Below are 54,407 nucleotides of genomic sequence, written 5' to 3'. Positions count from 1 at the left end.
GCACCACATGGCCAAGAAGTACGAGCGGATCGCTGACGAGCTGCGTCAGCACATCCGCGCAGGCCAGCTGAAGCCGGGAGAGCGTCTGCCGGCGGAGACCACACTCGCGAAGCAGTACAGGACCAGCGTGCCGACAATGCGCGACGCGCTGGGCGAGCTGCTGGCCGAGGGGTTGATCGACAAGCGGCACGGCGTCGGCAACTTCGTCCGTAAGCCGCCGCCGCGAGTGGAGCGCACCAACGAGCGTCACCAGTGGGAGAAGGACCGGGCGCGCGCGGCGCAGAACGAGCGAGAGCAGACCGGCGCCACCGAGCACGACACCGGACTCACCGTCTCTGATCTCGTCTTCAAGGCCCGGTACCGCGAAACGAAGGCCGACGAGGACCTGGCCGCAGCCTTCGCCGTCCCCGTAGGCACCCGGTTGCTCGAACGCGTCTACCGCACCTACCCGCGTGACGGGGACGCGGCCTTCAGCCTCGTGTGCTCCCACCTCGTCCACGACGTGGTGGCGGCCAACCCGGACCTCCTCGACGAGTCCAACGAGCCCTGGCCGGGTGGCACGCAGAGCCAGCTGCACACCATCGGCATCGAGCTCGACCACATCGTCGAGCGGATAACGGCCCGGCCTCCGACATCAGAGGAGGCCGAGGAGCTCGGCCTCCAGAAGGGCGTCTCCGTGATCGTGCTCCGCAAGATCTCCATCGACACCGAGGGACGGGTGGTGGACGTCTCCGACGTGATCATGCCCGGCGACCGCACCGAGCTGGTGTTCACGACCCGTCTGGACCGGTGGTGACGATGACCAACCTCATCACGGTGATCACGGCCGTCCACCCGCCGGCCGCGAAGTACCTGGCCGACGCGTACAAGTCGCTGACCGAGCAGCAGCTGCCGGACGGCTGGGACTGGCAGTGGGTGATCCAGGAGGACGGCGAGACCGACGCCGTAAGTCCTCACCTGCCCGATGATCCGCGGATCTCCTTCGGCCAGGGCCGACAGGGACGCGCGGCAGTCGCTCGCACGCTGGGCCTGTCCCGCGCCGAGGGCGAGTACGTCAAGGTCCTGGACGCCGACGACATGCTCACGCCGGGCTCCCTGGCCCGCGACCTCCAGGCCCTCACCGCCGACTCCTCCCTCGGCTGGGCCACCTCCCGCGTACTGGACCTCATGCCCGACGGCTCCACCGTCGGCTTCGACCAGGACCCGCCCGAGGGCCCGATCGAGCGCGGCGCCGTCCTTGAGCACTGGAAGGCCCACAACTACCGCGCCCAGGTCCACCCGGCGACCCTCTTCATGCGCCGCGACCTGCTCCTGGCGCTGGGCGGCTGGATGGCCCTGCCGGCGAGCGAGGACACGGGCCTGCTTATGGCGCTGAGCGCGGTCAGCCGCGGCCACTTCTCCGCCGATACGGGGCTGCTGTACCGGAAGTGGCCTGGGCAGGCGACTAACCAGGCGGCTCACGTCCATGAAGGGGAGCGAGAGGCGCGGTTCGCGGTAGTGGAGGCTCGGGCTCGTGTTTTGGCGGCGATGAGCGATTGGCGGTACGGGCCCGCGTAGCAACGGCTTGAGAGCGGCTGCGGGGAGATCTCCCCGCAGCTGTTCTTCGCTATCCAGCACCCCCGTGCCCGGAACCCGACACGACAATGCCATGTCGCGGTGGCGCTTTAACGTCGCTCGGAACGAGGCTGGATTGCTGCACCACGACCTCAGCTGCGCCGCTACCTCCGTTAAGGCGTGGTATTGGTTGGTCCTCCCCGCCGCGCCGGGATCTTGTCACTGTTAGGCTGCTCTGCCTGTACGGCAGACAGGCGCAGGAGTAAGGGGAGGGCTCTCTTGCCGGGGACTTTCAAGGTCGATGTGCACGAACTCGGGTCCATCTCGCGAAAGCTTGACGAGAGCGTCACCGGGATGCGAACCGTGACACGCAAGATGGACCAAGCCACCGCAGGGCAGTTGGGACACGACTCCTTGGATTCCGCCTGCTCGGACTTTCAGTCGAAGTGGAAGTACGGAATCGGGCAGATCGCCGGACTGGCGAACTCCATACGCGGATCAGTGGAGGCCACTGCGGAATCGTACCGGGCCTGCGAGACGGGAATTCAGCAAGCGTTCGCCAAGGGCCTTGAGGGGACTCCCTCCGGTTCCTCGTCGCCGCAGTCGACATCCGGTGCCACATCCCGAGTATTCGGGTAGGCGGGTAGGGAGGGCTCATGAGCGGCGGCGGGAAGATACCTTCCGAGGCAGCGGGGTTCCCAGGCATCGGCTTCGATCCGACCCCCGGCAGCCTCTCGGCGGTGCGTACACTCACGGATCAGTCGTTCGAGGCGCACCGAAACCTGAGTTCGGTCTGGCAGACGCTGAACTCCATAACCCGTGGCGGAGAAGCATGGAAGGGTGTTGCCGCAGACGCGTTCTCCGCACAGGTGAAGGAACTGCCGAAGCTGGTCGACTCCGCGACGAAAAGCTTCTACGACTGTGGTTTCCAGCTGAATGAGTGGTCCGCGAAGCTGAGCAGCATGAAGTCTCGGTCGGCGGACCTGGAGGCTCGCGCGGTAACCGCCCGTTCTCGCGTGCGGGACGCGGAGGGGAATCCGAACCTGGGACTGGCGGGGCAGACATTCGACACCGATGAAGAGCTGCACAACGCCGAGCAGCGGCTGAACCGGGCAGTGAAAGAGCTTGATGCTGCCAGGAACGCCCTCAACACTCTGATCGAGGACGCGAAACGCCTCAAGCATCAGCATGACGAGGCAGCGGAGAAGATCGCCGAGGCCGTACGCAAAGCCTCGGAAGAAGCTCCCGACGAACCAGGGTTGCTGGATCGAATCGGCGACGCCATCAAGTCACTGGCCGAGGCCAATTCCCTTCTGGCACACCAAGCCTGGGATTGGGTGAAGAACCACGCCAATGCCATCGCTGCTGTCGGTGATGTCCTGTCGACGGTCAGCGCCATACTCGGCGCCGCCGGGGTGGGCATCGCCGCTCTCGGCCTCGTCTTCCCGCCCTCCGAGATCGTTCTCGGACCGCTGGCCGCCGGCCTGGAGGTCACATCCTCCGGCTTCGCAGCAGGAGCGCTCGTGCTGCACGGCACCGCTCGTATGGCGGGCGGCGAAGACGTCGTGTCGAACCGGACGCTGGCGCAGGACGCGCTGGGCACGATCCCGTTCGGTGGCGCCGTTCGCGTCGGAGGGAAACTGGGCACCGCGATCTTCAAGAGCCGTGCGGCGGACGCAGCCTCCAACTTCGGACTGGTCGACTCCTGGGCCGGGTTGTTCGGTGATCCGTCCGTATTCGAGAATTTCAAGCCGACGAACCGCCGTCAGGCCGTGGAGATGGGAATTCCCGGCGGCGGCCCTCTTCTGGTTGCCATGGAGAACGCGTGGAAGAAGGGCAGCGCGAAAGACCAGGCCACCACCGGCGGCGGGTGAGGGAAGAGCATGAAGGACGAGGCGGCGGTAGCAGCACGATTCGACGGACGCCCGACTGTCGAAATCGTCTTCACCGGATTCGGGGCGATGCGTGCTGACCGGGTTACCTGGATCGGCACGGAGTTGGGCTATGTGCTCAGCGCGGATGAGCCTTACGGACGAGGGCAGCGTCGTTTGCTCTTCACCCGTGACGACAGTCCGGCGGCCCGGCAGCGTGCCCAGGCGACCCTGGCGCGCGTGCAGGCGGCCGGCTCGTGGAGCGCCGTCGCTCAGCCTTGGCCAGGAGCTGTCCCCCACGGTCCGTCCGCGGCCACTGACCCGCCGCTGATCCCCCCGGAGCGCGCTGCGCGTGCGCAGAGGCAGGTCAAAGCCTATGAGGGGTGGCATCCGGCACAGCTCATCAGCGTGTGCTGCGTCTTCGCCGCAGGATTCTTCGCGCTGGCGTGGGCCGTGCGCGAGACGGTGCCGGCCACGGTGGGCTCCTGCCTCGTCGGCCTTCTGTGTCTGGCCGCAGCCGCCCTCGGCCCGCGGTACACGAGGCGCTGGCATCAAGAGAACCTGCAGCTGCTTGAGCGTTACCGCCGTCATCAGGCAGCCCAGTTCGCTGTCCCGCCCCCTTCCCCTCCTCCCCCTCCCGCAGGGCCGCACAACGACCAGATGGGAAGCTAGAGTTGGAATTCATCGCACCTGCGGGCTTCACGGAAATTCCCATAGGGATGACTGTCGAAGAAGCGCGACAGGAACTGTTCACGCGCGTGTCACGGGAAGCTCTCGAAGCGAGGCCCGCGGCCTACGAGAACCTTGTGAGCAACCTGCAGAAAGTGTCGCAGGCGCTCGAAGAGACCGGGACGCTGTACGCCGGTACCTGCCTGCGCGCCTACGAAGGTGAACTGTCCCTCGGCACCTTGCTTGTCACGGTGACGCCCTTCGCCTTCGGTGATGCGGCAATCGCGGCGGACGGCATGGTGCGCGCTCTCGTCGCCGCGCGGGGGGATTCCTGGGCCGGAACGGTATTCGACACTCCGGTCGGTCCTGCCGCGGTGCTGACGGGCGTGAACGGCTTCCACATCCCCGCTGAGACCTCCGCATCGAGGGAAGAGCTGAACCTGCCGATGGCAGAAATGCAGGTGTACCTGCCGGTGCCCGAAGGGGTGGAGGGCCAGGAGCAGTGTCTCGTCTCCTTCAACCTCACGACGCCGTGCGAGGGCCATTGGGACGCGTACTGCTCCGACATCGTGGCACTGCTGAACAGCGTGACTTTCGACGAGCCGGACCACACGTTGTCTGAGGCAAGCCCTCAGCCCACCTCACCGAGGACACCTGTGGGCTCCCCAGAAAAGCTTTCACCCGGCCAGACCCACGCTGATGGCAAAGCACCCGCGACGCCCTTCGGCTGAGCCTATGGCGGAGTCGAGTAGCTGACGTGCTGGCGTGCCGGCGCGATCACTGCACCGCCCCCCTCGGGGCCTACGGCAAGTATTCGGCGTCAACGCGGGAGAAGAGCAGCTCGCTCTCCTCGGTGATCGGCTCCCGCCACCGGACCGGCACCGCTGCTTCGCGTCGCAAGGCTGCCGGGTAACGGCTGGCGGTGTAGTCGTTCGGAAGGCGGTACATGTGGAATCCGTTCGCCCGCAGTGCGTCCAGCAGTTCCTCGGCCGATTCCCCGAGTTCGAGCATCCGCTGCGGCGTCACCTCGATGGCCAGCTCCGCGTCGGGCCGGAGCTGGTCGAGCAGCGGGTCCAGCCCCCGTACAACGGATCCTTCAGCCCCCTCCACATCGATCTTGATCACCCGCGCTCGCGCGAGCTCATCAGCGCTGAGGACATCCGACAGCGGCTGAGCTGCTACTTCGAAGGTGGACTCGGCCTCGCCGGCATACGGCACGATGCTGTTGGCACCCATGTTGTGGGAGCTCGCGAGGATGAAGGTGAGCATCTCCTCCCTGTCCGAGATCGCGGCGTTCACCGCACGAACGTTTCCGCACCCGTTGAGCGCCACCTGCTTGCGCAGCACGCGGTGGAAGTCGGGGGACGCCTCCAGAGCGACCACTGCCCCCTTCTCGCCGACCAGCCGCGAGGCGAGCAGGCTGTAGTAACCGATGTTCGCGCCCACATCCACGAAGACGTCACCAGGCCGGAGCCGTCGCTCCAGCCATCGCGTCAGGTGCGGCTCCCACACCCCGAAGAGATAGATGTACCGCTGGATCAGGTCCTGGGTGTCGGTGACGAACGTCGCGCCGAAGCGCGTCCGGGCCCGGCGGATGCGCGGATGGTCGCGCAGCCCGGCGTTCAGATAGGACTCCACGATGCCGGCCTTGCCGAGCGTGCCGGGGGCGTAGCGCACGTACCAGCGGGAGAGGTCGAGCTTGAACTGCGTGAAGAGAGAAGTCATCTGAGCCCCCGGAGAAGTTGAGCCGGCCATGCGGATCCGGATCACCCTACGTACGGCGCTCGATCGGGACCTCGTAAACGATCTCGCAGTACGCGTCCGGCACGACGATGTCCGCCGTTTCGACCGGCCGGCCGTCCTCCGAGATGTACGTACGCCGGATGTGCGTGACCAGCGCGCTCTTCGGGATGCCGAGAAGGTTCGCCTCCGCGGTGGTGGCCTGCCGGGGCTCCGGCCGCTCGACGGCGTGAGTGATCACCACGCCGATGGCGGCCATCCGCTCGATGACGCCTCGGCCGGCGTACGGTCCGCCCTCGGGCAGCACCACGATCGTGCCCTCGGTGATGCTGTACGGCTCCCAGCTGGTCGACAGCTGCACCGGCTTCCCGTCGGCCAGGAACTCGTACACCGTGCGGACGCACAGATCACCTTCGGCGATGCCGAGCCGCGAGGCGATCTCACGAGGGGCGGGCACCTTCGCTTCGGTGCTGTGCTCCCACGTGCCGTGCTTCCCGAGCCCCGCCATGTCGGCGCGGAACGGCGATCCGCCACGCTGCTCCCGCGACGAGGACCTGACCATGCGCAACCGCTGACGCGGCTCAGCGACGTAGGTGCCGGAACCGGCGCGGCCCTCCAGCAAACCCTGCGCGATCAGCAGCTCTTGCGCGCGCCGGATGACGTTGTCCCCTACCCCGTACTCGCCGGCGAGCTGAGCGCGCGACGGCAGCCGGTCACCGGGGGACCAGTCGCCGTTGGCGATGCTCTGCCGGAGCCGGTCAGCGACGGCGAGGTACGGAGGCTGCTCAGGCATGTAGCAAATCTAGTCCACTAGCTCTATTCTAGTTAACTAGCTTCACAGTGAGTGATCCATCTCCAACGGAGGACCCGCCGTGCCTGCACCTGCATCCCGAGCGCAGGACATCGCGGCACGGCTCACCGCCGCCGGCTACGAACCGCACGTACACCGACGCCTCACCCGGATCCACGTCGTGACCAAGGTGCTCGGCGAGCCGTCCCCGACCCGCTGGCAGGCCCTCCTTGCCGCATTAGACCGCGCTGATCGATTCGGCCTTCGGGGGAACGAGCACGGGCTCACCGCCTGGGCCCTCGTCTGGACGATGCCGTGTCGACAGCCCCCAACAGACGCGACGAGGACATGAACCCGTGAACGCCGACAAGAGGAGAACCCCTGTACCCGAGCTTGTGGAGGCGATGAGCCCACATGGCTAACCGGTACGAGCAGATCGCCGCCGACCTGCGTAAGCAGATCGAGGACGGCACTCTTCCAGCCGCTGCACGGTTGCCTTCCGAGAGCGCCCTCGCCCTGCAGCATCGCGTCGGCTTGCCGACCGTGCGGCACGCGCTGAACGTTCTGCAGGCGGAAGGGCTGATCGAGAAGCACCACGGTCGGGGCACTTTCGTCCGAGCAGCGAACCGAAAGATCGAGTACGCGAACGACCGGCACCACCGAGCTGCTCAGCCTCCCGACGTCTCCAGCTCGCCGCAGGAACGTGCTCTCGACGACTCCCCGGAAGTCACCGTGAGCTGCTGTGAGGTTTGGGCCAACGACGAGCTGGCGTCGCGGATGAACGTACAGGTCGAGACGCGACTGCTTGAGCTCGTCTACCGCGGCCGACGCCCGAAGGACGAAACTCCGTACAGCATCGTGCGCTCCTACCTGCTGTACGCGATGGCGCTCCCGGCGCCGGCGGAACTTGCGAGCGCTGCCTCTCCGTGGGGCGACGCCTACGTGAATTGGCTGACCGAGGCCGGCATCGAACTGGACCACGTCGTCGAACGGCTTACGGCCCGGCCACCGAGCGCGCGAGAGGCGGCGGAACTCGGCATCTCTCCCGGCGTGGCAGTGATCGCGATTCAGCGCACGTCGTACGGCGCGAGCGGCACGGTGGTGGAGACGGCTGACTTGTTGATGTCCGGAGACCGCGTGGCGGCGGTGTACTCCACGCCGTGCGCGCGTACGCGTCAACCCTGCTGAGGTATCACCGTTCGAGCGGCCGTACCGGGATCAGCCCCCGGTACGGCCGCTCTGACGATCAGCGGCCCCGGTCCGAGTGCCTATAGCGGTGCCGCCAGGGCGAACCGGCGCCTACCCCTCGGTCGTCACCGCGTCCTGTCGAGGTCCAGGTCGAGCATCCGGATCGCGTTCCCGCGGAGGACCTTGTAAGCCACGTCCGGCGGCATCCCGGCGACGTGCTCCGCGGCCACCTTCTTGGTGTGCGGCCACGTCGAGTCGACATGCGGATAGTCGGTCTCGAAGGTGGCGTTGTCGACGCCGACCGTTTCGATCGACGCGACTCCGTGCTTGTCGCGGAAGAAGCAGCAGAAGATCTGCCGGTAGTAGTAGGTGGAGGGTGGCTCGGGGACCAGATCACGCACCCCGCCCCACGCGCGGTGCTCCTCCCACACGTCGTCGGCGCGCTCCAGGGCGTACGGGATCCACCCCATCTGCCCTTCCGCGTACGCCAGCTTCAGCCGGGGGAACTTCACCAGGACGCCGCTGAAGAGGAAGTCCATCATCGACGCCATGGCGTTGTTGAAAGACAGCGAAGCTTGCACGGCCGGAGGAGCATCCGGTGAGGCGGCCGGCATCTGTGACGACGAGCCGATGTGCATGCACACCACCGTTCCCATCGCCTCGCACTCCGCGAAGAATGGATCCCAGTAACCCGAGTGGATACTCGGCAGCCCCAGGTAGGTGGGGATCTCGCTGAAGGTCACGGCGCGTACCCCTCGGGCAGCGTTACGCCGAATCTCCTGCACCGCCAGGTCGACGTCCCACAAGGGGATCAGACACAGCGGGATCAGCCGCCCGCCGCTGTCCCCGCACCATTCCTCCACCATCCAGTCGTTGTACGCGCGGACGCACGCCAGGCCGACTTCCTTGTCCTGGGACTCGGCGAAGGTCTGGCCGCAGAAGCGGGGGAAGGTCGGGAAGCACAGCGACGCCTCGACGTGGTTGAGGTCCATGTCCGCGAGACGGGCCTTCGGGTCCCAGCAGCCGCGCCGCATCTGCTCCCGGGTAATGCCGTCGAGTGTCATCTCGTCCCGGGAGAACCCGACGGCCGCGATGATGCGCTTGTACGGGAAGAGGTCTCCTTCGTACCGCCACCAGTCCGTCATCTGGCCGGCCGGATCCGTCGTGAACTTGTACTTGCCTCCGATGTACGCCAGCTCGCCGATACCGGCGGTGAACGGCTTCGGCCCGAGATCGCGGTACTTCGCGGGCAGCCAGGTCTCGAAGAGGTGCGCCGGTTCGATCACGTGGTCGTCCACGCTGATCACGCGGGGGATGTCGATGGTCTCGGTGGTGCTGTTCGTGCCCTTCATGCCGTTCGCCTGGCCAGTCATGAGGCCCCTCTCAGCGGTCGCCGCGTCGGCGACGTACCTGACGACCCGTCAGGTCGAGGGTATAGACGTCTTCGCCGGCCAACAAGCCGCCGCCAGCACCGCCTTCTCGGCGAGGGCAAGCCACTGATCGCCACTGTGCGGGTGCCCGATGTCCCGACATAGGCGCAGCCGGCCGCGGGGAGTGAAATCTCGAAGGGGAGTGGCAGAAGCGTCGCCACCGACTATGCTAGTTAACTAGCTTTACGTTGAGTGATTGATCTGCGATGGATCTGCCGCCCGTCACCACCGAGCACCCACGTAAACCCAGCGGCGACCAGCACTCGCGGATCACTCAAGCCGCAAGCTCCATGGCACCTGATCACAGAGACCCCCGCGGCCGCGGCGAACGGCCCGGGGGCGTGGCCAACCTGAGAGTGCAGGTCAACATGCCGCACCGTACCGCTCACTTCATCAAGTCGCTTCTTCAGCGGCTGCTCCCCAGCCAAGGGCGTCATCGCGCCGCCGCCACCCGCCGCCTCCAAGCCGCGCCTCCCGCGCCGACCAGCCGCCGACCCGTCAGACCCATCAGTAATGCCCCGCTACTACGCGGTGAAGACGTGGCCCTCATCCGCCCGTATCTGACCGCGTACGAGGAACAGGAAGAAGAGCGACTCCAGCGGCAACGTCGCCGAGCCCTGTGGCTGGCCGTCCACGGCATCGACGTCGGCCCGTATTGGATCCACGGTGTGCAGGTGGCGACATGAGCACCGCATCAGGGCTGCGCCTGCTCCCATGGTCCGGCCCGAACGGACAACGCTGCTACGTAGCGACGGACGGCACCCCCGGTTTCGTATCGCGCCTGGCAGACAGCATCGAAGAGGCGCAGCTCAACATCGGAGAAGAGCTCCTCGACCACGCCGGCAGGCTGCTGGACGACCCCAAGGCGTCGTCGGGCGAACTCCACTTCCTGGCTCGTCGGCTGCGCGGAGCACTGGTGGACGCGCTACGAGTCGCAGACAGCCGCGGCGCACGAATCGCCGATCGGGACGATGACGACGAGCCCGACGACGACCTTGAGGACTCCGCACGGTCGACTGGGGAGCCGGCATGAGGTCGACCTACCGCTTCACCGAGTGGACGTTGAGCGCCGTCCCGGGCGCGGAGATCCGGTACTACGGGAAGTGCTTGGAATGTTTCGCCCAGTCCACCGACACCGAAGCATCCGACGATGCGCAGCTCTGGTGCCTGAAGCACGCCGGCCTCTCCAGATGCACCAGGTACGAGGTCGTCGCCTTCCAGTACTTCGACGCCCACCCCGCTGACAGCCCCTCCACCGCACAACCCAACTGAGGGCCGACCGGGGGGCCGCCGAGCCAGCACGGGCCTGGCCGCCCCCGGTCCCCAAACCTCTCGGCGTGCCTGCTCGGCGGTCCACCCGCTGAGCGTCGTCACCGAGGCACCACCGGCCGAGGGGCGGCGTCGGCCCAGCCCGGCGTCGGCAGCCCGGTTTCCAGCTGTGTCCCCACTGGAAACCGGGCTGCAGCACGTTGAGCCCCACCCACGCACCTCGACCACCTTCCCCTCCCCAGCCGCAGGCTTACGTCGCCCGACCCCCGCGCGACCCGCCGCACTCATAAACTCCTCAACACGACAACACAAGTTCCGTGTCTGGGGGATGGCTTGGGGACCACTGAGCAGTTCGTGACGATCGCTGCCGTACTCCTGGGCGCGATGAGCTCGTACGTGGCCAACTTCCTCATGGAGCGGAGCCGCAACAGGTACCAGCTCAAGACCCGCTGGGACGACAAGAAGCTCAGCGCCTACGAGACCTACATCGACCGGATGCGAGCCTGCATCTTCCTGGCCGCCCAGCTCTACGAACAACGCGAGGGCATGCGCGAGGCAGAGAAGCCGGAGCAGGAACTGCTCGCCGACGTAGCGGAGGCAGGACGCCTCCGCGGCAGAGCCTTCGAACGCGTCATGCTGCTGGGCGGCGACGACGTCGTAGAGGCAGCCCACGAACTCAACGCCGCAGCCCTAGAGGTCGACTGGCAAGCCGCGGGCAAGACGGCCGGCACCTTGCAGCAGTGGAGAGACCGAAACCGAGCGGTCTTCCGCGCCATCAACGTTTTCCACGAAGCGGCCCGGGAGGATCTGGGCGTCCAGGGAAGCGTCAGCGGCAGCAAGCACCCGGAGCGAGATCTGCTGCTACCGCCGCTGCGGCAGGAAAGGAATAGTTCCCCCCGATGAAGACACATATGTTATTGACATGATCAAGAACGCCGCGGCGGCATAATTTACCGATTCGGAAGGCGGGCTGAGATTGTTCCGGCGCAAATTGCTGTTTGCTGGGCAAGCTTCTTGTAGCCGGTTGCTGTAATGCTCCTCCATGCGGCATAGAACCCCCACGTCAGTAGAAGCCCTATCGCTGTAACCCAGCCCCCTGTGATAATGCGGTCAGGAACTGGGAATCGCCATATCACGAGGTTGGTCGCCACCGTCAGGAAAATACTGTTCACGAACCAGCCGCGACAAATGCGCATTCGTGAACGAGCATAGTCGGACATGGCGATGATGTGGGGGTTGTTGACGATTGCACGTCTGGCTTGATCGTAACTAGCCGATGAGTCAAAATACGATCCTCGGAGGCGCCTGCGAGGTGATCGAAGTAAGAAATCAGACCCTCGGTCAATCATTATTCCGAGCGCATAGGCGAAAGCTAATCCCACCCCTGCGGCTGGCGTTGACGAGAGGATCGGCGCGACTTGTTTCGCGAACTCAAAGCCAACAATGGCAGTCACGAAACCGACCATTGCAGCAAGAGAACCGATGCCGACGACGAGGACTTCGATAAACATCGCTGTGGCAGCTATTGCGCCTAAAGATTCAGGTTTCAAGGAATCACTCATAAAGACACCCCCCATGCCTCCGCCATATCATCAAGCATGGATCCTGGCAGCTCGTCGACCCATCGTCCTTGTAGAAGCATCTTGGCGTTCGTTAGGCGTTCGAAAATGATTAAACTTTCGGGCTGGCTAGCCAAGATGTAGCGCCCATATAGCAGAAAGTGATCACTGTTTGGTCCATAATCTTCGTACGCGCGCTCTAAGTCGAACCTTCGAGCTTCAGTGAACGCAGACAGGCGGTCCGGGTAGGTGGACGGTTCCGGGATCGTCTTCAATAGCACGTCTACCACCTCTTCGGACAGATCCCGTCGCGGTTCGTGCTCGGTAAACGTGCGAAAGTGATGCTCGGCCTCACCGAGAAGTTGGTTACTTAATGCAACATCGGGGTACTGCGCCAAGGCTTCGACCCCCCGTCGGACCTCAAGATCGTAAAGCTCGATCAGAGCAATCAAACGGTACAGCGAGCGTCTGACATCGGATGGTACGGCCGACGCCTCCGCCTTGTACATGAGCTTGTGGGACATCCGTGCCCACAGGTCGGTAGCCTCGGTGCGGATCTGCACTTCGCACTCGTACGGCTCACCGTCTTCACCGCACTGGTCACCGAACGCCACCACCTGGACGTGGAGGCGCGGGTACTGAAGACGATCCTCCTCGCCTACGAGGAGTCGATCATCTTCTGGCTCACCGACTACGGTGAGTGATTCCTTGACCAGGTCAAGGGCAGGGTCGAGTAGTCCCCCATGCTGGACGACTATGCGTACGCCGGCTTTGTCTCTGATTTGCGCCCATGGGTCTGCATAGTCTTTATGCTGGGCCTTGGTTATGAAGCTACTAACTTCTTTGGCGCGGTAAGAAACTTCGCAATTAATTCTTTTTCGTGCAGCCCGTCGACGCAAGTGCGCGGCTGTGAGTTTGGCTGCGATCTCAACGCGAGGACGCTCACGTTGATAGCGAGCGAACGTTGCGTCCATGGCGTTCACGAGTTACTCATTGGCTGATGGTGCGCTCTCGTGGTTCTCGACCTGAGAGTGGTGGCTCGGCTCCCGAGATTGCGAGCGGCGCCGACCTCCAGGTGGTGCATATGCGGTAGCGGTAGTGACCGTGCCTGTGATGGTGACGCTTGTCGTTCCATCACCTTGATCTTCAAGTGCCAGGACTTGCTGATCTCCTATGGCATCTACCGGCGCGACGATGAACACGCCACTTGCGAAGCAAACCCGCATGTTATTCAGTCGAGTTTCCAGGTGGTGAATATCTTTGTCGAAGGTTCGACAGGGAAGTTCTGACTGCTGCAGGTGTTCAATGAAAGCGTCACGGTGTAGTAAGTCTAGGTGGCGCTGCGCAAATTCGACTGGGTCCAAGGACGGTGCAGGGCTCTGAAGCTCTGCAAGTGTGGCCATCACGTAGTTTATTCGGATATCTGGATCCGCTATATAGGAGTTAATCCACTCGGTGGTGACGTCGTGAAAGCGTCGTGTAACTTCTCTTGGTTCGTTTTTCTGTCGACATCCCAGGAACCGCTCAAGAAAAAAGACAGCCATCTTTCCGGAAAGTTGACGATCTGCGGCCCAGCCTTCGATTCTTTCGTCGCCGATGCCGTCTTCCGGGAATAGGGCAACCTTGTGAATCTTGGATTTTTCGGTGAACAGGAGGTCGGCGAGATATTTCATGTCGAACGTACGTAGGCCATCGACGAACGTTTCCGTGGCCTGCATTCCTGTCTCTTGTTCAAGTTTGACAATCAGCAGCGAGAGTTGGTGGCCCAAGTGGGCTTCCGCCACCAGAAGCAAGCCTGCAGAATTCACGCCGGATTGACTATTTCGCAGCAGGTGCACCAGTTCAACTGAAACGTCGACAAGATTGATCTCGCCGGATAAGAAGGAGTGGACGCGATCTGGCAGGGCAGATCTCGAATCGGGGTCTTCGATAACTTCCCGGCCTGTGGCAGCCAGGACGCTGCGCAGGCGAGCTTGGAGGGCGGTGCGCACCGCATCATTAAGATTGCAGGGCGCCTCACTCAGCGGAATGGGCTCGTCGGGATCAGCTCGCTTGCGCTGCGGGACGACGTGCACGATGGCGCGGTCGATAACGAGGTCGCCGAAGTCTGTTCGCAAAGCTACCTACCCGTCGTTGCTGCCCTCTGAGCCTGCTGGCTACGCTGCGTTCCATGCCGCCATCCCCTCGGCTCTAACGAGCCCAGCAACATGTGCTGTCTTATCGTGACACAGCGCGATAGTCCTGAGGAGGGCAGGAAGCGTACCTGTAGCGGCTCATGCTTCCGAGGCGTGCGCAGATCAAGCCATCTTCGAACGTTTGGGCCAATCTCGTGCTGGGGCCTAGGCAGGCGCTTCGAGCTAGCTCCGGCTCAGCGGCATCGAGCACCATAGAGCCGGAGCACCTTCCACGCTTAAGGGATTGGTTTGATGGCTTGTCGGAGCGCGAGCGGCTGATGCGCCGCAGGCCCCGGGCCCAGGTTCCTCGACGTGAGGCCTGCCAGACTGTCAGGTCGAGCTCGCCGCGCCGTTCGCCGCTGGGGTGTCCGGCGCAACTCGTGAACTCAGCAATGCTGTGCTAGCCGTGATAGGGCAGGACACTCTGCGGTGGGTCGGCGCCAGCGCTCTTTGTGGTCTCAGTTGTGGTCTCGGTTGTCCGGTCATCCGCCTTGATTCTTGGGTGTCCACTGAGGGCCGGGAGAGTGGCTGGCTTGAGGTAAGCGGCCGCCGGGGGACGGTCGCAAATTGAGAGCAGACATCTTGTAAAGCGTAGGTCGTCGGTTCGAATCCGACAGGGGGCTCAGGGAGTGGGAAGCCCCAGGTCATCGGTGGTGACCTGGGGCTTTCTGTTGCTACTTGATCCGGCGGCGGCGCCGGTCGCGTGCTGTATCTCCGCCTCGTAGAGCGGGCCGGTCATGGCGGAGAACCTGGACGCGTGGACGCCTGGACGTCTGCTGACCGCTGTGGCGGGGGCCGAGAGCGCCAGGGTGCCCGCTGGCTAGATCGTTTACGCGTGAGGGCCACGACCTCCGCAGGCTCGCGATCGGGTTCGTCGTCCTGCGTGCTGTGGTCAGTCGTCACCGGGACGAGGGCCAGGCGCGCCACGTCGACGGTCACCGCGCGTCGCAGCCGTCCGGCGGTCATCCCGAGAGTCCTGAGGACGGCGAACTTTTGGAGCCATTGCCCGGTCCATAACGAGATGGTGGGGCCGATCACCAGCACCGCGCACATCAGCGGCAGGGACAACAGCAGCGTCATGATGTCCTGGGCGCTCCGGACGGCGGTCGCTTTCGGAGAGTCCGCCGAGGGGGCAGCGAGGCTCGCGCTCAGGAGTACGAGCAGGCAGGCCCAGACCCCCGCCGCGGTGGCGCAGCACGCTGCCGTCGCGCCGATGACCCGTCCCCGGGTAAGCCCGTGTCTCCGACAGGGGGAGGTGGGTGGGGGTGGTGCGAGGGGGAGGGGAGAGATGGCGTGGGCGGAATAGGCGGGGTGGGGTAGGGCCGCGGGCACGGTTTCCTGTCCTCCACGGGGCTCACGGGGCGGTGAACTGTGGGCAGTTCAGGGGATCGCTCCGGAAGGACAGGTGTACGGGGAAGGGCGGGGTGGGGGTGGGAGTGAGATCTGGGGCCGCGGCCAGGCCATTCGTAAGGCGAGTGGCGTGGCCAGGGCTCCCTATACGGCGGAGGGGAGCCGGGATGCTTCTGTCCCGTACCGCAGAATCAAGGTGACGGTGAGCAGTATCGGTGATCCAGACTGCGACCTCGAACGCTTCGGCTTTCGCCTTTCGGGTCGTCATCTGCGACAAGTGCCCCAGCAGGGATGGACATGCCCTGCTGGGGGCGGGTGCGTACTGCCAGAGCTCACTAGTGCTTGATCGGCGGGCAGTAACCGGTCTTGTCGCCGATGGTGTTGATTTCGGCGTTGGACCTGGGGTCGCCCGCGTAGTTGATCTGGTTCGTGCAGCTGACGCCGGGCTTCTTGGGGGTGCCGGGCGGTGTGGCGTTCTTCTTCTTGGGCGTCGGGCAGTGGCCGGTTTCCGCGCCGATGCTGTTGATTTCGGCGTTGGACCTCGGGTCGTCCGCGTAATTGAACTTGTTCGTGCAGCGTTCCCCCGCCCCCTTGGCGGCGCTCGACGACGCGCCATGGGAGGTCTTCTGCGTGGTCTTGGTCGAGGCGGCGGCCGCCTGTCGGCCGCTCTCGGAGGCGGACGACGGTGAAGTGGACGACGGTGAAGTGGACGACGAGGACCCGGACGACGAGGACGCGGACGAGGCCGTCGACGACGAGGGAGCGGCCTTGGTGCCGCCGTCCTGACCGCAGGCGGTGAGCCCGAATGCGGCGGCGGCGATGATCACGGCGGCGGCAGCCTTGCGGACGTGACCCAGTGTGGTGAAGTGCGACATTTTTCTCCCCGTTCGGCGTCGGTTGGTGAGAACAAGACTGTCGGCCCCCCTTATTTTTTGCCGTTGCCCGCCTAACGCTTCGCTAACGTGTGACGCGTGTGGCCCGGGCGGCCCCGGTTGGCCCCGCCTCCGGCGGGCTCCGGGAGGCACTGATGCGGCGATCCCGTCATCCGTTGCGTCAGGGCGAGGGGACTTTGCGGGGTGGGGACCGGGAAGCCGAGGACGTCTTGCTGTACGAGCGGGAGTCCCCCGTAGGGCTGCTCATCAGGGCTGCCCGGATGGAGTCGCCCTTTGCCGAGAATCCGGTGGCTGCGGCCTACTTCCTCTCGGCAGTGCACAGCAACAGCTCGGATGGGCGCTCCCGACCCCGGCGTCGGCCACAGCGTCGGCCCCGGCGTCGAACCCGGTGTTGGTTGGTCCCAGCGCCGCCGACGCATAGAAGATGTGGCCGGCGGGCCGCGCGGGTAGGAAGACGGACGATGTCAGTCGACAGATGGGTGAGGTCGCGTCAGTCGGAGACGGCTACTCGTTCCACTGGAATCCAAAGTGCCGCGTCCGCCTGGTTTCCGTTTTCCGAGAGGCGGGTGCGGAGGATTTCGGGGCCCGGCCTGCTCTGGTACGGGTTGGACGGGAACCACTGCGTGAACACGTCGCGCCACAGGATCTGCAGTGCCTCGGGGAAAGGGCCGGAATTCTCGAAAACCGCCCAGGTGCCCGGCGGGACGACCAGCGTGTCCAGGTCGTCGTCCGGCGCGTCCGCCCGGGTCACCACGGCGTGGTAGTAATCGAGTTCGGTGCCCTCCGCGCGGCTCGGGTCGAGGTCGTCGCACACGGCTACGACGCCTTCCGGCTGCTGGTCGGAGAGCGCGGCGATCCGCTCCGTCGTGTCCTGGCCGATGCTCCGGATGAATTCCGCGATGGCCGGGTTCACCCCTTCATGGACGAGCGGGACGCGCGCTTTCTTGCCTACGACGTGGAACTGTTCCTTCTCCACGATTCGGTATCGCATACTGCTGCTTCCTTCGACAACGAGCCGGAAGGACATCCGGGGCTGCGCATGCAGCGGAGCACCGTACCGCCGGGCCTCGCCCGGACCCACACCGTGTACGGCCCGAAAGGCCCGCGCGAACGCTTCGCCCGAGCCGTATCCGTACCGCACCGCGATGTCCAGCAGCGTCCGGTCCCCGGCGAGCACTTCGGCTCCCGCGACCGTGAGCCGCCGGCGGCGGATGTATTCCGACAGTGGCATCCCGGCGAGTGCGGAGAACATACGGCGGAAGTGATATTCCGACGTCGCGGCGATTCTGGCCAGCTCGGTCGCCTCGATCCGGCGGCGAATGTGCGCCTCGATGTGATCCAGGGCCTCGTTCAGCCGTTCCAGCACTCCGGTCTCCTTCTCTTACGCCTGCGACGGTAGGCAGACTGCATGCTCCCGCACCCGATATCTCGTGCCCGGTTCGGTCGGGTGCGGCGCGTAGGAAGCGAGCCGGGGCCGAGGCGTCAGCTGCGGTATTTCTGTTGCGTGTTGGGCGGGGGCGGGCTCGCGCGTAGCGGCGTAGGTTCGCGCCATGGCGACTTCGATGAGTGCCGAGGGTTACGGACGCCGGTTGACGCGGGCAGCCCGCGCCGCGGAGGACGCGGGGCTGGCGGGGATGATTGTGACGCCTGGACCGTTGATGGTGTGGTTGTGCGGTTACACGCCGGCGCGCTTCAGGGGGCTGATGACCGCGCTGGTCGTCACCGCGCAGGGGCAGCCGCGCTTGCTGGTGCCGGTGGCCGAGGAGGCCGCCGCGGAGCAGGCCGCGGGGGCGGACGCGTTGTCGGTGGCCGCTTGGGCGGAGGGCGCGGACCCGTATGGTCTGCTCGCGAAATGGCTCGGACAGGAGGGGCGTTACGGCGTTTCGGATATGACGTGGGCCCGTGACCTGCTGGCGTTGCAGCGCGCCGCGCCGGGGACCTCGTACCTCGCGGTGACGGAGGCGCTGCCGATGCTGCGTGCGGTCAAGGACACCTTCGAGGTGGAACGGCTGGCGGCCGCGGCGGCGGCCTCGGACGCCGTGTACGAGGCGGTCCTCGGCCTGCGCTTCGCCGGACGGCGGGAAAGTGAAGTCGCGTCGGACGTCGCACGGCTGCTGGCCGAGAACGGCCATGAGGTGGTCGCTTTCGCGGTCGTCGGGTCGGGGGCCAACGGGGCCGATCCGCGGCACGAGGCGGGCGATCGGGTCATCGGCAGCGGGGACATGGTGGTGCTCGATTTCGCCGGCCTGCGGGACGGATACGGCTCCAACACCGGGCGGACCGTGCACGTGGGGCCGCCGTCCCCCGAGGAACGCAAGGTGCACGAAGTCGTACGGGAGGCGCAGCAGGCCGCCTTCGAGGCGGTCCGCCCGGGTGCGGCCTGCCAGGAGATCGATCGGGCGGCCCGGCGGGTCATCAAGGCGGCGGGTTACGGCGAGTATGTCACCCACCGTACGGGCCGGGGGATCGGCGCCCTCACCCACGAGCCGCCGTTCCTGGTCGAGGGCGAACAGCTGCCACTGGTCCCGGGAATGTGTTTCTCGATCGAGCCGGGGATCTACCTTCCTGGACGCTTCGGCGTGCGGATCGGGGACATCGTGACGTGCACGGAGACGGGCGGGCGGTGGCTGAACGCGAGTGACCGGGGGTTGGGGGTGGTGGAGTGAGGGCGTAGCCCTACGGGCCATGGGTCACGGGGCGTGGCCACTGGATTCGGGTCACGGGTCGTGAGCTACGGGATTCGGGTCACGGGTCGTGAGCTGCGGGCTTCGGGCCACGGGTCGTGAGCCGGGGGCTTCGGGGCACGGGGCTACGGGATCAGAACGACCTTGCCCATCGTGCCGCGACTCTCCAGGGCGCGGTGCGCGGCCGCCGCCTCGGCCAGGGGGAAACGCTGCACGTCCGGTACGAGTCGGCCGGCCGCCGCCTCGGCGAGGGACGCGGTCTCCAGAGTGCGCATCGGATGGTCGCCGCCCGCCTTGGCCATCATCACCGGGCCGAGTACGTACTCCGAGGTGATGCCGCGTTCGGCCAGCTCGCCCTCGGCGAACTCCAGCGGTCCGCCGGTCAGCGGTCCGCCCGAGGACCAGCCGAAGACGAGGTGACGTCCGCCGCGGGCGAGCAGGTCCACGGCGGCCCGGCCCGGTGTGCCGCCCACGGAGTCGAAGACGAGGGTGGCGCCGGGGGCGTCCCGTCCGTCCAGGAAGGCGCGTACCTCGGCGGGCCAGTCGGCTTCCTTGTAGTCCACGGCGAGGTCGGCCCCCAGCTTCCGTACGTGTTCGGTCTTGACCGGGCCGCCGGCGAGGCCGATGACGGTCGCGCCGGCGTTCTTCGCGTACTGGACGAGCAGCGAGCCGATGCCGCCGGCTGCCGCCGTGACGATCACGACGTCGTCGGCGGTGAGGTCGGCGAAGAGCAGGATGCCCATGGTGGTGCGGCCGGTGCCGATCATGGCTACGGCCTGGGCCTCGTCCAGATTTCCGGGGATGTCGTGGAGCTTTTCGGCGTCGACGACGGCCTTCTCGGCGTAGCCGCCAGGGTTCATGCCCAGGTGGGCGACGACCCGGCGGCCCAGCCACACGGGGTCCGTGCCCTCGCCGAGGGCCTCCACCGTGCCGGCGACCTCCCGGCCGGGAACGGTCGGCAGGTCGGGGAGCGGAGCGGGGCCGCCGGTGAGGCCCTCGCGGATGGCTGTGTCGAGCAGGTGGACGCCGGCCGCCGACACGGCGATCCGCACCTGGCCGGGGCCCGGGCGGGGGTCTTCGACCTGCTCGTACGTGAGGTTCTCGGCGGGGCCGAAGGTGTGCAGCCGGATCGCGTGCATGGTGGTCTCCTGATGAGGGCGGTGGCCGGCCGCCGGGCGAACCGGCGGGGCGGTTGAACGTTTTGTCGGCCCTCACTCTGTTTCCTCAACTTTGGTTGAGGTCAAGGCTGGATCGTGAAAACTGCGGGCGTGGGAGTGGCGTGGGCCGACGTGAGCTGAAGAGAGTGACCGCGAGGAGGCGTGGGTCCGTGCGCGGCGAGCGGTGTTTTCGCTGGTCAGCTGGTCGGCTCGGGGAATTGTCAGTGGGGTGGTTCACGATGGGGTCAGTTGGTCGTGCGGGTGGGTTCGGGACGGAAGAGCGAGAAGGCGGTGGACGGGCGTGAGGGAGCGTGACGGCGGCGGGATGGGGCGGTCAGGGCGGCGGGACGGAGCAGCGAGTCCGGTGCGGGAGGTGCGGCGGCCGACGCTGCGGTTGCCGGAGCTGAAGGCGTATACGGGCATCGAGTTGGAGACCGAGGGGGACTACGACGGGCTGGAGTTCGCGGACGCCGACCTGACGGGGCAGCCGGGGCGCGGGGCCCGGTTCATGGACTGCGCGCTGCGGCGGTGCGCGCTGGACGAGACGGTGCTGAGCCGGGCGCGGTTCATCGACAGTGTGCTGGACGGAGTGCGCGGGGTGGGGACGGACCTGTCGCAGGTGTCGCTGAGGGATGTCGAGGTCCTGGACGCTCGGCTCGGCGGCGTCCAGATGCACGCGGCGGTGCTGGAGCGGGTGGTGGTGCGCGGCGGGAAGATCGACTTCCTGAATCTGCGCAAGGCGAAGCTGAAGGACGTCGCCTTCGAGGGGTGCGTACTGGTGGAGGCGGACTTCGCCGGCGCGGAGCTGGAACGGGTGAGCTTCGACGACTGCACGCTGTCCCGGGTGGACTTCAGCGCCGTACGGATGCGCGATGTGGACCTGCGCGGAGTGGCCCGGCTGGACATCGCCCGGGGGATCGACCGGCTGGCGGGCGCGGTGATCAGTTCGGCGCAGCTGATGGACCTGGCACCGGCCTTCGCGGCGGAGATAGGGGTGCGGGTGGAGTGAGCGGGGTGCGCGGCGGGGAGTAAGTCATGGGGGTTAATCACGGAGAGTGAAGCACGGAGAGTGCATTACGGGGAGTGCATTGCGGGGAGTGGTCAGGACGTCGGAGGCACGACGGACCGGACGGGGAGGGGACTGAGCAGTGGGAAGGCCAAGCGGAGCTCGCGAGCGGAGTGACCCAGGCGTGCGGGGGCGATTGTTCAGACGCGGGGGAAGCGGGCCTGGAGGTCCCATACGGCCGGGTTGTCACCGAGCCCGTCGTGCAGGTCGGTGAGGTCGGCGATCAGGTCGTGCAGGAAGTCACGGGCCTCGCGGCGCAGGGCGGAGTGCTGGAAGGTGAGCGGGGCTTCGTCGGCCGGCATCCAGTCGGCGTCGACGTCCACCCAGCCGAAGCGGCGCTCGAAGTACATCCGGTCCGCCGATTCGGTGAAATCCAGCTCCGCGAACTGCGGCTGGGCGGCGCGGTTGCCGAGGGGATCGCGGTCGATCCGTTCGACGATGTCGCACAGGGCCCAGGCGAAGTCCAGCACCGGCACCCAGCCCCAGGACGTCTGGACCTCACGGTCCTCCTTGGTGTCGGCCAGGTAGACATCGCCGCAGAAGAGGTCGTGGCGCAGGGCCCGCACGTCAGCGGTGCGGTAGTCCGTCTGCGGCGGGTCCGGAAAACGGCGGGAAAGGGAATAGCCGAGGTCGATCACGTTCTTGATGGTGTCACGCTCGTACGTTCGTCCGCGCCGCCGCGGTCGTCGTAGCGAACGGAGGCAGGCGGACGCAGGCGGATGGGCGCAGGTGGGTGGACGGAGGCAAGGCGGGCACATCGGCCGCCCTGCCTGTGAAAGAGCGGCCAAGCGGCCGAGCAACCGAAAGCAACCAAGCAGCCGACAAGCAACCAAGCAGCCGAACAACGAACCAAGCAGCCGAACAACGAACCAAGAAGCAGGCCTGCGGGCAGGACCACGGACACGGACAGCACGCGGGCTGCACCACGGACGGACCAGCGGACAAACGAGGCAACGAAGCAGAGGGTGGGGATGGATCATGACGGGTTCCATGACGAGACGCTCGGGCGTCGCACTGTTCGCCGCCGCGGTACTGGCGGCGCTTCCGGTGCTCGGCACGGAGCGGGAGGCGGCCGCGGTGGCTGCGGCGACGCCCGTGGCGGGGGCCGCAGGGGCGCCGGGGGCGTCGGGAGCAACGGGTACGACGGCGGGATCGGGCGAGGGGAACGCCGGGCGGTTCGCGGAGGCTCAGGGCGGCGACCACAGCAGCGGTGGCGACCGTGATCACAGCAGTGGACAGCGATGGCGGGGTGGCTGGGCGACCTCCGTGCAGGCACCGAACGCGGTGAACCCGAACTGGTCGACGCAGGGCTTCACCGACCAGACGGTCCGGCAGGTGGTCCGGGTGAGTACGGGCGGCACCCAGGCCCGTATCGAGCTGTCCAACCGGTACGGCCGTACGCCGCTGACCGTGACCGGCGCGACCGTCGCCCGTACGGGTAAGGGGGCGGCGGTGCAGGACGGGACCGTACGGCAGCTGCTCTTCGGGCGACAGCAGTCGGTCACCGTGCCCGCGGGCGGCGAGGTGCGCAGCGACGGGCTGCCGATGAAGGTCAAGGCACTGGAGTCCCTGACCGTGACGCTGTACCTGGCCGGGCCCACCGGGCCGGCCACCTACCACCAGTCGGCCCTTGCCACGACTTACCGTGCGGCGGGTGACCACCGTGCGGACACCGGGGGCGCGGCCTTCACCGAGCAGTCCCAGTCCTGGTACTACCTGTCGGGGGTGGAGGTCACCGGCGGCAAGGACGACGCCCGCCGCGGCGCGGTGGTGACCTTCGGCGACTCCATCACCGACGGCTTCGGCGCGACCGTGGACGCGAACCGCCGCTATCCGGACGTGCTGGCGGAGCGCTTCGCGGCCACCGGGCACCCGCGCAGTGTGCTCAACCAGGGCATCAGCGGGAACCGGGTCACCGCGGACTCGACGTGGGCCGGTGAGAAGGGCGTGGCCCGTTTCCGGCACGACGTACTCGGCGAGCCGAACGTGGGCACGGTCATCGTCCTGGAGGGGATCAACGACATCGGCGCCAGCGCCTTCCCGGACTGGCCCGGCGGGCCGGCCCCGGACGTGTCGCTCGCCCAGCTCATCGAGGGACACCGCTCGCTGATCCGCCAGGCTCACGCGGCGGGAGTGAAGGTGATCGGTGCGACGGTGACGCCGTTCAAGGGTGCCGCGTACTACTCCGAGCGGGGCGAGGCCAAGCGGGACGGGCTCAACGAGTGGATACGTACCTCCGGCGAGTACGACGAGGTGATGGACCTGGACCGTGCCCTGGCCGACCCGGCCGACCAGGACCGCCTGGCCCCTGCCTATGACGTCGGCGACCATCTGCACCCGAGTGACGCGGGCTACCGCGCCATGGCGGAGGCGGTCGATCTGGACGAGCTGTAAGGGACGAGACGTAAGGAGGAGAGCTGACGGGCGGCGGCTTGGCGGCTTGGCAGCGCGGCGGCGAGGGTCTGCGGTCGATGGTCGCAGCCTCGCCAGGCCGGGTCGGGCCCGGTCGGGCCGGGTCGAGTCTGGTCGGGCTGGTTCGGTCCGACCGGGCAGGTCCGGCCCGACCGGGCAGGTGGGTGGTTTCGGCAGGGGCTGTAGGCGGAGGCCTCGTCCGTGACGGCCACGGTGCGTTCGAAGTGGGCGGCTCGACCTGTCGGCGGTGGCGCCCAGCGTCCCGCCGTCGGCCGCCGGGTAAGTAGGCCGTCACCGCCGACTGATAGGAGCATCGGTTCGATCGCGGCCGACCGTGTGGGCGCTGTCCCCGACACGGGCGCCGACGACAGCCGCGGTGACACCTGCCTCCAAGGCCTGGCGGGTGGTCTCCATCAGCTTCGGGTCCACCGGGTTCGCCGGGCTCGGGGTGCCGGCGGCGAAGCTGACAGTCGCGTCACCTGCCCAGCTGTCCACGCTCGCGTCACAGCCGATGCTGACCAGGTCGCCGTCGTGCAGCCGGTATGGACCGGGGAGGCCATGCACGATGGCGGCGTTGACGGAGGTGCAGCGGACGGCAGCAGGGAAGGGGCGGAGGGCGAGCTGCGGGTGGTAGCCGAGGAAGGGGGAGGGGAGGGGTGCCGGCCTCTTGCAGGGCCGTACGGGACACGTTGTCCGGTTCGCGTAGCTGCGTGCCGGGGGCGGTGGCACTCCGTACCGCCTCCAGCGCGTCGGTCGGTATGCGTCCGGCCACGTGCATCACGTCCAGTGCCGTACCTGACTTGATCTTCACCGTGGCTGGTCCTCCGTCGCTTGTTCACCACGGAGACCGCAGCGTGGTTGAGGTTGTGGAAGTGGCGGGGCTGTCCGCCGAGATGATGCGCAAGGTCGAGACACGGTGGGCGCGCCGACAGACACTGGCCTGCTTCACCGTGGCCGTGCTGACAAAGTGTCTGTCGTGTGGGGAGTGCCTGGTGTGGCCGCTTTAGATCGTGCGGGCGGCGGGCGGCGGGCGGCGGGCGGCGGGCGGCGGGCGGCGGGCGGCGGGCGGTGGTGCGGGTGGACGGGCGGGCGGGGGTGGCACGGCCGGACGGGTGGGAGGGGGACGGTTGGGGGTGTGTGCGGTGTGGTGGTGAAGGGTGGGTGGGCCTTGCGAGGACGGTACGGCCTTGCCGAGTCGTGCAGAGTCGTGCCGTGTCGAGGGGCGTTAGGGCTTTGGCATGGTGGCCTCGTGGATGGTGTGGAGGTGGATGAGGATGTCGAAGGAGCGGGCTATGGCGACGTGCGCGTCCGGGTGGGGGTGCTGGATGCCGATGTTGCGGGTGGGGCGGGTGACATTCAGCCAGGAGCGTGCGGTGGGGGAGGTGCGGCGGGTGTCGAAGTAGAAGTTCCGGTGGCGGACCTTGTCGAGGGTGTGTTCGTTCATGTCGGTATCGGGGGCGCCCACGGTGAATTTCTTCCAGTCGCCGGTGAGGGCTGCGTCCTTCGACAGGAAGGAACCGTGATGGAAGGTGAAGCCGATGGGTGTGTAGTTCTTGCCCAGCGCGTCGCGTAGGAACGAACCCTGCGTTTTGGGGTAGGTGGCGGGGTCGCCGGCGATGTAGCCGACGTGGTCGTTCTGTGCGGAGAGCAGGATTTTGTGGCCGGTTCGGCGCTGCCACCAGGTGACGTTCTGGGCCATCACCTCGTCGCGGTAGCGCTGGGAGGCGGAGACCGACGCGGGGTCGGTCACGTCCATGGTGAGGAACTTGGCTGTCTGGGCGATGGAACGGGCGTTCTGTTCGGCCCAGTCGAAGGCAGAGGCGTCCCCGCCGGAGCCCTTCAGGCCGCTGATCAGGTCGAGGGCCTGCTGGGCTTTGACGGCGAGCCGTTGGCGTTCGGCGGGTGCTTTGCGCAGGTAGGCGAAGACGTCGTCGATCGGGCGCAGGCCGGTGTACAGCTCGTTGAGTCTGGGCAGCGACTCCGGGTGGTTCCGCCGTACATAACCGGTCACGCGGCCGAAGAACTCGTCGTTGATGCTGGGGGCGCCGATGTCGTCGCCCATGAAGTGGACGGCACGGCCGGGGTGCCGGCGGTTGTGGTCGCGCATCCAGGTGATGAGGCTGACGAACTCCTCGCGGTCCCACGGGGAGTTGGCCAGGGCCTGGTGGGCGACCTGGCGGGCGTCACCCTTGCCGGTCTGGAGGTACTCGTCGATCTGGAGCCCTGCGGACCAGCTCAGTTCCAGGGCGAAGGTGGTGAAACCTTTCTCCTCGACGAGGTGGCGGAAGACGCGGTGCTTCATGGTGAAGAACTCGTGGGAACCGTGGGTGGCCTCGCCGAGGCCGACGACCTTGGCGTTGCCGATCATGGTGGACAGGGCGCGCAGGTCGGACGTGTCTGAGCCGGGGTCGGTCGAGCGCAGCGGGTGAGCTGCTCGTTCCAGCGCGGGGACGGGGGTGCGGGCCGGGTGTGCCGTGTGCGCTGAGGTGGCGGAACCGGCCGAGGTGGCGGAAGGGGTGGGAGGGGTGAAGGTGGCGGAGATGGCAGAGGTGGCAGAGGTGGCAGAGGTGGCAGAGGTGGCAGAGGTGGCAGAGGTGGCAGAGGTGGCAGAGGTGGCAGGGAGGGTAGAGGCGGTGGTGGTAGAGAGGGGTGTGGTGGAGGGGGCGGCTTGGGCGGCTTCGGCTGTCATGGGGGCGAGGAGTGCTCCCGTTGCGATCATCGTTGTAGCCAGTAGTGCCCGTCGGTCGATGCGGTGTCGGTGTCGGTGTCCAGTCATGTTCTTCGCTCCCCAACTCGTCTGCGGCAACTTGAGAAGGATCATGGCCGGTACCCCCATGACCACGCGCTACGGACAGCCGCCCAGTTTTTGAGGGGGGTGGACCGCGCTCGGTGGTGGCCCTGGCGACACCCCATTGCCGTAGCCGCGATCAATTCACACGCGCAGGCTCACGTCCGCGCCCACGTCCGCGGCATGCCCGCGGTCACGTCCACGTCTGAGGCCAGTCCACGGCCACGTCCACGACCTCGAAGCGCAGAGAGAGGGGAGAGAGGGGAGAGAGGGGCCGGGGAAAGGGGGAAGAGGGAAGGGGGAAGGGGAAGGGGGAAGAGGGAAGGGTAATAGGCAAGGAGGCCAGGGTAGACAGGCAGGTGGGCAAGCGGGCCTGGTCCACTGCCGTGGTCCCTCGCCCGCCAATTGCCCTGGTCCATCACCAGGGCCCGCCGCACCTGTTCACTGCTCGCGTTCACGGCGCGCGCCCGCCCGGCGCCCGGCTCACCAGCTCTTGCCCGGCGCCCGGCTCACCAGCTCTTGCCCGGCGCCCGGCTCACCAGCTCTTGCCCGGCGCCCCGGCCACCAGCTCCCGCCCGTCGCTCGCGCAGAACCACCGCCCCACATCACGCCACCGTAGGACAAGTCACAGGACAAGCCGGCCGCCGTGGGATCAAGGGCCGGCCCGACGCGCCGGGGCCACCGGGCAGCGGCATCAGGGCGTCATGCCGTCCGGAGACCAGTCCTGCACGCGCGGGGACCGTGAGGCGTTGGCCCGATAGACGGCGGCGAGGGCGGGCCAACCCCACGCGCGCGGGGCCACTACGAACGCAACGCCAAGTTGCTGTGGGCAGCCCCTGCATGGCGGGACCAGCCCGCCATGTGGGGACCGCCCGCTCAGGGGCGGTGGCCAGCCAAGGGCCAGGAATAACCCCATACCCGTCAAGAGCAGAGCTCACGATGATCTGCCGGACGTCACGACGATCTACCGGACACCATGACGATCTGCCGGACAGCACGACGATCTGCCGGACACCATGACGACCTACCGGTCATTACGACAAGTTTCGCTCCACCCCAAGCGACGCCCCCATGACCCAAACCCCGTGCCCACAACAAACCTCGCCCCAACCACCACGTCCACCCCAACCACCACGTCCACCCCAACCACCACGTCCACCCCAAGCACCAGATCCCACCCCAAGCACCACACCGCACCCCACCCCAAGCACCGCACCCCACCAAGACCGAATTCCTGGCGGGGTGCGGTGTGCAGATGTCCGAGGCGCAGGCCCGTCACCCGTCAGGGGTGGGCTGCGTCGGGGAGGGGGGTTCGGGGTCAGACGTTGACGCCGAAGTCCTTCGCGATGCCGACCAGGCCGGAGGCGTAGCCCTGGCCGACGGCGCGGAACTTCCACTCGGCGCCGTTGCGGTAGAGCTCACCGAAGACCATGGCGGTCTCGGTCGCCGCGTCCTCGCTCAGGTCGTAGCGGGCGATCTCGGCGCCGCCGGCCTGGTTTACGATGCGGATGAAGGCGTTGCGCACCTGGCCGAAGTTCTGGCTGCGGTTCTCGGCGTCGTAGATCGAGACCGGGAAGACGATCTTGTCGATGTCCGCCGGGAGGGCGGCCAGGTTGACCTTGATCTGCTCGTCGTCGCCCTCGCCCTCACCGGTGACGTTGTCACCGGTGTGCTCGATGGACTGGTCCGGCGTGACCTTGTTGTTGAAGAAGACGAAGTGCTGGTCCGAGTAGACCTTGCCGCTCGTGTTGACCGCGATGGCGCTCGCGTCGAGGTCGAAGTCCGTGCCGGTGGTGGTGCGGACGTCCCAGCCGAGGCCGACCGTGACGGCGGTCAGGCCCGGTGCCTCCTTGGTGAGCGAGACGTTGCCGCCCTTGGACAGGCTTACAGCCATGGGGATGTCCCTTTCCTCGTCGAATCGTCGGGCTCCGTACTGCGGACGAAGCTACCGTCACCCTGCACAACGCCACGAAGGGACCGTCGGGTTCCAGCTGCCTTTACTTTCTTTGCCAATTCCTGATGCTGAGGGGCGGAGAGCGGGCACGGGCGAAGGCGGGCGGCCGGGAGGATGCGGCAAAAGAAGGTGACGGGAGCGGGTGGACGCGGGATCATGGGGGCATGTCAGGGCCCTATGTCATCCGCGGTTCGGTCGCTCTTCCGGAGGCCGAGCTGGTGTGGCGTTTCACGCGTTCCTCGGGGCCCGGCGGGCAGCACGTCAACACGTCGGACAGCCAGGTGGAGTTGCGTTTCGACGTCGCGGCCACCGACGCGCTGCCCGAGGTGTGGAAGGAACGGGCGCTCCAGCGGCTCGCCGAACGCGGTCGGCTGCTGCACGGCGGAGTGGTGTCCGTACGGGCCTCCGAGCACCGTTCCCAGTGGCGCAACCGGGAGACCGCCGCCGTACGGCTCGCCTCGCTTCTCGCCGAGGTCACCGCGCCGCCGCCCAAGCCTCGGCGCAAGAGCCGGATACCGCGCGGGATCAACGAACGCCGGCTGCGGGAGAAGAAGCAGCGCGGCGACGTCAAGCGCGGCCGCTCCGGCCGCGACTGGGGCTGAGCACCCCCTACGTGCGCGCCTTCTGCACCTTCGCGCTCCAGCCCGCGTCCGGCAGCAGAAATGTTCCCCTACGCGCGCTCTCTGCCCCTCACCCCAAGTGCCGGTACTTCCCCCGGAAGTAGGTGAGCGGCCCCTTGTCGTCCCCGGCGGTGTCCGCCGCCAGGACGCGCCCGATCACCAGGGTGTGATCGCCGGCCACGACCCGCTGTTCCGTACGGCATTCCAGGTGGGCCAGGGCGCCGCCGATCAGCGGGGCTCCGGCCTGTTCGCCCCGTTCCGTAGGAATGTCCTCGAAGAGCAGTCGGTCGCTGATGCGGTTCTTCATGGCGAACCGGCCCGCAATGTGCCGCTGCCCCTGTGACAGTACCGAAATAGCCCAAAGGGGCTGGCGCTCCAGCAGGTCGTCCATGCGGGAGTCGTTGCGAACGCTCACCATCACCAAGGGCGGTTCGAGCGACACCGACATGAAGGCCGTGGCGGTCATCCCCACGTCCTCGCCGCGCGGCCCGTCGTCCGGATCGTGCGCGGTGATCAGTACGACCCCGGCGGCGAGCCGGGACAGGGCGGCGCGGAACTCGTCGTCACTCACCCCTCCAGGATGGGGGATCGACCCTTCACCGGGCGCGGAGAGTGGCGTGGCGGGCGCCGCGGGGTGATCACCGGGCGTGGCGGCGGAGGTTTTCGTGAACACGCCATGAACGCTAACGGGGGCCGTAGGCTGCTCGCATCGGGCCCGGGGACCAGGCGCGGCCTAGGTCCGGCGGCCGAGTGTGTTTTGCGTCCGGATTTGCGTTCAGGAATTGTAGAAGTGCCTCCAGCGGCACCTATTTGAAGATCATCAAGCGGCCGCCACGCTCTGTGACTTGAGTCACAGCAGCCAGTAATTGTTGACCCTGTGTACCGAGTGAACAGCTCACTGTGATTCAGTGGCCGTGGCAATCGGACGACACAGAATCCTGGAGTTGCTGTCGAGGTCTCGGGGAGAGCGAGCGATGGAGACCGAGTCGGAGCCATACGTCCGTCTTGCGACCCTGAGGCAGCTGCACCAAGTGGTCGCCGAGCTGAACACCGCACGCAGCCTTGCAGACACCCTGCAGACCGTCGCCGACGGAGTGATCACGGGGCTCGGGTACGAGCTGGCCGCGGTCAACCTCGTACGGCCGGACGGTGACCTCGTGGTGGCCGCGGTCGCCGGCAGCGCCGGTGCCGAGGCCCTCATGGCGGGCCGGGTCGGCTCCCGCGGCTCGTGGGACCGCCGGCTGAACATGGCCGAGCGCTGGGGCGGCCTGTGCTTCATCCCGCACACCGAGGGCTGGGTGCTGGACGACGACGATGTGCCGCAGTGGCACGCCGCCGGGCCCGAGCCGCGCTTCCCCGACGAGTGGCATCCGATGGACCGCCTCTTCGCGCCCATGTACACGGCCGCGAACGGCGGGGGCGAGCTGCTCGGCGTGCTCTCCGTCGACAAGCCGCGCAACGGCCGCCGCCCCGGCGCGTGGGGGCAGGAAGCGCTCCAGATGTACGCGTTCCAGTCCGCCATCGCGATCAGCAACGCCCGGCTGCGCGCCAACATGCAGCGCGCGCTGGTCCGCCTGGAGCGCGAGCAGCAGGCCCTGCGCGCCAGTGAGGAAAGCTTCCGGCAGGCGTTCGAGTACGCGCCCAGCGGCATGGCCATCGCCGAGATGGGCGGTGACCAGCACGGCCGGCTCCACCGTACGAACGACGCGCTGTGCCGTCTGCTCGGCCGCCCGGCCTCCGCGATGCGCCGCTACTCCTTCTCCGACCTCGTCCACCCCGAGGACATCGGCACCCTGCTGCGCACCTCCGCCGAGGGCGGGCGCGCCGAGCTGCGGCTCGCCCGCCGCGACGGCACGTACGTGTGGGTGTCGCTGCGCAACTCCGTCGTCGCCGACACCGCCGACGGCCCGCGCTTCCTGCTCACCCACGTCGAGGACATCGAGGAGCGCAAGCGCCACGAACTCCAGCTCGCGCACCGCGCCAGCCACGACGCGCTGACCGGGCTGCCCAACAGCGCCGAGCTGCGCGCCCGGCTCGGCGCCCGGCTGTGTTCGCGCCCGCCCGGCTCGGACGCGGACGCGTACGCCTCGGCCGCCTCCGCCGCATCGGTCGCCGCCTTCCAGGAGGCACACGGGTTCGGTTCGGACGGCCCCGAGGTCTTCGACGGGTACGACGCCGCCGACGGCCCGGAGCGGGGCCCGTCCGGACCGTACGACCATCATGTCCACGTCATCGCGCCGTCGGACGGGCCGGAGGACGACGGGGCCAAGGGCCTCGCGGTGCTCTTCTGCGACCTGGACGGCTTCAAGTCGATCAACGACCGGTTCGGGCACCACACGGGTGACGCGGTGCTCATCGAGGTGGCCCGGCGGCTGACCAACGGGGTGCGGGACGGCGACACGGTCGCCCGGCTCGGCGGCGACGAGTTCGTGGTGCTCGCGGACGGCCTGGGCAAGGCCGACGCGCAGGACCTCGCGGTCCGGCTGCGCAACGGCATCATCCCGCCCATCCGGGTGGACGGACGCGGCGTACGGGTCGGCGCGAGCTTCGGCATCGGGTGGGCGGCCTGCGGGATGTCCGCCGAGGAGGTCCTGCAATCCGCCGACCAGCGGATGTACGTCGAGAAGCGGTCCCGCTCGAAGGCGAGCCGGCGCGCGGGGTGAGTGCCGCCGGGGTGCGAGCGGGCGCACGCCGTCCGAACGCGCGACCTGGTGCTCCGGCGCGCCCCGGGCCGCCCCGGTACACCTCCCGGGGGCTCCGGAAGGGCCCCCGCCGCAGGTTTCTGTAGCGATCCTGTGGCCGTTCCGGCTCGGCGTGCCCTCGCTCGAACGGGGTAGGCTGCGCCGATGCGGCGGGGCGCCGCCGGGGGCCCGAAGATCAGCACAGCCATCTCGCAGACCGCTGGGGAGTGACACGGAATGACGGCCGGCAACAACGGTGCGGGCACGCCCGAGGACGACGACCCGTTCGCCCACCTCTACCGCTCCGAAAGCGGCGAGGGCGGCGGGCAGGGCGCGGCGGGCGGCGGCTCGGCAGCGCGTCGGCCGGGCGTACCGCGTGCCTCGTACAACCAGGTGCGCGCGGTCGGTGAGCGCCAGTACGGACAGCGCCAGTACGGCCAGCAGCAGGTCCCCGCGCAGCAGCCGCCGTACGGTCAGCAGAACCAGCAGCCGTACGGGCAGCAGAACGCCCACTACGCGGCCCCCGAGACGCTCCCGGGCGGCGGCGACGCCCGCCAGGGCCCGCCCCCGGGCCACGGCAACGGCGGCGCGCCCCGGCGCAACCACAAGGGGCTGCTGATCGGCGCGGTCTCGGTCGTCGCGGTGGTGTGCATCGGCATCGGCGTGGCGATGATCACCAACAAGGACGGCGGCAAGAAGGACGAGGCGGGCGGCGGTGCCGACCCGACCCCGACGGCCGGTGAGTCCGTCAAGCCCAGCGACAAGCCGTCCGGCAAGCCGTCCCAGGGACCGCTGCCGAAGGAGGCCGCGGCGTCGCTCTCGCTCAGCCCGGAGGCGGCCACGGACAAGTCGGTACCGGGCGCCAAGGCGGCGAACGGCGCCTACGTGTCGCTGAACAAGGTCGGCGCTTCCGCCACCTGGTCGGTCGACGTCCCCAAGAGCGGTGAGTACACACTGCTGATCGACTACGGGGTGCCGGGGAAGGACATGAAGGCGTCGCTCGGGGTGAACGGCGGGCAGCCCGACAAGATCAACATGTCGAACTTCGCGCACGCCGCCGAAGGAGCCTGGGACAAGGGCTGGACGACCACCTACCGGTGGATCAACCTCAACCAGGGCACCAACACGCTCAAGATCTCCTGCGAGCAGGGCGACCAGTGCGAGGTCAACCTCGACCGGGTCTACCTCAAGGCGGGGCACGTCAAGCGCTGAGGCCCGGCACTCAGCGGCGCGCCCGACAGCACCCGGCATCACTGGGCGGTGCCCGACAGCACCCGGCAACACTGAGCGGTGCCCGACAGCACCCGGCAACACCGGGCGGCGCTCGGCAGCGGCCGTCACGCCTCCTACGCCGCGCCCGGCAGCGGTCGTCACGCCTCCTACGCCGCGCCCGGCAGCGGCCGTCACGCCTCCTACGCTGCGACGGGACGCACCGTCACGCCCCCTATGCCGCCACCGGATGCTCCGTCACCGTCACGCGCCCCAGCAGCTCTTCGTACGTGCCCCGGTCGAACTCCCCGGCCGCCGGGGCCCGTACGGTCGCCGCCGACAGGGCCACCGCGCGCGCCAGGCGGGCCGGCCAGGGCAGGTCTTCGACCAAGCCGGAGAGCAGCCCGGCCACCGCGGAGTCACCGGCGCCGGTCGGGTTGCCGGCGATGCGGCGGGGCGGGGCGGCCTGCCAGGCGCCGTCCGCGGTGACCACGAGCATGCCGTCGGCGCCCAGGGACGCAGCCACCGTGTGGGCGCCGCGGCGGCGGGCGTCCCGGGCGGCGCGCAGGGGTTCGGTGGAGCCGGTGAGGGCGGCCAGTTCGTCGGCGTTGGGCTTGGCGAGGTCGGGGCGGGCGGCCAGGCCGCGGCGCAGCGGTTCGCCGCTGGTGTCCAGGAGGACGGGCACGCCCGCCGTACGGGCGGCGCGGGTCAGCCGCGCGTAGACGTCGACGGGGACACCCGGCGGAAGGCTGCCGCACAGGGCCACCGCCCGCGCGTCGGGGAGCAGTTCGCGGTAGGTCGACATGAATGCGTCCCACTCGGCGGGGGTGACGACCGGGCCCGGCTCGTTGAGCTGGGTGGTGTCGCCGGTGGACTCGTCCACGACGGCGACGGTGCGCCGGGTGGCGCCGCCGACCGGGACCAGCGCGTCGGTCACCGAGGTCTCCTGGGCGAGCAGCGAGCGCAGCGCGTCGCCGGTGCCGCCGCCCGCGAAGCCGGTGGCGACCGCCCGGTGGCCGAGCGCGGTCAGCACCCGGGCGACGTTCAGGCCCTTGCCGCCCGGGCGCTCGGCGACCTCGGTGACGCGGTTCGTGGAGTGCGGCTGGAGCCGGGGCACGCGGTAGGTGATGTCGAGGGCTGCGTTCAGCGTGACCGTGAGGATCATGGTTCCCCCTCCCCGGAACGTACGTGGACATACGACGGCACACCGGGCCGATGACCGGTGGGTCCGTACGGGACGGACCGGTGCGCCGGCGCGCGAGTGCGCAGCGATCATGCCATCGCGAGCGGTGGTTGGCCCAGCCCTTGGGCCGACCGCCGCACGGTCTGCACCGGTCCGGGCACCCCGAACCGGCCATGTGGCACGTGCCGGGGCCCGTTCGGCCCTACCGTGTGTCACTCGGGCGCAAGCGCTCGGCCCTACCGTGTGTCACTCGGGCGCAAGCGCTCCGCCCTACCGCGCGTCACTCGGGCGCAGGTGCTTCGCCCCGCTGGCCCGTACGCCCCCTCGTACCTTCACCCAGCAGTCCCGTACGTCCCTCACACCCCGGCCGGCCGCACCACCCATTCCCCGCGCCGCACCACGCCCACCAGGTCGTACGCGGCGTCCAGGACGACCAGGTCCGCGTCCTTGCCCGCCTCGATCGAGCCGGTGCGGTCGGCGACGCCGAGCAGCCGGGCCGGGTTGCCGGACAGGGCCTGTACGGCTTGCGCGACGGTCAGTCCGTCGACGGTGAGCGCGCGCTTGAAGGCGAGGTCGAGGGTGAGGGTGGAGCCCGCGATGGAACCGGCGGTGGGGCCGTCGGCGATGCGGGCGACACCGTCCTTGACCTCGACGGTCATCGGGCCGAGCGGGTACATGCCGTCGTTCATGCCGGCCGCGCCCATCGCGTCGGTGATGAAGGCGACCCGGTCCGCGCCCGCGTCCCGGAAGGCCATCTCCAGGACGGCGGGGTGCAGGTGCGTACCGTCGTTGATCAGCTCGACGGTGATCCGTTCGTCCTCCAGGAGCGCGGCGATCGGCCCCGGCGCGCGGTGCCCGAGCGGCGGCATCGCGTTGAACAGGTGGGTGGCGACGGTCGCGCCCGCGTCGATGGCCTCGCGGGTCGCGTCGTACGAGGAGTCGGTGTGGCCGATCGCGGCGATCACACCGGCGTCGGCGAGCAGCCGTACGGAGTCCAGGCCGCCGGGCAGCTCGGGCGCCAGGGTCATCATCTTCGCGGTGCCGCGCGCGGCGTCGACGAGCTTGCGCACGTCCGCCGGGTCGGGGTCGCGCAGCAGGCCGGGCTGGTGGGCGCCGCAGCGGTGCGGGGAGATGAACGGGCCCTCGAAGTGGATGCCGGCCAGGTCGCCCTGCTCGGTCAGCTCGGCCAGTACGGCGGCCTGCCGGGCCAGCTCGTCGAGGTCGCCGGTGACGGTGGAGGCGAGCAGGGTGGTGGTGCCGCGCCGCCGGTGGGTGCCGATCGCCGTCAGGCACTCCTCGGGGTCGGCGGACGAGAAGGAGCCGCCGCCACCGCCGTGTACGTGGATGTCGACGAAGCCCGGGACGACGAGGTGGCCGGTCAGGTCGATCACCTGGTCGCCGGGGGCCGGGGCGGTCGCCCCGGCGGCGTCCGCCGCCTCGGTGACACGGGTGCCCTCGAAGGCCACCAGGCCCTCGTCGGCCACACCGGACGGCAGGGCGACCCGGGCGCCCGTCAGGACGGTGCGCCGGGGGCTCGGGGCGCTGTCCCCGGACTGTTGCAGCGGCATCAGGCAGTTACCTCCGTGGAGAGAAGATCCCAGGCGAGCAGACCTGCGCCCAGGCAGCCGGCGGCGTCCCCGAGCGCAGCCGGAACGATCAGGGGGAGCCGCTGGAAGGTCACCCGGGAGCGGACCGCCGCACGCAGCGGCTCGAACAGCGTGTCGCCCGCCTCGGCCAGCCCGCCGCCGATGATCAGCGTGTGCGGGTCGAGCAGGGTGAGCGAGGTGACCAGCCCGGCGGCGAGGGCGTCCACCGCGTCCTGCCAGACGGCCTTCGCGCGGGCGTCGCCGGACTCGACGGCCTTGGCGGCGTCGGCGGCGGTGGCCTGCGGGTCGCCGCACGCCTCGGCCCAGGCGCGGCCGACGGCGGCGGCCGAGGCCAGCGTCTCCAGGCAGCCGCGCTGGCCGCAGCCGCAGTCGGGGCCGTCGGGCCGTACGACGATGTGGCCGATCTCGCCCGCGCTGCCGTGCGCGCCCGCCTCGATGCGGCCCTCGATGCCGATGGCGCCGGCGATGCCGGTGCCGAGCGGTACGAACAGGAAGCGGTCGGCGCCGCGGCCCGCGCCGATCCGGCCCTCGGCGAGGCCGCCGGTGCGGACGTCGTGGCCGAGGGCGACCGGGACGCCGCCCAGGCGCTCGGAGAGCAGCGTGCGCAGGGGGACGTCGCGCCAGCCCAGGTTGGCGGAGTACGCGGCGATGCCGCGCGCGTCGTCGACGATGCCGGGGACGGCGACGCCGGCCGCCGCGGCGGTGCTGCCGAACTGCTGCCGTCCGGTCTCGCGCAGCTCCTCGGCGAAGTCCAGGATCGAGGCGACGACCGCTTCCGGGCCGCGTTCCCGTCCGGTGGGGCGCCGTGCCTCGTGGAGCAGCGTGCCGTCCGCGCCTGCCAGGGCGGCCTTCATTCCGGTGCCGCCCACATCAAGGGCGATGACGTGTCTCACGGGAACAGTTTCGCGCGATCGGCCGTGAAAGGTCTAGTCCACTCGCGGGGATGGCGTGGTTCCGCTCCCGCGAAGGGCGTGCTCGGGCCCGGGGGAGGGGGGCTCGGGCCTGGCGGAGGGGATGGTTCCGACAGGTCCGGACGGGGTGGGCCGACCGGTCCGGACGGGGGGATTCCGGCCCGTACGGCCGCTTCCTTACCACCGGGACCTGTGGGTGTGACAGGCGATACGCCAATGAAATGAGGGGTGGTGTAGACCTTGTGTAGGTAAACGGGGGAGACTCGTCGTTCATGCCGGTTGAGGGTGGACCTCTGAAGCCACCGGGCATTCCCCGGCAAGCACGGAACATTCGGGACAAAAGGCGGTAATGGCAGTGCAGCGGCGGTACTTGAGCCTGGCGGCAGCGGGACTCACCACGGCCATGACGCTCTCCTTGACCTCCTGCGGCAGTGGCGCGGGCGACGGTGGCGACGTCACGCTCAAGCTCATCGCGGCGGACTACGGCGACAACGCGGCGAACTCCTCCAAGCACTACTGGAACCGGCTCGTCAAGGACTTCGAGAAGAAGAACCCGGGCATCAAGGTGGACGTCTCGGTCTACAGCTGGACGGACGTCGACAAGAAGGTCGAGGAGCTGGTCAAGTCCGGTAAGGCTCCGGACATGGCCCAGATCGGCGCGTACGCGGACTACGCGGCCGAAGGCAAGCTCTACAAGGCCAGGGACGTGCTCTCCATCCCCGTGCAGGCCGACTTCGTCCCCGCCCTCGCGGAGGCGGGGGAGTACGGGCGCGAGCAGTACGGGATGCCGTTCGGCTCCAGCACCCGCCGCCTGTTCTACAACAAGAAGCTCTTCGCCGAGGCGGGCATCACCGACCCGCCCGAGACCTGGGCGCAGGTCTCGGCCGACGCGGCCAAGCTCAAGGCCAAGGGCGTGAAGATGCCGTACGCGTTGCCGCTGGGCCCGGAGGAGACGCAGGCCGAGACGCTGATGTGGATGCTCAGCGGCGGCGGCAGCTACACCGACAGCATCGGCAAGTACACGATCGACTCGAAGGAGAACGTCAAGACCTTCGAGTGGCTGAAGAAGGACCTGGTCACCCCGGGGCTGACCGGCGGCGACCCGGCCAAGCTCAACCGCCAGGACGCGTTCAACGCCTTCGCGGCCGGCGACGTGGGGATGCTCAACGGCCACCCCACCCTGATGAAGCAGGCCGAGGCCAAGGGCGTCGAGTACGGCACCGTCGAGCTGCCGGGCCCCGCCGGCAAGGCCAAGGCCACCATGGGCGTCGCCGACTGGATGACGGCGTTCAAGCAGAACGGCCACCGCGACCAGGTCGGCAAGTTCCTCGACTTCGTCTACAACGAGAAGAACGTCATGGACTTCTCGGGCCACTACGGGCTGCTGCCGGTCACCACCTCCGGCTCCCAGGCGATGCTCGCCGACAGCAAGTACGCCAAGCTGCACAGCTTCCTGCGCCAGCTGGACAACGCCGTGTTCTACCCCGCGGACAAGACCTCCTGGCCGCTGGTCAGCAAGACCGTCAAGGCGAAGATGGGCAAGGCGGTGGGCGCCAACGGCAACCCGGCCGGCGTGCTCAGCGACATCCAGAACACGGCCAACGAGGCGGACAACACCGCCGAGTGAGCCGCCGCGCGCCCCGGCACCCCCGTAGCGCGCCCCGGCGCCCCGCCTCCGCACCGGCGGCGGGGGATTGTCGTACCGCGGCCTTATCGTGGACGGGTGATGACGAGCGAGGGCACCGACGGCGGCACCGGAGGCGGTGGCATAGGAGCACTGTCCCCCCAGGACGAGGCGGTGCTCGGCGTCGAGCGCCGCTCCTGGCCCCGGCCGGGCGCCAAGGAGCGGGTCATCCGCGAGCGGCTCGGCATCTCGCCGACCCGCTACTACCAGCTGCTGAACGCCCTGCTGGACGACCCGCGGGCGCTCGCCCACGACCCGGTCACGGTCAACCGGCTGCGCCGCGTACGCGAGGCCCGGCGCGGCCGCCGCTGAGGGGCGGCCCGCAAGGCGCCGGACGGGCCGGGGCGGGGCCGGAAGACGGCATGCGCCGCCGATACGGCCGTACCCGGCACCCGCAGCCGACGCCGCGCTGCGCCGACACCCCCGTACCCGGCACCCGCCCGCGCCCGCCCGGTAACCTCGTCGCCATGGGCAGTCCCCCGAACTCCTTGCCGACACCGGTCACCGAAGCGGGCCGGGAGGGTCTCGCCGCGCTGCTGGACAGCCCCGGCCGCGCCGTGCTCGCTCTCGACTTCGACGGCACACTCGCCGACATCGTGCCCGACCCCGAGAAGGCCCGCGCCCACCCCGGCGCCGTGGCCGCGCTGGCCCGCCTCGCGCCGCGGCTGTGTTCCCTGGTGGTCATCACCGGCCGGCCGGCCGGTGTCGCGGTCCGCCTCGGCGGCTTCACGGACGCGCCGGGCCTGGAGCGGCTGGTGGTCCTCGGCGGCTACGGCGCCGAGCGCTGGGACGCGGCCACCGGCACGGTACGGGCGCCCGCGCCGCCGCCCGGCGTCGCCGCCGTCCAGGCCGAACTCCCCGGCGTCCTGGACGGACTGGGCGCCTGGCACGCCTCCTGGGTGGAGGACAAGGGCCGCGCCATCGCCGTGCACACCCGCCGCGCCGAGGACCCGCAGGCCGCCTTCGAGCTGCTGCGCGAGCCGCTGTACGCGCTCGCCGAGCGGCACGGCCTGATCGTCGAGCCCGGCCGGTACGTCCTCGAACTGCGGCCGCCCGGTATGGACAAGGGCGTCGCGCTCGCCGACTACGTACGCGAGACCGGCGCCACCACCGTCCTGTACGGGGGCGACGACCTCGGCGACCTCGCCGCCTACTCCGCCGTGGACAAGCTGCGGTCGGACGGTCTGGCCGGGGTGCTGGTGTGCAGCGGCAGCGCGGAGGTCGCCGAGCTGGCCGGCCGGGCGGACCTGGTCGTCGACGGCCCGGCGGGCGTCGTCGCGCTGCTGCACGCCCTCGCGGACCGGCTGGAAGAGCCCGCCTGACGGGCTGCGGCCGGACCACCTGACGGCTGCGGCCGGGGCCCTCCCGGGGCCCCGGCGCCGCTACTCCTCCAGCGCCCGCAGCTGCTGGAGGAACCACCGGTCCGGCGGCAGCGCGGTGGCCGCGGCGGCCAGCCGCTTCGAGCGCTCGGCCCGCTCGCCGTCCTCCATGGACAGCGCCTCGTGCAGCGCGCGCGCCGTGGCCGAGATGTCGTACGGATTGACGCAGACGGCGTCCTCGCCCAGTTCCTCGTACGCCCCCGCCTCCCGGGACAGCACCAGCGCGCAGCCCGCCTCGGAGATCACCGGGACCTCCTTGGCGACCAGGTTCATCCCGTCCCTGATCGGGTTGACCAGCGCCACGTCGGCGATCCGGTAGGCGGCCAGCGACCGCGCGAAGTCGTCCTTCACGTGCAGCACGACCGGCTGCCAGCCCGGGGTGCCGTACTCCTCGTTGATCTCCTCGGCCAGCCGCCCGACCTCGTCGGTGTAGGCGCGGTAGACCTCCAGGTCCTGCCGGGAGGGGTAGGCGAACGCGATGTGCACGACCCGTTCGCGCCACTGGGGGTGCCCGGCCAGCAGCGCCCGGTAGGCGCGCAGCCCGCGCACGATGTTCTTGGACAGCTCCGTACGGTCCACCCGCACGATCGTCTTCCGGTCCGGCCCGCCGATCTGCTCGCGCAGCGCCGCCAGCCGCTCGTCCACGTCCGGGCGGTGCGCCCGTTCCCGCAGGAACTCCGCGTCCGCGCCCAGGCCGTGCACGCCGAGCCGCGTCGTCCGGCCCTCGTGGACGATGCTCAGCCCGCCGTCCGCGCCGTGCGCCACCTCGGCGCCCAGCACCGCCGCGCAGCACTCGGCGAACGCCTCGGCCCAGCGCCGCGTCAGGAACGCGGCGCGGTCGCCGCCCAGCATGCCGCGCAGCACCGCCTCGGCCACGTCGTCCGGCAGCATTCGGAAGTAGTCCGCGGGCGCCCACGGCGTGTGCGAGAAGTGGCCGATGCGCAGGTCGGGGCGGCGGGCGCGGAGCAGACCGGGCACCAGCGTGAGGTGGTAGTCCTGCACCAGCACCACGGCGCCGGGCGCGGCCTCGTCGGCGAGCGCGTCCGCGAAGGCCGCGTTGTACGCCTCGTACGACGCCCATCGGGCGCGGAACGCGTCGTCGAAGGAGGGCTCCAGCGGCGTCTGGTAGAGCATGTGGTGGACGAACCACAGCACGGAGTTCGCGATGCCGTTGTAGGCGTCGGTGAAGACGTCGGCGGGGATGTCCAGCATGCGTACGTGCTGGCCGCCGGTGTCGGCGGTGTCCAGATGGCCGCCGTCGCGCCGGGCGGCCTCGCGGTCGCCGTCCCCGAGGGCGGCGCACACCCACACCGCACCGGCGTCCGGGCCGATCGCGGACAGCCCGGAGACCAGCCCGCCGCCGCCCCGTTTGGCAGTCAGCGTGCCGTCGTCCTCCTTCGTGTACGAGACCGGACCGCGGTTGGACGCGACGAGGACCTTGGCACCAGAACGCTCGGAGACCATGTTGCGAGACTAGCCCGCCACCCATCCGCTCAAACGTGCGGAGCGGAGGCGGAACGTCACTGTTTGCGCGGCGCCGGAACCGGGCTCCGGACCGACGGCGTCACGCCGCCCGGCGCTCCGCGTACTCCGGTATCTCCGCCATCGGCGGCCGCTCCTCGGTGTCCACATCCCAGGTGCGCGGCACGAAGCCGGTCTCGCCGCGCTCGAACTGGGTCAGCCGGGGGCGCACGAGGTGGCCGCGGGCCAGCCGCAGCTGCGCGGTGCGGTAGATCGCCGCGGCCATCCGGCCGAGCGCCTGGCCGCCCTGGTGGCGGTGCTTGCGTACGCCGATGTCCACCTGGGCCAGCGCGTCCAGCCCGGCCGTGTGCAGTGCGTCGACCAGCAGGCCCAGCTCCACGCCGTAGCCCACCGGGAACGGCAGCCGCTCCAGCAGGGAGCGGCGGGCCGCGTACTCCCCGCCCAGCGGCTGCACGAATCCGGCGAGCTGCGGCCAGTGCAGGTTCAGCAGCGGCCGGGCGACCAGCTCGGTGACCCGGCCGCCCTGGCCCGCCGCCTCGCCCAGCGGACGGTCGTACATGCCCTTGACGAACTGCACGTCCGGGTCGGTCAGCAGCGGGCCGACGATCCCGGAGACGAAGCCCGCGTCGAATTCGCGCAGGTCCGCGTCGACGAAGCAGACGATGTCACCGCCGGTGGCCAGCAGGGAGCGCCACAGCACCTCGCCCTTGCCGGGCAGCGCGGGCAGCCGCGGCAGCACCTCGTCCCGGTGGACCACCCGCGCGCCCGCCTCGGCCGCGACCTTGGCCGTGCCGTCCGTGGATCCGGAGTCCAGCACCACCAGCTCGTCGACGAGCGGCACCGACGGGGTCATCAGCTCCGTACGGATCGCCTCGACGATCGCGCCGACCGTCGCCTCCTCGTCGAGCGCGGGCAGCACGACGGAGACCGTCTGCCCCGTCTCGCGCTTCGCGGCCAGCAGCCGGTCGAGCGGGCGGTCCGCGGCCGACCAGGACCGGCTGGCCAGCCAGCGCTCCACCTCTTCCAGCACGTGCGGATCTCCTTCGTTACCGGATCAGCGATGTGATCCATCTCGCGGTGCGGACGGCTGTCTCGACCGCCCGGCCCTTCGGCTACAGTCTTGAACAACGCGATCGCCCCGGACATGCCGGGGTCGGCGCGACAAACGCCTGGGCCCCGGCCCGGTGCCATACCGCTCATCCAGAGGGGCAGAGGGATACGGCCCGTTGAAGCCCCGGCAACCCTCCAGCCGGTCTCCGTCGCCGCGCACGTACGCGGCCCGCGAGGCTCCCGGCTCGGGAAGGTGCCAATTCCGTCTCGCGGCGAGATGCGTCGCGAGGAAGATGAGGAGAAAGGGCCTCGCCTCCATGGCTGTGCAATCCGTCGAAAGCACCCCGTCCGCCAGCGTCTCCCTCGGTCCCGCTGTCGCGCTGTCCTGCCGCGAGTGCGGCGAGCGCTTCGACCTCGGGCCGATCTTCGCCTGCGTGTCCTGTTTCGGGCCGCTGGAAGTGGCGTACGACCTGCCGGCCGGCGACCCCGAGGGCCTGCGCAAGCGGATCGAGGCGGGCCCCAACAGCATCTGGCGGTACGCGCCGCTGCTGCCCGTCCCGGCCGACGTGGCGGACAAGCCCAACCTCAACCCCGGACTGACCAAGCTGGTCAAGGCCGACAACCTGGCCCGTGAGCTGGGTGTCACCGGCGGCCTGTACGTCAAGGACGACTCCGGCAACCCGACGCACTCCTTCAAGGACCGCGTCGTCGCCATCGCCGTCGAGGCCGCCCGCGCCTTCGGCTTCACCACCCTGTCCTGCTCCTCCACCGGCAATCTCGCCGGGGCGGTCGGCGCGGCCGCGGCCCGGGCGGGCTTCCGCTCCTGTGTGTTCATCCCGCACGACCTGGAGGCGGGCAAGGTCGTCATGGCCGCGGTGTACGGCGGCGAGCTGGTCGGCATCGAGGGCACCTACGACGACGTCAACCGCTTCTGCTCGGAGCTGATCGGCGACCCGCTCGGCGAGGGCTGGGGCTTCGTCAACGTCAACCTGCGCCCGTACTACGGCGAGGGTTCCAAGACGCTCGCGTACGAGATCTGCGAGCAGCTCGGCTGGCGGCTGCCGGACCAGATCGTCATTCCGATCGCCTCCGGCTCCCAGCTCACGAAGATCGACAAGGGGCTGAAGGAGCTGATCGCGCTCGGCCTGGTCGAGGACAAGCCGTACAAGATCTTCGGCGCGCAGGCCGAGGGCTGCTCCCCGGTCTCCACCGCCTTCAAGGCGGGCCACGACGTCGTACGGCCGCAGAAGCCGGACACCATCGCCAAGTCGCTGGCCATCGGCAACCCGGCCGACGGCCCGTACGTGCTCGACATCGCCCGGCGCACCGGCGGCGCGGTCGAGGACGTGAACGACGCGCAGGTGGTCGACGCGATCAAGCTGCTGGCCCGTACGGAGGGCATCTTCGCCGAGACCGCCGGCGGGGTGACCGTGGGCGTGACGAAGAAGCTGATCGAGGACGGGCTGCTCGACCCGGCGCTGACCACCGTCGTGCTCAACACCGGCGACGGGCTCAAGACGCTGGACGCCGTGGCGCCGACGACCGGGCCCACGGCCACCATCCGCCCGAGCCTGGACGCGTTCCGCGCGGCCGGTCTGGCGGGCTGACCGCCGCGCGCGGCTGCACACACCCGTACGCGGTCGCGCGCACCCGTACGCGTCGGTACACACCGGCACGCGTCCGTACACCACGGCACGCGCCGGCGTACCTCCGTCCGCTCCCGCGGCCACCGGTACGCCCGCGCCCGCCGCCCCTCCGCACTCCTCTCGCGAGCTGGAAGGCAGCACACCATGAGCGTCAACGTCCGCATCCCGACCATCCTGCGCACCTACACCGGCGGCCGGGCCGAGGTCCCCGCCGAGGGGGCGACCCTCTCCGAGGTCATCCAGAACCTGGAGCAGAACCACGCCGGCATCGCGGCCCGCGTCCTGGACGACACGGGCAAGCTGCGGCGCTTCGTGAACGTCTACGTCAACGACGACGACGTGCGCTTCGAGCAGGGCCTGGCGACGCCGACGCCGGACGGCGCGGGCGTCTCGATCATTCCGGCGGTGGCCGGCGGCTGCTGAGCCGGTCACCCGGGACGCCGTAACGATCTTTTTCGGCCCTTCCCCGGTCCGACGGCTGGAATCGCCCCGTCCGCCACGAAGCGGACGGGGCGATTCCGTGTTGTTAAAGGCGATACAGTTGAGGTGATTACTCGTTCAGCGCGTGCCGAACGCCTATGAGGGCCCGGCAAGTTGTGCGCGAAGTGTGGACATGATTTGTCGCGTTGGTGCGCTTTGCCCGGCCCGACTTGCCCTGCCGTATGGGCTTTTCTTCGCATATTTGCGATTGTTCCCGAGAAGAATTCTCGTCCGACTGACCTGTTGCGCTGGGCAGTTGGACAGATACATTCAGCGGCGGTCGACGCGTTCCGGCGCACACCCCCTCCTGTCGGGGGTGAGGTCTGACCCGGGTCCGCGGAGTGCGGTCCTGTGCAAGGGCCAGTAATAGGGGAGTTAGGCATGGCTCAGGGCACCGTCAAGTGGTTCAACGCGGAGAAGGGGTACGGCTTCATCGCGGTCGACGGTGGTGCGGATGTATTCGTCCACTACAGCGCGATCCAGATGGACGGTTACCGCACCCTTGAGGAGGGTCAGCGGGTCGAGTTCGAGATCTCGCAGGGCCAGAAAGGGCCGCAGGCGGACATGGTCCGCGTGGCCGGCTGAAGCGCCGACCGACTGCTGCGTACGAAGGTCCGCGTCCCCTGCGGGGGGCGCGGGCCTTCTGTGTTTGGGTGGGTCGGGGGCGGGTGCGGGGGAGCGCCAGGTCATCCGCCCGCACCCGGTTTGACACCCGGCCCCCACGGGGATGGCTCCCGCCAAGCCGCTTGCGCCCTCCCGTCGCCCGGCCGCCACCCCCATACGAGGCTTCTGCGAAGCCGCTTGCACTCTAAGGGGTCGAGTGCTAATCATTGCGTTAGCACTCTACGAGTGAGAGTGACAGCTAAGGACCGACTCGGTGAGGTCCGCGGGCAGGTGGGGCAAGGAACCACCGGCTCGCGAGCCGTCCGTCGCGGGCGCCAGCGCGGTCCGGAGTATCCACCCTCCCCCAGACGCAGTCCGGGGGGACCCCCAGTCCGGGAGGACCACTTCACATGGCCAAGATCATCGCGTTCGACGAGGAGGCACGGCGCGGTCTCGAGCGCGGGATGAACCAGCTCGCCGACGCCGTCAAGGTCACCCTTGGCCCCAAGGGCCGCAACGTCGTCCTCGAGAAGAAGTGGGGCGCCCCCACGATCACCAACGATGGTGTGTCCATCGCCAAGGAGATCGAGCTCGAGGACCCGTACGAGAAGATCGGCGCCGAGCTGGTCAAGGAGGTCGCGAAGAAGACGGACGACGTCGCCGGTGACGGCACGACGACCGCGACCGTCCTGGCCCAGGCCCTGGTCCGCGAGGGGCTGCGCAACGTGGCCGCCGGCGCCAACCCGATGGCCCTGAAGCGCGGCATCGAGCGCGCCGTCGAGGCCGTCTCCGCCGCCCTGCTGGAGCAGGCCAAGGACGTGGAGACCAAGGAGCAGATCGCTTCGACCGCCTCCATCTCCGCCGCCGACACCCAGATCGGCGAGCTGATCGCCGAGGCCATGGACAAGGTCGGCAAGGAAGGCGTCATCACCGTCGAGGAGTCCCAGACCTTCGGTCTGGAGCTGGAGCTCACCGAGGGTATGCGCTTCGACAAGGGCTACATCTCGGCGTACTTCGCCACCGACATGGAGCGTATGGAGGCGTCGCTCGACGACCCGTACATCCTCATCGTCAACTCGAAGATCTCCAACGTGAAGGACCTCCTTCCGCTGCTGGAGAAGGTCATGCAGTCGGGCAAGCCGCTGCTGATCATCGCCGAGGACGTCGAGGGCGAGGCCCTGTCGACCCTGGTCGTCAACAAGATCCGCGGCACCTTCAAGTCCGTCGCCGTCAAGGCCCCGGGCTTCGGCGACCGCCGCAAGGCCATGCTCGGCGACATCGCCATCCTCACCGGTGGCACGGTCATCTCCGAGGAGGTCGGCCTCAAGCTGGAGAACGCCGGTCTCGACCTGCTGGGCCGTGCCCGCAAGGTCGTCATCACCAAGGACGAGACCACCATCGTCGACGGTGCCGGTGACAGCGAGCAGGTCCAGGGCCGCGTCAACCAGATCCGCGCCGAGATCGAGAACAGCGACTCGGACTACGACCGCGAGAAGCTCCAGGAGCGTCTGGCGAAGCTGGCCGGCGGCGTGGCCGTCATCAAGGCCGGTGCCGCCACCGAGGTCGAGCTCAAGGAGCGCAAGCACCGCATCGAGGACGCCGTGCGCAACGCGAAGGCGGCCGTCGAGGAGGGCATCGTCGCCGGCGGTGGCGTCGCCCTGCTGCAGGCCTCCTCGGTCTTCGAGAAGCTGGAGCTGGAGGGTGACGAGGCCACCGGTGCCGCCGCTGTGAAGCTGGCGCTGGAGGCCCCGCTGAAGCAGATCTCCGTCAACGGCGGCCTTGAGGGCGGCGTCGTCGTGGAGAAGGTGCGCAACCTGGCCGTCGGCCACGGTCTGAACGCCGCGACCGGCGAGTACGTCGACATGATCGCCGAGGGCATCATCGACCCCGCCAAGGTCACGCGCTCCGCGCTGCAGAACGCCGCGTCGATCGCCGCGCTGTTCCTGACCACCGAGGCCGTCATCGCCGACAAGCCGGAGAAGGCCGCCGCGGCCGCTCCGGGCGGCATGCCGGGCGGTGACATGGACTTCTGATCCTCCCGGATCAGCTGTCCGCAGATCGCCGGGGCGGCACTCCTCCTCCCAGGGGGGTGCCGCCCCAGCGGCGTTCCGGCACCTTCGGGCGTGCGGCCTGCCGTACGGCGAGGTGTGTGCCGTTCCGCACGGCGGTCCTTGCACTGCCCCCGGTCCGGCGGGGCACGATCACCCCATGACGACTCGAAACGGACAGGCCGCCCGACCGGACCGGTTCCCCGCGGACACCGTCGCCCTGATCACCGGCGGCAGCAGTGGAGTGGGCCTGGCAGCCGCGCGCCGGTTGCTCGCGGACGGCGCGCGGGTGGTGGTGTGCGGCCGCGACGAGCGCCGCCTGGACACCGCCGTGGCGCACCTGAGGGAGCGGGCGCGGGAGGCGGTGACGGGTGGCGAAGCGTCCGTTGCGGATGCGACGGGGGCGGGCCCGGGAGCGGCCGAGGACGCGGCGGACCGGGTGTTCGGCGTACGGGCCGACACGGCCTCCGTCGCCGACCTGGACGCCGCGGTCGAGGCGGTACGCGACCGCTTCGGGCACCTCGACATCATCTTCGCCAACGCCGGCCGGTACGCCGCCGCTCCCTTCGAGGAGATCACCGAGGCCGACTTCGACCGGGCGGTCGGCGTGAACTTCAAGGGCGTGTTCTTCACCGTCCAGCGGGCCCTTCCGCTGCTGCGGGACGGCGGCGCGGTGGTCATCAACGCCTCGTCGCTCGTGCAACGCGGACAGGCGGACGCCACCTTGCACTCCGCGACCAAGGCCGCCGCGCTCAACCTCGCCCGGACCCTCGCGGCGGCGCTCGCCGGACGCCGTGTCCGCGTCAATTCGGTCAGTCCCGGCTACGTCGAGACGCCGATGTTCGCGGGCTCGCAGATCGATGTGGCGGAGGCGGAGAAGCTGCGGGCGCAGACGGCGGCGGGCCGGTTCGCACGGCCCGAGGAGATCGCCGACGCGGTGGCCTTCCTGGCGTCCGGGGAGGCGTCGTACGTCAACGGGCAGGACCTGGTGGTGGACGGCGGGCTGCACGGCTGCGCCATGTGAGGGCTCGGGGGCGGGCAGGGTGTCCGCCGGGGTGCCGGCGTCCGTCGTTATGTCGCTTCTGTGAGATACCGCATGCAAGGCGCCGCTGGTCCTGGTATGGGCATGGCGGCCATACTTTCGGGAGCCTCACCGGAAGGTGATCTTCCGCGATGGCCGTCCCCGTACCCGGACGCCCCGCAAGGACGCCCATGAGCACGCTCGATTCCCTGATCGTCGACGTCAACGACGGTCTCTGGACCTACCTGCTGATCCCGCTGGTGGTCTGCGCCGGCCTGTATTTCACGGTCCGCTCCAGGGCGGTGCAGCTGCGGCTCTTCCCGGAGATGCTGCGCGTGCTCAAGGACAAGTCCGAGCCCAGGGCGGACGGCTCCAAACCGGTCTCGTCCTTCGGTGCCTTCACCATCTCGGCGGCCGCACGGGTCGGTACGGGCAACATCGCGGGCGTCGCCACCGCCATCACCCTCGGCGGGGCGGGCGCGGTGTTCTGGATGTGGGTGATGGCGCTCGTCGGCGGGGCCTCGGCGTTCGTCGAGTCGGCGCTGGCCCAGCTCTACAAGGTCCGCGACGACAAGGACGGCGACGACAAGGACGGCGACGGCAAGGGCCGCGACGGCAAGGGCCGCGACGGCGCCGCCTCCGGTACGTACCGTGGCGGCCCCGCCTACTACATGCAGCGCGGGCTCGGGAAGCGCTGGCCCGGTGTGCTGTTCGCAGTCGCCATCACCGTGACCTTCGGGTTCGTCTTCAACGCCGTGCAGTCCAACACGATCACCTCGGTCGCCTCCGGGTCCGTCTCCGGCAGCGGTGCGTCGTGGTTCGCCCCGGCGGTCGGCCTGCTGCTGGCCGTCCTGCTGGGCATCGCGATCTGCGGCGGCGTGCGCCGCATCACCTCCGTCACGACCGTCCTCGTACCGGTCATGGCCGTCGTCTACCTGCTGCTGGGCACCGCCGTCGTCCTCCTCAACCTCGGCGACCTGCCGCGGGTCTTCGGCGACATCGTCGGCGGCGCGTTCGGCTTCAAGGAGCTGGCGGCCGGCGGGATCGGCGCGGCGATCCAGCAGGGCATACGGCGTGGCATGTTCTCCAACGAGGCGGGCCTGGGCTCCGCGCCCAACGCGGGCGCCGCCGCCGAGGTCACCCACCCGGTCAAGCAGGGGCTCGTCCAGTCCCTCGGGGTCTTCTTCGACACCCTGCTGATCTGCTCGATGACCGCCTTCATCATCCTGACGACCACCCCGGAGCTGAGCGGGCGGCAGGGCGTCGACCTCACCCAGTCCGCGCTGACCGACACGCTCGGCGGCTGGGCCGGTCACGTGCTGACGGCCGTCGTCTTCCTGCTCGCCTTCAGCTCCATGATCGGGAACTACTACTACGGCGAGTCCAACATCGGCTTCATGACGCGGCGCGCCTGGGTCCTGCCCGTCTACCGCGCCCTCGTCCTCACGGTCGTCTTCCTCGGCGCGCTGGGCTCGGTGAGCGTCATCTGGAACCTCGCCGACGTCTTCATGGGCCTCATGGCCCTGATCAACCTGCTGGCCGTCATCCCCCTCTCCGCGATCGCCTTCCGCCTCCTGGACGACTACACGGCGCAGCGCCGGTCCGGCCTGGACCCGGTGTTCACCCGGTCCCGGATGCCGGACCTGACGGGGGTGGAGTGCTGGCCGGACACGCCGACGGCGTCCGAGCGCCGGGAGACGGCGGGGGCGGGGGCGGCCTAGCCTCCGGCGGCTCCGGGGTCCGTGGCGGCGTTCAGATCCGCCAGGGCCTGCTTGCCGAAGCCGAAGAAGTACGTCGCCAGGAAACCGGCCGCGTAGCCGACGAGCAGGCCGACGGCGTAGACGGCGAGGGTGGCGCCGAGCGGCTGGTTTCCCTTGAGGAGGGGGAACAGGGCCCAGCCCGACGGGCCGATGGCGGTGGAACCGGCCGTCGTACCGAGCTGGTTGAACAGGCCCACGAAGCCGCCGCCGAACGCACCGCCCACGCAGGCGGTGACGAACGGGCGGCCCAGCGGCAGCGAGACGCCGTAGATGAGAGGTTCGCCGACGCCGAGGAACCCGGCGGGCAGCGCGGACCTGACGGTCGTACGGATCGAGCGGTTGCCGGGCAGGCGGACGTAGACCGCGAGGGCGGCGCCCACCTGGCCGGCGCCGGCCATCGCGAGGACGGGCAGCAGCACCGTGTAGCCCTGCTGCTCGATCAGCGTGGTGTGGATGGGGATCAGGGCCTGGTGCAGGCCGAGCATGACGAGCGGGAGGAAGAGGCCGCCGATCAGGAATCCGGCCGCGGCGCCGCCGTGGGCGAGCAGCCAGTTCGCGCACGTACCGATGGCGGTGGAGACCTCGCCGGCCAGGAACATCAGGCCGAAGAGCGTGACCAGGCCGGAGACCAGCACGGTCACGGTGGGGGTGACCAGGACGTCGAGCGCCTCGGGGACGTATCTGCGGCACGCCTTCTCGACCTGTACGGCGAGCAGCGCCGCGCCCAGGGCCCCGAGCACCCCGCCCTGGCCCGGCGAGAGCTGCTGGCCGAAGGCGCTCACCTGGGCGACACCCGCGTACACGATGATCGCGGCGACCGCGCCGCCCAGGACGGGCGTGCCGCCGAACTCCTTCGCGGTGTTGTGGCCCACGAAGACCGCGATCAGGGACATGAAGCCGGAGGCGATGGCGGCCAGCGCCGGGACGAGGGCGGGCAGCACGCCGAAGTTGGTCAGCAGGCCGTTCAGTCCGGCGATGATGCCGCAGCCGATGAGGGCGGGGATCAGCGGGACGAAGATGTCGGCGATCCGGCGGAGGAAGAGTTTGACCGGGGTCGCGTTCCGGGCCTTCTGGCGGGCTTTGAGGGCGGCGCCCTGGGCGGCGAGTTCTTCGGCGGTGGAGAGGGCCGAGGGGGTGGGGCCGGTGCGGTCCGCTGCGGCGGGAGGATCGTCCGGGGCGGGTGGCGCGTCCCGTCCGGCGTCGACCAGGGCGGCGAACTCCGGGGTGACGCGGGCGACCGTGCCCGGTCCCAGCACGATCTGGTACGTGTCGTCCTCCACCACGCCCAGGACGGCGGGCAGCGCCTTCAGGGCGTCGTCCCGGACCAGCGAGCGGTCCGCGACGCCGAGGCGCAGCCGGGTCATGCAGTGGGTGACGGACGTGACGTTGGCGGCGCCGCCGACCAGGGGGAGGAGCGCGGCGGCGGTGGCGCGGTTCTTCTCATCGGACATGGTGGTGCCTTGCTGTGCGGGTGGGTCGGCCGGAGCGGGCTGGTGGCGGCGGGGCGCCCGGCCGGGTCAGCCGCTCTGGAAGGGCGGGGTGTGCAGGGCGGTGTGCAGCGCGGCCCTGAGGTGGCCGCGGGAGCCGTCCAGCAGCCGGGCCGCCGTCGGCCCGTCGACCCCGGCCAGGAGGACCAGGATGGCGTTCTTGACCTCCCCGTCGGTGGCGGCGAGCGCGGCCTCGATCTCCGGGTCGCCGGCGCCGGTGGCCAGCGCCACGATGCGGCGCGAGCGGGCCCGCAGCTTCTCGTTGGAGGCGCGGACGTCCACCATCAGGTTCCCGTAGGTCTTGCCCAGCCGGATCATGGTGATGGTCGAGAGCATGTTGAGGACCAGCTTCTGCGCCGTGCCGGCCTTCAGGCGGGTGGAGCCGGTGAGGAGTTCGGGGCCGACGACGACCTCGATGCCGTGGTCGGCGGCCGCGGCCAGCGCCGAGCCCGCGTTGCAGGACAGGCCGACGGTCAGTGCGCCGCAGGCCGCGCGGGCGTGCTCGACGGCGCCGACGGCGTACGGGGTGCGGCCGGAGGCGGAGACGCCGACCACCGTGTCGTCGGCGGTCAGGCCCAGCGCGTCCAGGTCGGCGGCGGCCAGCTCCTTGCTGTCCTCGGCGCCCTCGACGGCGGCGACCATGGCGGTGGGGCCGCCCGCGATCAGGCCCACGACCTCGGACGGGTCGGTGTTGAAGGTGGGCGGGCACTCGCTGGCGTCCAGCACGCCGAGGCGGCCGGCCGTGCCCGCGCCCGCGTAGACCAGCCGGCCGCCGCGGGCCATCCGCTCGGCGGTGGCGTCGATGGCGGCGGCGATCTCGGGGAGCCGGTCGGCGACGGCGGCGGGGACGGTGGTGTCCTCGCCGTTCATCGTGCGGGCGATCTCCAGGGTGGACAGCCGGTCGATCTCGGCCAGTTCGGGCCGGAAGGCTTCGGTGGTGAGCGTGTCGAGCTGGGCGCGCAGCTGTGCGTACTCGGCGGGGGAGGTCATGGCGGTGGCGGCTCTTTCCGGGCGCGTACGGCTCGGTACGGGCGCGTACGGCTCTGTACGGGGGCGCGGGAGGCGGTGGACCTGGACGGCCGGCCGGTGGCCGGGCCGGGGTCAGCGGTGGGGCGTCCGGGGTGAGTGGCGGTGGGCGAGCGCTTCGTACGAGGCGGACAGGGCGGGTGCCGCGGTCTCGTACGTACGCTGTGCGACGCCCACGAACAGGCAGTCCACGACGAGCAGTTGGCTGGTGCGCGAGGACATGGCGGCGGGGCGCAGCTCGCTCTCCCGGGCCGTGGACGTGGTGAGGACGTGATCGGCGTACGAGGCGATGCCGCCGTCCGGGCGGCCGGTGATCGCGATGGTCGTCGCGCCCCGGTCGAAGGCCACCCGCAGCGGCTCTATGACGTCGGTCGTGCGCCCCGAATGGGTGATCGCGATGGCCACGTCGCCGGCGCGCATCTGGACCGCGTTGGTCACGGCGAGGTGCGGATCGGAGTGGGCGTGCGCGATCAGGCCGATCCGCAGCAGCTTCTGGACCAGGTCCTGGCCGACGAGGTTGGAGGCCCCGATGCCGTACACGTCGATGCGCCGGGCCGCGGCCAGCGCGCCGACCGCGGCCTCCAACTGCGTCAGGTCCAGTCCGGCGGCGGTGTCGGCCAGACACTGCTGCTCCTCCTGGGCCAGCTTCGCGACCACGTCGGGCAGCGCGTCGTCGACCGCTATGTCGGCGGTGACGGCGGGCGCGCGGCCGGTGGCCTGCTGGGTGGCGAGGGCGGCCAGTGCGATGCGCAGGTCGCGGTAGCCCGGGTAGCCGAGCAGGCGCGAGGTCCGTACGACGGTGGCCTCGCTCGTGCCCGTACGTTCGGCGAGGCCGGTGACGGTGAGCGCGGCGCAGCCGGCCGGGTCGCCTGCGACCGCCTCCGCGACCCGCTGCATGGAACGGGTCATGGACGGCGCCAGCGTGCGCACCTTGGCGGCCAGGGCCGCGGGGGCGGGCGGGCCCGGGGCGGCCCGGACGGCGGCGCCGGAGTCCTTGAAAGTTTCCTTCAGGTCGGGGCTCACAGCTGAAAAGTAATTTCAGGGCCGGTCCGCGTCAATACCCGACGGGTGCCGTGCCGGGCCGGACGTCGGGTGCCGTGCCATCCCGTTCCGTGCCGGGCGTCGGCCGGCTGCCGGAGCGGTTGTCGGTGGTGCGGGAGAGAATGGGGGGCATGGAGCTCGAACAGGCACTGCACACGGCCCGCGCGCTGGTCCTCGCGGACCTGGTGGCGGGCGAAGTCGCCGACGCGGAGATCGTCTCGCTGGTCGAGGACTCCGTGACGCACCGCCGATGGTGGGTGGAGCAGTGGCCCGAGGGCGCCGAGTTCGTGGCCGGGCTGATAGCGCAGGACGTCCAGGACGCGCTCCTGGAGCGGTACGGCCGCTGGCCGCTGTGCCCCGTGTGCCTGCACGGCGGCGACCCGCACGCCCTCGACGTCGAGCCCGAGTTGGGCCCCGACCCGTACTGGGTCTGCCCCAAGACGGCGGTCTCGGTGGCCCGGGTCGGCTCGCTGGGCGCCACCGGGGGAGGCTGACGTGGCGCTCTACATCGACCCGCCGACCTGGCCCGGACACGGCCGGATGTGGTCCCACCTCGTCAGCGACACCTCGTTCGAGGAACTGCACGCCTTCGCGGAGCGCATCGGCTGCCCCCGCAAGGCGTTCGACGGCGATCACTACGACATACCGGCGGAGCGGCACGCGGACGCGGTGCGCGCGGGCGCGCTGGAGATCGGCAGCAAGGAACTGGTCCGCCGCCTGCGCGAGGCCGGCCTGCGCCGCCCGAAGAGCCGGGAGGGCGGGGCGGTGGGGCAGTAAGGGGGCAGGGCTGTAGGGGAGCAGAGGGCGGCAAGGAGGCCGCGTCGGTACCGGATCGGCGCCGCGGGCCCGGACACGGCGAAGGCCCGCCCGGGGTGCCGGGCGGGCCTGGTGGGGGCGTGGCGGGCGCGGGAGCGTGCCCTCAGCTCCGGTCCGCAGCCTCC

52 protein-coding genes, 1 pseudogene and 1 riboswitch (1 of these 54 cut by a window edge) are annotated in these 54,407 nt (G+C 69.5%); of the genes and pseudogenes, 28 read left to right on the top strand and 25 right to left on the bottom strand.

From position 1 onward, the window contains the following. Window positions 1–7 precede the first annotated feature (7 nt). From OEIGOIKO_RS17150 to OEIGOIKO_RS17130, 5 genes are all read left to right on the top strand, one after another. Window positions 8–796, top strand: coding sequence for a GntR family transcriptional regulator (locus OEIGOIKO_RS17150; RefSeq protein WP_125054798.1), 789 nt, complete (start codon window positions 8–10; stop codon window positions 794–796). A gap of 2 nt (window positions 797–798) precedes the next feature. Beyond that, window positions 799–1,557 carry a glycosyltransferase family 2 protein gene (locus OEIGOIKO_RS17145; protein WP_125054797.1) on the top strand — a complete coding sequence of 253 codons (759 nt, stop codon included), beginning with the start codon at window positions 799–801 and terminating at the stop codon, window positions 1,555–1,557. A gap of 653 nt (window positions 1,558–2,210) precedes the next feature. Continuing rightward, window positions 2,211–3,428 (top strand): putative T7SS-secreted protein, encoded by a 1,218-nt coding sequence (locus OEIGOIKO_RS17140; protein WP_125054796.1) that lies wholly within the window; start codon window positions 2,211–2,213, stop codon window positions 3,426–3,428. Between the two features lie 9 nt (window positions 3,429–3,437). Then, window positions 3,438–4,097 carry a hypothetical protein gene (locus OEIGOIKO_RS17135; protein ID WP_125054795.1) on the top strand — a complete coding sequence of 220 codons (660 nt, stop codon included), beginning with the start codon at window positions 3,438–3,440 and terminating at the stop codon, window positions 4,095–4,097. A 2-nt stretch (window positions 4,098–4,099) separates the two neighbouring features. Continuing rightward, entirely contained in the window at window positions 4,100–4,825 is a 726-nt protein-coding gene (locus OEIGOIKO_RS17130; RefSeq protein WP_125054794.1) for a hypothetical protein, read from the top strand. A 70-nt stretch (window positions 4,826–4,895) separates the two neighbouring features. Here OEIGOIKO_RS17130 and OEIGOIKO_RS17125 read toward each other — a convergent pair whose 3' ends face one another. After that, on the bottom strand, window positions 4,896–5,819 hold the full coding sequence (locus OEIGOIKO_RS17125; protein ID WP_125054793.1) for an FkbM family methyltransferase: 924 nt from the start codon (window positions 5,817–5,819) through the stop codon (window positions 4,896–4,898). A 46-nt stretch (window positions 5,820–5,865) separates the two neighbouring features. Further along, window positions 5,866–6,627 carry a GntR family transcriptional regulator gene (locus OEIGOIKO_RS17120; protein ID WP_125054792.1) on the bottom strand — a complete coding sequence of 254 codons (762 nt, stop codon included), beginning with the start codon at window positions 6,625–6,627 and terminating at the stop codon, window positions 5,866–5,868. 411 nt (window positions 6,628–7,038) lie between these two features. On the opposite strand from OEIGOIKO_RS17120, the gene OEIGOIKO_RS17115 reads away from it, so the two are divergent. Continuing rightward, the gene (locus tag OEIGOIKO_RS17115; protein ID WP_125054791.1) at window positions 7,039–7,812 is read left to right on the top strand and encodes a GntR family transcriptional regulator; all 774 of its coding nucleotides are present in this window, start codon (window positions 7,039–7,041) and stop codon (window positions 7,810–7,812) included. A gap of 125 nt (window positions 7,813–7,937) precedes the next feature. Here the strand turns inward: OEIGOIKO_RS17115 and OEIGOIKO_RS17110 are convergent, their stop codons facing one another. Both OEIGOIKO_RS17110 and OEIGOIKO_RS43525 read right to left on the bottom strand, forming a co-directional pair. Further along, window positions 7,938–9,185, bottom strand: coding sequence for an amidohydrolase family protein (locus tag OEIGOIKO_RS17110; RefSeq protein ID WP_246177381.1), 1,248 nt, complete (start codon window positions 9,183–9,185; stop codon window positions 7,938–7,940). 581 nt (window positions 9,186–9,766) lie between these two features. Continuing rightward, entirely contained in the window at window positions 9,767–9,907 is a 141-nt protein-coding gene (locus tag OEIGOIKO_RS43525) for a hypothetical protein (RefSeq protein WP_170251738.1), read from the bottom strand. Between the two features lie 17 nt (window positions 9,908–9,924). Here OEIGOIKO_RS43525 and OEIGOIKO_RS17100 point away from each other — a divergent pair, with 17 nt between their 5' ends. From OEIGOIKO_RS17100 to OEIGOIKO_RS17090, 3 genes are all read left to right on the top strand, one after another. Further along, window positions 9,925–10,275 (top strand): hypothetical protein, encoded by a 351-nt coding sequence (locus OEIGOIKO_RS17100; protein WP_125054790.1) that lies wholly within the window; start codon window positions 9,925–9,927, stop codon window positions 10,273–10,275. Beyond that, window positions 10,272–10,514 (top strand): DUF7848 domain-containing protein, encoded by a 243-nt coding sequence (locus tag OEIGOIKO_RS17095; RefSeq protein ID WP_125054789.1) that lies wholly within the window; start codon window positions 10,272–10,274, stop codon window positions 10,512–10,514. The genes OEIGOIKO_RS17100 and OEIGOIKO_RS17095 overlap by 4 nt, the downstream gene beginning before the upstream one ends. A gap of 330 nt (window positions 10,515–10,844) precedes the next feature. After that, entirely contained in the window at window positions 10,845–11,414 is a 570-nt protein-coding gene (locus OEIGOIKO_RS17090) for a hypothetical protein (protein ID WP_125054788.1), read from the top strand. Between the two features lie 47 nt (window positions 11,415–11,461). Here OEIGOIKO_RS17090 and OEIGOIKO_RS17085 read toward each other — a convergent pair whose 3' ends face one another. From OEIGOIKO_RS17085 to OEIGOIKO_RS42805, 3 genes and pseudogenes are all read right to left on the bottom strand, one after another. Then, window positions 11,462–12,073 carry a hypothetical protein gene (locus OEIGOIKO_RS17085; RefSeq protein WP_125054787.1) on the bottom strand — a complete coding sequence of 204 codons (612 nt, stop codon included), beginning with the start codon at window positions 12,071–12,073 and terminating at the stop codon, window positions 11,462–11,464. After that, on the bottom strand, window positions 12,070–12,579 hold the full coding sequence (locus OEIGOIKO_RS42810; RefSeq protein ID WP_246178288.1) for a hypothetical protein: 510 nt from the start codon (window positions 12,577–12,579) through the stop codon (window positions 12,070–12,072). Before OEIGOIKO_RS42810 ends, OEIGOIKO_RS17085 begins: the two co-directional genes overlap by 4 nt. A gap of 45 nt (window positions 12,580–12,624) precedes the next feature. Then, a pseudogene (locus tag OEIGOIKO_RS42805) lies at window positions 12,625–12,897 on the bottom strand (nucleotidyltransferase family protein); the annotation flags it as partial. Between OEIGOIKO_RS42805 and OEIGOIKO_RS42800 the strand changes: the two are divergent. Further along, a complete protein-coding gene (locus OEIGOIKO_RS42800; protein ID WP_246178286.1) occupies window positions 12,814–13,071 on the top strand; it encodes a hypothetical protein in 258 nt (85 codons plus the stop codon). The pseudogene OEIGOIKO_RS42805 and the gene OEIGOIKO_RS42800 overlap by 84 nt on opposite strands. Here OEIGOIKO_RS42800 and OEIGOIKO_RS17075 read toward each other — a convergent pair. The 3 genes from OEIGOIKO_RS17075 to OEIGOIKO_RS17065 form a co-directional block, all read right to left on the bottom strand. Continuing rightward, the gene (locus tag OEIGOIKO_RS17075) at window positions 13,057–14,187 is read right to left on the bottom strand and encodes a nucleoid-associated protein (RefSeq protein WP_125054786.1); all 1,131 of its coding nucleotides are present in this window, start codon (window positions 14,185–14,187) and stop codon (window positions 13,057–13,059) included. The two genes, OEIGOIKO_RS42800 and OEIGOIKO_RS17075, sit on opposite strands and share 15 nt — an antisense overlap. A 1,742-nt stretch (window positions 14,188–15,929) precedes the next feature. Further along, window positions 15,930–16,469, bottom strand: a complete 540-nt coding sequence (locus OEIGOIKO_RS17070) for a hypothetical protein (RefSeq protein WP_125054785.1) — start codon at window positions 16,467–16,469, stop codon at window positions 15,930–15,932. A gap of 508 nt (window positions 16,470–16,977) precedes the next feature. After that, a complete protein-coding gene (locus tag OEIGOIKO_RS17065) occupies window positions 16,978–17,853 on the bottom strand; it encodes an AraC family transcriptional regulator (RefSeq protein ID WP_125054784.1) in 876 nt (291 codons plus the stop codon). Window positions 17,854–18,037: 184 nt separating this feature from the next. Here OEIGOIKO_RS17065 and OEIGOIKO_RS17060 point away from each other — a divergent pair, with 184 nt between their 5' ends. After that, window positions 18,038–19,153: a M24 family metallopeptidase gene (locus OEIGOIKO_RS17060; RefSeq protein WP_371858933.1), complete on the top strand. Its 1,116-nt coding sequence runs from the start codon at window positions 18,038–18,040 to the stop codon at window positions 19,151–19,153. Between the two features lie 143 nt (window positions 19,154–19,296). Here the strand turns inward: OEIGOIKO_RS17060 and OEIGOIKO_RS17055 are convergent, their stop codons facing one another. Further along, the gene (locus OEIGOIKO_RS17055; RefSeq protein ID WP_125054783.1) at window positions 19,297–20,310 is read right to left on the bottom strand and encodes a zinc-binding dehydrogenase; all 1,014 of its coding nucleotides are present in this window, start codon (window positions 20,308–20,310) and stop codon (window positions 19,297–19,299) included. Between the two features lie 382 nt (window positions 20,311–20,692). On the opposite strand from OEIGOIKO_RS17055, the gene OEIGOIKO_RS17050 reads away from it, so the two are divergent. Further along, complete coding sequence (locus tag OEIGOIKO_RS17050; protein WP_125054782.1) at window positions 20,693–21,337, top strand: pentapeptide repeat-containing protein; 645 nt, start codon at window positions 20,693–20,695, stop codon at window positions 21,335–21,337. 197 nt (window positions 21,338–21,534) lie between these two features. Here OEIGOIKO_RS17050 and OEIGOIKO_RS17045 read toward each other — a convergent pair whose 3' ends face one another. After that, entirely contained in the window at window positions 21,535–22,032 is a 498-nt protein-coding gene (locus OEIGOIKO_RS17045) for a hypothetical protein (RefSeq protein ID WP_031004826.1), read from the bottom strand. Window positions 22,033–22,384: 352 nt separating this feature from the next. Between OEIGOIKO_RS17045 and OEIGOIKO_RS17040 the strand changes: the two genes are divergently transcribed. Next, window positions 22,385–23,788: an SGNH/GDSL hydrolase family protein gene (locus OEIGOIKO_RS17040; RefSeq protein WP_246177380.1), complete on the top strand. Its 1,404-nt coding sequence runs from the start codon at window positions 22,385–22,387 to the stop codon at window positions 23,786–23,788. 309 nt (window positions 23,789–24,097) lie between these two features. Here the strand turns inward: OEIGOIKO_RS17040 and OEIGOIKO_RS42795 are convergent, their stop codons facing one another. Both OEIGOIKO_RS42795 and OEIGOIKO_RS17030 read right to left on the bottom strand, forming a co-directional pair. Then, a complete protein-coding gene (locus OEIGOIKO_RS42795) occupies window positions 24,098–24,370 on the bottom strand; it encodes a M24 family metallopeptidase (protein ID WP_246177379.1) in 273 nt (90 codons plus the stop codon). 661 nt (window positions 24,371–25,031) lie between these two features. Then, on the bottom strand, window positions 25,032–26,174 hold the full coding sequence (locus tag OEIGOIKO_RS17030) for an erythromycin esterase family protein (RefSeq protein ID WP_125054780.1): 1,143 nt from the start codon (window positions 26,172–26,174) through the stop codon (window positions 25,032–25,034). A 172-nt stretch (window positions 26,175–26,346) separates the two neighbouring features. Here OEIGOIKO_RS17030 and OEIGOIKO_RS42315 point away from each other — a divergent pair, with 172 nt between their 5' ends. After that, complete coding sequence (locus tag OEIGOIKO_RS42315; protein ID WP_218039996.1) at window positions 26,347–26,676, top strand: hypothetical protein; 330 nt, start codon at window positions 26,347–26,349, stop codon at window positions 26,674–26,676. A gap of 1,236 nt (window positions 26,677–27,912) precedes the next feature. Here the strand turns inward: OEIGOIKO_RS42315 and OEIGOIKO_RS17015 are convergent. Further along, a complete protein-coding gene (locus tag OEIGOIKO_RS17015) occupies window positions 27,913–28,488 on the bottom strand; it encodes a TerD family protein (protein WP_030022317.1) in 576 nt (191 codons plus the stop codon). A 224-nt stretch (window positions 28,489–28,712) separates the two neighbouring features. Between OEIGOIKO_RS17015 and arfB the strand changes: the two genes are divergently transcribed. Then, window positions 28,713–29,150: an alternative ribosome rescue aminoacyl-tRNA hydrolase ArfB gene (arfB, locus tag OEIGOIKO_RS17010; RefSeq protein ID WP_125054777.1), complete on the top strand. Its 438-nt coding sequence runs from the start codon at window positions 28,713–28,715 to the stop codon at window positions 29,148–29,150. Between the two features lie 88 nt (window positions 29,151–29,238). Here arfB and OEIGOIKO_RS17005 read toward each other — a convergent pair whose 3' ends face one another. Then, window positions 29,239–29,841: a flavin reductase family protein gene (locus tag OEIGOIKO_RS17005; protein ID WP_371858932.1), complete on the bottom strand. Its 603-nt coding sequence runs from the start codon at window positions 29,839–29,841 to the stop codon at window positions 29,239–29,241. 301 nt (window positions 29,842–30,142) lie between these two features. On the opposite strand from OEIGOIKO_RS17005, the gene cdgB reads away from it, so the two are divergent. Continuing rightward, the gene (gene cdgB, locus OEIGOIKO_RS17000; protein ID WP_125054776.1) at window positions 30,143–31,831 is read left to right on the top strand and encodes a diguanylate cyclase CdgB; all 1,689 of its coding nucleotides are present in this window, start codon (window positions 30,143–30,145) and stop codon (window positions 31,829–31,831) included. Window positions 31,832–32,086: 255 nt separating this feature from the next. Then, entirely contained in the window at window positions 32,087–33,061 is a 975-nt protein-coding gene (locus tag OEIGOIKO_RS16995) for a carbohydrate-binding protein (protein ID WP_125054775.1), read from the top strand. 232 nt (window positions 33,062–33,293) lie between these two features. On the opposite strand, the gene OEIGOIKO_RS16990 is transcribed toward OEIGOIKO_RS16995, so the two are convergent. The 3 genes from OEIGOIKO_RS16990 to OEIGOIKO_RS16980 form a co-directional block, all read right to left on the bottom strand. Continuing rightward, complete coding sequence (locus tag OEIGOIKO_RS16990; RefSeq protein ID WP_125054774.1) at window positions 33,294–34,223, bottom strand: 1-phosphofructokinase family hexose kinase; 930 nt, start codon at window positions 34,221–34,223, stop codon at window positions 33,294–33,296. A 374-nt stretch (window positions 34,224–34,597) separates the two neighbouring features. Continuing rightward, a complete protein-coding gene (gene nagA, locus OEIGOIKO_RS16985; RefSeq protein ID WP_125054773.1) occupies window positions 34,598–35,809 on the bottom strand; it encodes an N-acetylglucosamine-6-phosphate deacetylase in 1,212 nt (403 codons plus the stop codon). Continuing rightward, on the bottom strand, window positions 35,809–36,741 hold the full coding sequence (locus OEIGOIKO_RS16980) for an ROK family protein (protein ID WP_125054772.1): 933 nt from the start codon (window positions 36,739–36,741) through the stop codon (window positions 35,809–35,811). Before OEIGOIKO_RS16980 ends, nagA begins: the two co-directional genes overlap by 1 nt. Before the next feature lie 373 nt (window positions 36,742–37,114). Between OEIGOIKO_RS16980 and OEIGOIKO_RS16975 the strand changes: the two genes are divergently transcribed. From OEIGOIKO_RS16975 to otsB, 3 genes are all read left to right on the top strand, one after another. Continuing rightward, entirely contained in the window at window positions 37,115–38,386 is a 1,272-nt protein-coding gene (locus OEIGOIKO_RS16975; RefSeq protein ID WP_125058747.1) for an extracellular solute-binding protein, read from the top strand. A gap of 99 nt (window positions 38,387–38,485) precedes the next feature. Further along, on the top strand, window positions 38,486–38,755 hold the full coding sequence (locus tag OEIGOIKO_RS16970) for a DUF3263 domain-containing protein (RefSeq protein ID WP_125058746.1): 270 nt from the start codon (window positions 38,486–38,488) through the stop codon (window positions 38,753–38,755). A 155-nt stretch (window positions 38,756–38,910) separates the two neighbouring features. Continuing rightward, window positions 38,911–39,765 (top strand): trehalose-phosphatase, encoded by an 855-nt coding sequence (gene otsB, locus OEIGOIKO_RS16965; RefSeq protein ID WP_125058745.1) that lies wholly within the window; start codon window positions 38,911–38,913, stop codon window positions 39,763–39,765. 60 nt (window positions 39,766–39,825) lie between these two features. Here the strand turns inward: otsB and OEIGOIKO_RS16960 are convergent, their stop codons facing one another. Together OEIGOIKO_RS16960 and OEIGOIKO_RS16955 are read right to left on the bottom strand one after the other, a co-directional pair. Beyond that, a complete protein-coding gene (locus tag OEIGOIKO_RS16960; protein WP_125054771.1) occupies window positions 39,826–41,286 on the bottom strand; it encodes an alpha,alpha-trehalose-phosphate synthase (UDP-forming) in 1,461 nt (486 codons plus the stop codon). 100 nt (window positions 41,287–41,386) lie between these two features. Then, window positions 41,387–42,334, bottom strand: a complete 948-nt coding sequence (locus OEIGOIKO_RS16955) for a glucosyl-3-phosphoglycerate synthase (protein WP_125054770.1) — start codon at window positions 42,332–42,334, stop codon at window positions 41,387–41,389. 163 nt (window positions 42,335–42,497) lie between these two features. After that, window positions 42,498–42,654, top strand: a riboswitch (SAM riboswitch). 17 nt (window positions 42,655–42,671) lie between these two features. Here OEIGOIKO_RS16955 and thrC point away from each other — a divergent pair. The 6 genes from thrC (at window position 42,672) to OEIGOIKO_RS16925 (ending at window position 49,873) form a co-directional block, all read left to right on the top strand. Further along, window positions 42,672–43,961 (top strand): threonine synthase, encoded by a 1,290-nt coding sequence (thrC, locus tag OEIGOIKO_RS16950; protein ID WP_125054769.1) that lies wholly within the window; start codon window positions 42,672–42,674, stop codon window positions 43,959–43,961. 183 nt (window positions 43,962–44,144) lie between these two features. Further along, the gene (locus tag OEIGOIKO_RS16945; protein ID WP_125054768.1) at window positions 44,145–44,423 is read left to right on the top strand and encodes a MoaD/ThiS family protein; all 279 of its coding nucleotides are present in this window, start codon (window positions 44,145–44,147) and stop codon (window positions 44,421–44,423) included. Between the two features lie 438 nt (window positions 44,424–44,861). Continuing rightward, complete coding sequence (locus OEIGOIKO_RS16940; protein WP_003986833.1) at window positions 44,862–45,065, top strand: cold-shock protein; 204 nt, start codon at window positions 44,862–44,864, stop codon at window positions 45,063–45,065. Between the two features lie 428 nt (window positions 45,066–45,493). Beyond that, entirely contained in the window at window positions 45,494–47,116 is a 1,623-nt protein-coding gene (groL, locus tag OEIGOIKO_RS16935; RefSeq protein ID WP_030022296.1) for a chaperonin GroEL, read from the top strand. Between the two features lie 175 nt (window positions 47,117–47,291). Continuing rightward, a complete protein-coding gene (locus OEIGOIKO_RS16930; RefSeq protein ID WP_125054767.1) occupies window positions 47,292–48,155 on the top strand; it encodes an SDR family NAD(P)-dependent oxidoreductase in 864 nt (287 codons plus the stop codon). Window positions 48,156–48,343: 188 nt separating this feature from the next. Next, entirely contained in the window at window positions 48,344–49,873 is a 1,530-nt protein-coding gene (locus OEIGOIKO_RS16925; RefSeq protein ID WP_125054766.1) for an alanine/glycine:cation symporter family protein, read from the top strand. Here the strand turns inward: OEIGOIKO_RS16925 and OEIGOIKO_RS16920 are convergent. From OEIGOIKO_RS16920 to OEIGOIKO_RS16910, 3 genes are all read right to left on the bottom strand, one after another. Beyond that, window positions 49,870–51,363, bottom strand: coding sequence for a PTS transporter subunit EIIC (locus OEIGOIKO_RS16920; RefSeq protein WP_125054765.1), 1,494 nt, complete (start codon window positions 51,361–51,363; stop codon window positions 49,870–49,872). The genes OEIGOIKO_RS16925 and OEIGOIKO_RS16920 overlap by 4 nt on opposite strands. Window positions 51,364–51,429: 66 nt before the next feature. Beyond that, a complete protein-coding gene (murQ, locus tag OEIGOIKO_RS16915) occupies window positions 51,430–52,389 on the bottom strand; it encodes an N-acetylmuramic acid 6-phosphate etherase (RefSeq protein WP_125054764.1) in 960 nt (319 codons plus the stop codon). A 111-nt stretch (window positions 52,390–52,500) separates the two neighbouring features. Then, window positions 52,501–53,448 carry a MurR/RpiR family transcriptional regulator gene (locus OEIGOIKO_RS16910; protein WP_031001657.1) on the bottom strand — a complete coding sequence of 316 codons (948 nt, stop codon included), beginning with the start codon at window positions 53,446–53,448 and terminating at the stop codon, window positions 52,501–52,503. 149 nt (window positions 53,449–53,597) lie between these two features. Between OEIGOIKO_RS16910 and OEIGOIKO_RS16905 the strand changes: the two genes are divergently transcribed. After that, the gene (locus OEIGOIKO_RS16905; RefSeq protein WP_170251733.1) at window positions 53,598–53,960 is read left to right on the top strand and encodes a hypothetical protein; all 363 of its coding nucleotides are present in this window, start codon (window positions 53,598–53,600) and stop codon (window positions 53,958–53,960) included. Window position 53,961: 1 nt separating this feature from the next. After that, window positions 53,962–54,243, top strand: a complete 282-nt coding sequence (locus OEIGOIKO_RS16900) for a DUF4031 domain-containing protein (protein WP_125054763.1) — start codon at window positions 53,962–53,964, stop codon at window positions 54,241–54,243. A 142-nt stretch (window positions 54,244–54,385) separates the two neighbouring features. Here OEIGOIKO_RS16900 and OEIGOIKO_RS16895 read toward each other — a convergent pair whose 3' ends face one another. Then, a protein-coding gene (locus OEIGOIKO_RS16895) for a Cmx/CmrA family chloramphenicol efflux MFS transporter (protein ID WP_125058743.1) crosses the window boundary here: on the bottom strand, window positions 54,386–54,407 show its final stretch. 1,286 nt of this gene lie beyond the right edge of the window; the window shows 22 of its 1,308 coding nt (coding positions 1,287–1,308); the start codon falls outside the window, past its right edge — the gene reads right to left on this strand; it ends in the stop codon at window positions 54,386–54,388.

This window comes from Streptomyces paromomycinus, from assembly GCF_003865155.1.
In the GTDB taxonomy this organism is placed as follows: Bacteria; Actinomycetota; Actinomycetes; order Streptomycetales; family Streptomycetaceae; genus Streptomyces; species Streptomyces chrestomyceticus.
This window is presented reverse-complemented; position numbering and strand designations above follow the sequence as displayed.

Coding starts and splice junctions, on each gene's coding strand:
- OEIGOIKO_RS17150 (WP_125054798.1), top strand. CDS start 8: ATGGCCAAGAAGTACGAGCGGATCGCTGACGAGCTGCGTCAGCACATC.
- OEIGOIKO_RS17145 (WP_125054797.1), top strand. CDS start 799: ATGACCAACCTCATCACGGTGATCACGGCCGTCCACCCGCCGGCCGCG.
- OEIGOIKO_RS17140 (WP_125054796.1), top strand. CDS start 2,211: ATGAGCGGCGGCGGGAAGATACCTTCCGAGGCAGCGGGGTTCCCAGGC.
- OEIGOIKO_RS17135 (WP_125054795.1), top strand. CDS start 3,438: ATGAAGGACGAGGCGGCGGTAGCAGCACGATTCGACGGACGCCCGACT.
- OEIGOIKO_RS17125 (WP_125054793.1), bottom strand. CDS start 5,819: ATGACTTCTCTCTTCACGCAGTTCAAGCTCGACCTCTCCCGCTGGTAC.
- OEIGOIKO_RS17120 (WP_125054792.1), bottom strand. CDS start 6,627: ATGCCTGAGCAGCCTCCGTACCTCGCCGTCGCTGACCGGCTCCGGCAG.
- OEIGOIKO_RS17115 (WP_125054791.1), top strand. CDS start 7,039: ATGGCTAACCGGTACGAGCAGATCGCCGCCGACCTGCGTAAGCAGATC.
- OEIGOIKO_RS17110 (WP_246177381.1), bottom strand. CDS start 9,185: ATGACTGGCCAGGCGAACGGCATGAAGGGCACGAACAGCACCACCGAG.
- OEIGOIKO_RS17100 (WP_125054790.1), top strand. CDS start 9,925: ATGAGCACCGCATCAGGGCTGCGCCTGCTCCCATGGTCCGGCCCGAAC.
- OEIGOIKO_RS17095 (WP_125054789.1), top strand. CDS start 10,272: ATGAGGTCGACCTACCGCTTCACCGAGTGGACGTTGAGCGCCGTCCCG.
- OEIGOIKO_RS17085 (WP_125054787.1), bottom strand. CDS start 12,073: ATGAGTGATTCCTTGAAACCTGAATCTTTAGGCGCAATAGCTGCCACA.
- OEIGOIKO_RS42810 (WP_246178288.1), bottom strand. CDS start 12,579: ATGTACAAGGCGGAGGCGTCGGCCGTACCATCCGATGTCAGACGCTCG.
- OEIGOIKO_RS42800 (WP_246178286.1), top strand. CDS start 12,814: ATGCTGGACGACTATGCGTACGCCGGCTTTGTCTCTGATTTGCGCCCA.
- OEIGOIKO_RS17070 (WP_125054785.1), bottom strand. CDS start 16,469: ATGTCGCACTTCACCACACTGGGTCACGTCCGCAAGGCTGCCGCCGCC.
- OEIGOIKO_RS17060 (WP_371858933.1), top strand. CDS start 18,038: ATGGCGACTTCGATGAGTGCCGAGGGTTACGGACGCCGGTTGACGCGG.
- OEIGOIKO_RS17055 (WP_125054783.1), bottom strand. CDS start 20,310: ATGCACGCGATCCGGCTGCACACCTTCGGCCCCGCCGAGAACCTCACG.
- OEIGOIKO_RS17040 (WP_246177380.1), top strand. CDS start 22,385: ATGACGAGACGCTCGGGCGTCGCACTGTTCGCCGCCGCGGTACTGGCG.
- OEIGOIKO_RS17030 (WP_125054780.1), bottom strand. CDS start 26,174: ATGATCGGCAACGCCAAGGTCGTCGGCCTCGGCGAGGCCACCCACGGT.
- OEIGOIKO_RS42315 (WP_218039996.1), top strand. CDS start 26,347: ATGGCAGAGGTGGCAGAGGTGGCAGAGGTGGCAGAGGTGGCAGAGGTG.
- OEIGOIKO_RS17015 (WP_030022317.1), bottom strand. CDS start 28,488: ATGGCTGTAAGCCTGTCCAAGGGCGGCAACGTCTCGCTCACCAAGGAG.
- arfB (WP_125054777.1), top strand. CDS start 28,713: ATGTCAGGGCCCTATGTCATCCGCGGTTCGGTCGCTCTTCCGGAGGCC.
- cdgB (WP_125054776.1), top strand. CDS start 30,143: ATGGAGACCGAGTCGGAGCCATACGTCCGTCTTGCGACCCTGAGGCAG.
- OEIGOIKO_RS16995 (WP_125054775.1), top strand. CDS start 32,087: ATGACGGCCGGCAACAACGGTGCGGGCACGCCCGAGGACGACGACCCG.
- OEIGOIKO_RS16990 (WP_125054774.1), bottom strand. CDS start 34,223: ATGATCCTCACGGTCACGCTGAACGCAGCCCTCGACATCACCTACCGC.
- nagA (WP_125054773.1), bottom strand. CDS start 35,809: ATGCCGCTGCAACAGTCCGGGGACAGCGCCCCGAGCCCCCGGCGCACC.
- OEIGOIKO_RS16970 (WP_125058746.1), top strand. CDS start 38,486: ATGACGAGCGAGGGCACCGACGGCGGCACCGGAGGCGGTGGCATAGGA.
- otsB (WP_125058745.1), top strand. CDS start 38,911: ATGGGCAGTCCCCCGAACTCCTTGCCGACACCGGTCACCGAAGCGGGC.
- OEIGOIKO_RS16960 (WP_125054771.1), bottom strand. CDS start 41,286: ATGGTCTCCGAGCGTTCTGGTGCCAAGGTCCTCGTCGCGTCCAACCGC.
- thrC (WP_125054769.1), top strand. CDS start 42,672: ATGGCTGTGCAATCCGTCGAAAGCACCCCGTCCGCCAGCGTCTCCCTC.
- OEIGOIKO_RS16945 (WP_125054768.1), top strand. CDS start 44,145: ATGAGCGTCAACGTCCGCATCCCGACCATCCTGCGCACCTACACCGGC.
- OEIGOIKO_RS16940 (WP_003986833.1), top strand. CDS start 44,862: ATGGCTCAGGGCACCGTCAAGTGGTTCAACGCGGAGAAGGGGTACGGC.
- groL (WP_030022296.1), top strand. CDS start 45,494: ATGGCCAAGATCATCGCGTTCGACGAGGAGGCACGGCGCGGTCTCGAG.
- OEIGOIKO_RS16930 (WP_125054767.1), top strand. CDS start 47,292: ATGACGACTCGAAACGGACAGGCCGCCCGACCGGACCGGTTCCCCGCG.
- OEIGOIKO_RS16925 (WP_125054766.1), top strand. CDS start 48,344: ATGAGCACGCTCGATTCCCTGATCGTCGACGTCAACGACGGTCTCTGG.
- OEIGOIKO_RS16920 (WP_125054765.1), bottom strand. CDS start 51,363: ATGTCCGATGAGAAGAACCGCGCCACCGCCGCCGCGCTCCTCCCCCTG.
- murQ (WP_125054764.1), bottom strand. CDS start 52,389: ATGACCTCCCCCGCCGAGTACGCACAGCTGCGCGCCCAGCTCGACACG.
- OEIGOIKO_RS16905 (WP_170251733.1), top strand. CDS start 53,598: ATGGAGCTCGAACAGGCACTGCACACGGCCCGCGCGCTGGTCCTCGCG.